Below are 56,443 nucleotides of genomic sequence, written 5' to 3'. Positions count from 1 at the left end.
ACAGGCAAGAGCCTGCCCGAACTGCTCGGTGAGCGACTGGGCACGCGCGGGCGGCGGGCGTTCTGGGCGCAGGCCGAACTGGTGGCGGCCGCGACCGACCTCGCCGAGGTCATCGGCGGCGCCATCGCACTGCAGTTGCTGTTCGGGCTGCCGTTGCTTCTCGGTGGGCTGATCGTGGGTGTGATCTCGATGATCATTCTCGCCGTGCAGTCGCGCCGCGGTCAGCGACCGTTCGAGACCGTCATCATGACACTGCTCGGCATCATCGCCGTGGGGTTTCTGGCCGGCCTCGTGGTGAGCCCGGTGAGCTGGGGCGACGCGGCGGGCGGCCTGGTGCCGAAGTTCGATGGTGGCGAGACGGTGCTGCTCGCCGCGAGCATGCTCGGCGCCACGGTCATGCCGCACGCCATCTATCTGCACTCCTCTCTCGCCCGCGACCGTCACGGCAGAGCGCTCGATGCCCACGCTCACCGCCCCACGGGCATCCGGCGCCTGTTGCACGTAACCCGCGTCGACGTTCTGGTTGCACTACTGCTCGCGGGCGCCGTGAACATCGCCATGCTGCTCATTGCCGCCGCGAACCTGGGTGGGGTCGACGGCACCGACACCATCGCGGGTGCCCACGCCGCCATCACCGCCGCGCTCGGGCCGGTCATCGGCGTGATCTTCGCGATCGGGCTGCTCGCCTCTGGCCTCGCGTCGACGTCGGTGGGCAGCTATGCCGGGGCCACCATCATGGCTGGGCTGCTGAAGGTGCGTGTTCCGTTGCTGCTGCGCCGCGTCATCACGCTCATCCCGGCGCTGCTCATTCTCGGCCTCGGAGTGAACCCCACCTGGGCACTCGTGCTGTCGCAGGTGTTTCTGAGCCTCGGTATTCCGTTCGCTCTTGTTCCGCTGTTCAGGTTGACGGGCGACCGGATGCTCATGGGAGCGTTCGCCGACCGACTCCCCTTACGCGTGCTCTGCTGGGCGGTCGCGGCGCTGATCGTCTGCCTGAACGTGGCGCTCATCGCGCTGACCGTCACCGGGTCAGGCTGAGCCCCGCTCACGCAACAGGAGCGGGAGCAGGAGCAGCTAGCGCTTCTTGAGGGCGGCGACGAGGTCGGCCGGGCGATCGGTTCACACGGTGTAGACGGTCTCGGCCGCTGGCCCAGCCGCGCCCGGGCCCGGCTGACGCGTCACGACAACGCCCGTGCCCGACGACAGCAGCAGGCCGCGCCGATTGCCCGGCAGCACGCGGTACCCCACGCCGCCGAACTCGCGGGCGATCATGTCGACCGCCTTAGCGCCGGCCACCTCCGAGCGCGCGAAGCGAACGGTGAACAGCGGGGCCAGTGCGAGCGCCACCTCGGCCACGGTCACCTCGACCACGATGCGAACCACGAGCAGCAGGATGCCCACTGCCAGCAGCACCACCGCCCCGACCACGGCGGCAATCGCCCCGCCGCCCTGGAACGAAGCGGGGTCGATCACCGTGGCGTCGACGACGAGCAGCACCGCAGCGACGAGAACAAGAACCCCGGCCATCCGGAGCCAGATCGGGCCACCGGACACCTCGCGAAAGAGCGGTTCGCCCGTGCCTGCCGAGCTCATGCGCCCTCGACGGTGACCCACACCGCGTCGCTCGCCCGCTGCCCCAGCTCAACGGCGATGCCGTCGTCGCCGAGGCGCACGGCCACGTCTCCCGCGAAGGTGCGGTGCTCGTCGACCGTCAGCCGAACGTCGAGCAGCACGCCCTTGTCGGCCACGTACCGGAGTAGCGCCGGGTCGGCATCGGAGATGCGCGAGACCACGAGCGAGTGCCCGGGCTCGGCGTCGCTGAGACGCACCGCGTCGGGCAGGTGCGGCCGACCGTCGGCCGAGGGGATGGGGTCGCCGTGCGGGTCGCGGGCGGGAAAACCGAGGTGCCGGTCGATGCGGTCGACGAGCGTGTCGGAGACGGCGTGCTCGAGAACCTCCGCCTCGTCGTGCACCTCATCCCACGCGTAGCCGAGCACTTCGACGAGAAAGGTCTCGACCAGGCGGTGGCGGCGCACCATGTCAATGGCGACCGCTCGGCCCGCCGCGGTGAGCTCGATGCTGCCGTAGGGCTCGTGCTCGAGCATCCCGAGGCCTGCCAGCTTACGAATGCCATCAGAGACCGTGGCCGTGCTGACTCCTGTGCGTTCAGCGAGCTGTTTGACCGTGACAGGCGACTCCGCCCACTCAGAGGCGGCCCAGATCACCTTCAGATAATCTTGGGCCGCATTCGTCAGATTGGGCAGCGTCATGCCCCCATTCTATGATTGCCGCCGAATGCATACTCGGTACAGAAATTCAATCCCTGCCAAGAAGTAGTTAGCTTCAGTAAATTATTTTTGTGCCCATCGTCAAGCGTATTTCGCCCCTCTCCGCCGCCGCCCAGAACACCCCGACCAGCTCCTACTCTCGAATCGTTCGCCACGGTGGCAACCAGTATTTCGCGACAACGCAGATGGCAGAGATCTTTCGCACCCACGCCGATGAGATCGTGGCCGAGAACCGTACTGAGCTGGTTCCACTGCTGCACAGCACCGGTGTCGAGCTTCTGCTCGTGAGCCCCTCGACGGTTTTCGCGGTGGTCGCGATCGAAGTCGGCCGCCTCAGCGCGGTATAGCAAGCGCACAGGCCCGCACCAGCGCGCACGCAGGCCGCTCGCAGTACCCTAGAGGCGAGCACCCGTGCACCCGAAGGAGCGCTATGTCCCGCCGTGACGAAATCGAATGCTGGCTGACCGACATGGACGGCGTTCTCGTCCACGAGAACCAGGCCCTTCCCGGCGCCGCTGAGCTGCTGCAGCAGTGGCGAGACGAAGACAAGCCCTACCTCGTGCTGACGAACAACTCGATGTTCACCCCGCGCGACCTCAGCGCCCGGCTGCTGGCGTCGGGGCTGACGGTTCCCGAAGAGTCGATCTGGACATCCGCCCTCGCCACCGCAGCCTTTCTCAAATCGCAGCAGCCCGGCGGCTCGGCCTTCGTCATCGGCGAAGCGGGCATCACGACCGCCCTGCACGAGGCCGGCTTCATTCTCACCGACACGAACCCCGACTACGTGGTCGTCGGCGAGACGCGCAATTACTCGTTCGAGGCCATCACCCGGGCCATCCGCCTCATCTCGGCCGGCGCCCGGTTCATTGTGACGAATCCGGATGCGACAGGGCCGAGCGCCGAGGGCCCGTTGCCGGCCACCGGTGCGGTTGCCGCCCTCATCACCAAGGCCTGCGGCAAAGAGCCGTACGTGGTCGGCAAGCCGAACCCCATGATGTTCCGCTCGGCGCTCAACAAGATCGGGGCGCACTCGGAGAACACCGGAATGATCGGTGACCGCATGGACACCGACGTGGTCGCCGGCATCGAGGCGGGCCTGCACACGATTCTGGTGCTCACCGGCATCAGCGACCAGGCCGAGATCGACAAGTACCCGTTTCGCCCCGACGAGATCTTGAAGGGTGTCTACGAGCTGGTCTCGTCAGAACCGGTGGAGTCCGACGCGATCTGATTTCGCCGTTAGGGGTGAGTGAGGCCGGCCGGGGTCACACCCCGCCGCCGCCTCCGCCGCCACCACCGCCACCCGAGAAGCCGCCACCGCCCGAGCCGCCGAACGAGCTGCTCTGCGTACTCGCGGCCAGGCTCGAGTCGACCACGTTCGACAGTGACCCGATGCTCGCCACGAAGAACGCCGCGTTGAACGCACCGACGTTGCCGCCGTACCAGGCCGGCTGCGTACCGAGGTTCTCGTAGTACGTGCCGAGCACCTGCGACCATTCGGTCTCGAGGTTCAGCAGCACCGCATACGGCAGCAGCTTCTCGTAGATCTTCACCACTTGGCCACGATCGGGAGCGCTGACCTGCGTCTTGAGGGCCCCCTCGGGGCTCTGCAACATGGCGAACCGGTCTTTCTCCGCCAGCCGGATGTAGAGCTCAAGGCCCTTGATGTAGTCGCGCAGCTCGGCGCCCTTCGGCGTGAGCGGCTTCTTCGTTCCTGCGACGAACGCCACCACCACCGACAGAGCCGCCAGCGCCAGCAGCACGTACGGCACCGCCCCGCCGTAGTCGCCGTTCACAGCCAACGTAAACATGAAGAACGCAAGCCCGGCCATGACCACAGCGGCCACCACAAAGAGGCCACTGAACAGCCCGACGCCGCCTCGCACGTACCCCTCGGTCACCGCGAGGCGCTTCGTGGACTGCACGAGCGACGAGATGCCCGAGCTGAGCGCGGTGTCGTGGCGCTCGAGCTGCTTCCACGCGCCCGGCGTCAGGGTGTCGCCGAACAGCACACGAGCGAGTGCGAGCTCGGTGTCGTCGAGACCCTGTACACCGACGAGTCGCAGCCAGTACGTCTTCGCGCCACGGCCATCGTTCTGCTGTTCGACGATCTGAATGTTTCCGCGCACCGCCAGGCTCACAAAACTCGCGGCGGGCGCCCGATCGGACTGCTTGTAGACGGCCGACGCCAGCAGCAGGTTCACGCCCTTCGGCGGTGTGTACTCGGCAATGATGGTCGGCCGCCCGGCACCGTCTTTCAGCGCGGTGAGCCGGTAGGCCATGGCCCCCACCGCGGCCAGTACCGCCAGAGTGACGAACACGAGCTCGGCGATCGCGGCGCCCGAGGCGAAGAACGAGTCATCCCGAGCCGTGAACGTGCCGGCGGTGAACCCCACCACCACGGTGACGTTCTCGCCGATTCCCAGCGCCTGGCTGGCCGTCGTCACAACGCTGCCACCGGCAGCCGAGTCGGTGCCCACCTGAATGTCACAGGTGTTCGTCGAACCGGTGACGCCTCGGTAGCAGGCGTTCTTGCCCGTCAGGTTCGAGGCCAACGCGGCCGGAACATGCACGGTGGCCGTCGCGCTCGTGAACGGCTGCTTCCATGCCGTGCCGTTCGTGTCCCAGTAGAACTCGTCGTCGTTCGTGTCGGCAAAGAACTTCGTCACGTTGGTCTGCGTGTAGGTGAACTCGTACGTCTGCGCGCCGTGCACGAAGTTCGCGTCAGCCACCGTCACGAGCAGCAGGCCGCTCTGCGAGTCGGTCGTGAAGCTTCGCGGATGCCCGGCGCCGTCGGTCACCGACACGATGTTCACCTCGGTGGGGTGCCCGTCGTACTTCTCGGGAATCGCCCGCTGGATGCCGTGGTTCTGGTCGCCGGCCGGAAACTGGGCCACGAAGGTCTCGACCGTCGACAGCGTCGAATGCCCGGCCGAATCGCGGCCCAGCGTGAAGTCACCGTGGTAGCTGGTGAAATCGAACGAGTTCGCGTCGCCACGCACGGCACTGAGGGGAGCCGCCGCACCGGCCGCACCTGGCACCGCGGCATTCGCCGCCCCACCGCCTGCGAGCGCCAGCACTCCCGCCACGAGCGCCGCCGCAGCCGCCCTTCGCACGATCGATCGAATCGCCACAGCGCGCCTTCTGCCTTTCGTCATGAGAAGCCCTCAGCATAACGCTTGAGCCCCTCGAACCTACCCGCTGAAAGCGGGCCCGGCAACGTCGCAGCTGAGGCAGCGCCCGACGACCTGCTGAGGAAGCAGTAGAAGTTGCGCTCGTTGCTTCAGGGTCAACTCAACCCGAGGTCGTCGAGCCCGATGGCGTAGTAGTAGGGGTAGCCGGCCGCCTCGATGCGTGCGCGCGCCTCGGTGTTGCGGTCGACCACGACGGCCACACCCACCACGATGGCGCCGACCTTCTCGAGCGCCTCGATGGCTTTCAGCGGCGAACCGCCGGTGGTCGAGGTGTCTTCGATTACCACCACGCGCTTGCCTTCGAGGTCAGGGCCCTCGACCTGCTTGCCGCGGCCGTGGTCTTTGGGCTCCTTGCGTACGACGAACGCGTCGTACGTCGCGCCGCGCGCCGCACCCTGGTGCAGAATGGCGGCAGCAACGGGATCGGCGCCCATGGTGAGCCCGCCCACGGCGAACACATCGGGAATCTCGGCGATCACGTCGAGCATGACCTGCCCGATGAGCGGGGCAACGCGGTGGTCGAGGCTGACTTTTCGCAGGTCGACGTAGTACGTCGCCTTCTTGCCGCTCGTGAGGGTGAAGTCGCCGTGAAAAACTGCTTCGTCGGAGATGAATTTGATGAGTTTGTCGCGTGCATCGGTCACGGCTCAACCTTATCGCGCGCAGCAAATAGGCTGGGGGCATGCGTGTTGCCACCTGGAATGTGAACTCGATTCGTGCCCGCGTGGGCCGCGTGACCGACTGGTTGGTGCGCGAAGACATCGACGTACTCGCCATGCAGGAGATCAAGTGCAAGGAGACGCAGTTTCCGTTCGAGCCCTTCGCTGAGGCCGGTTACGAGGTCGAACTGCACGGGTTGAACCAGTGGAACGGCGTGGCCTTCGCCAGCCGCCTGCCGATGGAAGACCTGACGGTGGGCTTTGAGGGCGTACCTGGTTTCGGCAAGCCCGACGAGAACGGCGCGCTGCCGGCAGAGGCGCGCGCGCTCGGCGTGACGGTTAACGGGGTGCGGCTCTGGAGCCTGTACGTTCCGAACGGCCGTGACCTCGAGAACGCTCACTATACGTACAAGCTCGAGTGGCTGAAGCAGCTGGCGGTCGACACCCGAAAATGGATCGCCGAGTATCCGGAGCAGCCCCTCGCTCTCATGGGCGACTTCAACATCGCGCCGCTCGACACCGACGTGTGGGATCTGGCTGCCTTCGAGGGCTCCACCCACATCTCGCCCCTCGAGCGTGCAGCGTTCGCCGAGTTCGAGGCGCTCGGCCTCGCCGACGTGGTGCGCCCGCTGGTGCCCACGGGCTACACCTACTGGGACTACAAGCAGCTGCGCTTTCCCCGAAACGAGGGCATGCGCATCGACTTCATCATGGGCTCCCCCGCCTTTCAGCAGCTGGTCTCGGATGCCCGCATCGACCGCAACGAACGAAAAGGTGACGCCCCCAGCGACCACGTGCCGGTTGTGGTCGACCTCGAGCTCGATACCGAAGACGACGACGACCGCCCGATGATCTTCGGCTGACGCTGCCAGGTCACTGCGGCCCGAGCAGCCCGGCCACCACCAGCAACACAGGAACCGAGGCGATGGTGCTGAGCAGCACCACGTCGCGGGCGACGACGATGCCCACCTCGTACCGGTGCGCGAAGTTGAAGATGTTCTGGGCCGTCGGAAGCGCCGCGAGCACCACCACGCCGAACAGGTGCACGCCGTCGAGGTTCACGAGGTAGCGCCCTGCCAGGTACGCGACCACAGGCATCACAATGCTTTTCAGAACCGTGGCGGTGACGATTTCGCGTCGACCGGTTCCGGGTGCGAGCGGGCGCTGGCCTGAGAGCGACATTCCGAACGTGATGAGCACGAGCGGAATTGCCGAGCCGCCGATCAGCTGGAACGGCTGAAGCAGGGCATCCGGCATCTTCCAGCCCGACAGCGCAACGATGAGCCCGGCGATCGAGGCGATGATGATCGGGTTGCGGAGCGGCTGGGTGACGATCGAGCGCACCGACACCGACCCTCGGCGCGACGCGTCGAGCAGGGTCAGAACAAGCGGCGCGATCACGATCAGCTGCAGCATGAGCAGGGGCGCCACGAACTGCGGATCGCCCAGCACGTAGGTGGCCACCGGCAGCCCGATGTTGTTCGCGTTCACGTACGACGACGCAGCGGCGGCGATGGTCGTCTCCGCGACGCCGCGACGAAAGAACAGCCGCGACAGCAGCACGAAGATGCCCGCCGTCACCACTACAGACAGCAGTGTCACGACCAGGAACGACGAGAAGATCACGTGCACGTCGGCGCGGGCCAGCACGGTGAACAGCAGCGCCGGGCTCGAAACGAAGAAGGCAAGCCGGTTCAGGGTTCGCTGGGCTTCGCCCGGCAGGATGCCTGCCCGCTGAACCACGTACCCCACGAGGATGACGGATCCGATGATGGCGAAGCCGATCAGCACACCGCTCACAGGTCGCGACCCGTTCTGTTCACGTTCGACCTGCCAGCACGCGATCGGTCAGCCGACCAACTGCCCGCACGCGACCGGTCAGGCCACCAACCGCCAGCACACGACCCGTCATCAGCCCGTCGGCCCCCACGCCACGCCACTGGTCAGGGCGCCATGGCGGCCACCAGCGCCGACGTCAGGTACGGCGCAAGGGTGGTGGCGAACGTGTTCGTCAGGTGGTCTTGGTCGCGGTACACGTTGGCGCCACCGATGACCGCGTAGCAGTCGTTCGTGTTGCAGAACGTGCTGGTGAAGTCGAGCAGGGTGACCTTCTCGCCCGCGGCGATCGATGCGGCCGCGGCGACACCCACCGGTGGGTCTGCCACCAACCCGTCGGCGCGCGGCTCGACGCAGTCGGCTTCAGCCTCAGTTCGCAGGCACTTGTTGGGGTCGTCGCTCCACGCAGGGTTGTCGACCATGGTCACGACAGGGGTTCCCCTGCTCGTCACCTGGTTCCACGCGGCACTGAAGCCCGTGGCGAGAGCCTTACCTGTGGCCGAGGTGCCGGGCGCTCCGGCGTCGGCGAGCGCTGCCGTGAACACCGCGTCGTACGGTGCCACGGTGGCCAGCTCGGTGGTCAGGTTGCCCCGCCAGGTGTTGCACGAGACCGAGAACGCGTCGGCGCCCTGCAGTGCATCGGTGTTCCACGGGCAGCCGCCCTTGATGTAGGTGGTCAGCGCCCAGCCGTTGTCGGTGGCAAGCTGGATGAACGGCTCCAGCAGCGCGTACGCGTGCGAGTCGCCGATGAGCGCCACACGCTTCGCCGCCGGGTCGGTCGACCCGAAGTGGCAGGCATACAGCCCGGAGTCGTTCAGAGTCACCAGGCACTCGGGGTGCGCCGGGCGGTCGGCGTTGCCGAACCCGGGCGACGGGACGATCGTTCCGGCCAGCGCCGCATTCGAGCAGAGCGCAGCCGCTGCCAATGGTGCTGATGCTGATGCCGTCGTACCCGCCAACGACGTCACCACCGGCCCCGGGCCAGACGCGGCGCCGAAGCAGTCGGGCGGGCTCGCCACCGTCGAGGCCAGCTGATCAGCAGCGGCCTGGTATTTCGGCTGCTGCACGCCCCACACCCCACCGATGAGCAACGCCAGCACCGCCATGCCCGCGAGCATGAAGCTGAAACTGAAGCGGGGCTTTCGTGCGACCCAGAACCGCCATTGCCGAGCCGGGTCTTCGACGAACTTCTTCGTGAGCCACGCCAGCACGAAACAGATGGCGAGCAGCGCGATGCGGTTGTAGATGGAGAGGCCCCAGCCCGGCACAAAGGGCGCCACCACGATGAGCGGCCAGTGCCAGAGGTAGAGCGAATACGAGATGTCACCGATGAATCGCGGAACCCGTGAGGCGAGCACTCGGCCCACATCGAACCAGCGGCCACTCGGGTGCGACGCGATGATGGCCGCTGTTCCCAGCACCGGCACGAGTGCGGCATACCCGGGGAACGCGGTGTTGCGGTCGAACACGAAGGCCGCGCCGACGACCATCACGACACCCGCGTAACCCAGCAGGTTGCCTGCCCAGGCTCGGGTGGGCCGCAGGCGCGGGATGAGCGCGAGAATGGCGCCCGCCCCGAACTCCCACACCCGTGTGTACGTGACGAAGTAGGCCGTTGCCGGGTCGTTCTTCGTGAAGACGATCGAGAGCACGAGAGACACAACGCTCACCAGAACGACAAGTGTGATCATCGCGTTCCAGCGGCCCTTCGCCGCACCCGCCTTGGCGCTCAGGCGCTTCACTCCGAACAGCGACGCGGCCAGCAGCAGAATGGGCCAGATCAGGTAGAACTGCTCTTCGAGCGAGAGCGACCAGTAGTGCTGTACAAGCGACGCGTCGTTCGACGCTGCCAGATAGTCGACCGAGTTCGCCGCGAGCGCCCAGTTCTCGACGTAGAACGTGCTCGCTGCGATCTCTTTGACATTTTCGGCCAGAGCGCTCAACGGCATCACCGTGAGCGTCATGATCACGCTGAACAGCAGCACCAGCAGGCCCGCCGGCAGCAGCCGCCGCACCCGCTTCGCCCAGAACGACGGCAGTGTGATTCGGCCGGTTCGCTCGAGCTCCCGTGAGAGCTGCTGCGTGATGAGAAAACCCGAGATGACGAAGAACACATCGACGCCGATGTAGCCGCCGGTGAGGCGGCCCGGCCAGAAGTGGTAGATGACAACGAGCAGCACCGCGATGGCTCGAAGCCCCTGGATGTGCGGCAGAAAGTGCGCCGGAGCACCGCTCGGGGCGGCAGACCGGCCGCGAAGGCTCGTTGGTTGCATAGTGCCCCATGGTACTTCGACCCTTCTGTTCGAACCCTCCGCCGCATCGGCCTGTGCAGAACTCACCGCTGGTGCGTACCTGTGGGCGAAGAGGAATACTCCTTGGTATGGAGTTTCAGACGTCGCTCATCACCAGCGGAAAATCGGCCACCGGCATCGTGGTTCCACTCAACGTCTACGAATCTCTCGGCACGGCCAAACGGCACGCCGTGGTGGTCGCCATCAACGACTTCACCTACCGCAGCACCGTCACGCCCCATCGCCCGCGACGTGTTCGAAACGCTCTCGTACAGCAACAAACGCGGCTTCACCGTTGCCATCGACGAAGCCAAGACCCCCGAGACGCGCCAGCGCCGCATCGACAAGGCGGTCGCCTCGCTCGCCGATCAGCAGCCCGGCTAGTAACATCGCACCGTGACCGCACTGACGCCCTCCTCCTCTTCTGAACCCGCCGCGACCCCCGAGCCGCTCAGCTATTCGAAGAAAGACTCCGGCACCGGCAAGCTCACCGACTACCGCTACGACATGCTGCCGAAGAACGCGAAGGTCACCCTGCAGCTCGCTGCAAGCGATCCCTGCCAGCAGACCATCGCCGAGGTGCAGGCCAAGAACGTCTCAGACCTGCAGGCCTTCGTCGCCCGCCGTACCCTCGACGAAGAGCGCACCGACGCACCCGTGGCAGTTCGACTGTTCGTCGACTCCCGGATGACCGGGCTGGTCGGCTACGTTCCGAGAGGGCTCGAGGCACCCGTGCTCGACACCCTCACCCGGCTCGAGAATGCCGGCCGCACCGCACGCATCCCCGCCGAGATCGTGAAGACACGCAACGGGCTGCGAATCAATCTGTTGCTCGGCCAGACCCGCTGAACGCAAGTTTCTTCGGTCCCGCCCGGCATTCTCGCCGGAAACCCGCCAGATGCTGACGAAACGACGGCCGGAATCTTTCTAGGCTTCGGGTGAGCGCATTCGCACTCCAGCAGCAGGCCGACGGGAGGTTCTCATGTCTTCACGCACATCTTCTTTCACAGCAGATGCCATCACAGGCGAACCGGAGGTCGTCGAAGACCGCCACACCCTCGCCCTGCACCCCGCCTGGCACACCCTGAAGGCAGCCGTGGCAGAGCTTCGGCTGGCGCAGCAGCACGACGGGTCACTCGAAGACTCCGCCGACCGGGCTGAGGCTGCCGAACTGGTGGCCACGATCATCCGGAGCCTGCACGAACTTCAGCAGCCCTTCGCGCATGATGCGACCTACCTCGAAGCCAGTGCCGCCGACTTCGAGCGCTGGGCCGCCGACGGTTACGGTGTGCCCGACTTTCTCGACTCGCTCACAGCCTTTCACCCCGAATCGAACCGGGTCGACGGGCTGCGGCACGTGGTCGTCTTTCCCATGTACACGCAGAACGGCAGCCCCGACCGGCTCTTCGAGGCCGTCGCTGTCGAGGTGATCTGGCCCGAGTTCGTCGCCGAGCTCGAAGCCGGCGACTACTCGAACAAACTGTTCGTGCCCATTCGTTTTCTCGACTTCACCGAGGGGTACAACACCAATTCGGCCGTGCTGTTTCCTGAGACAGTGGCCATGCGGGCGATTCCCTCGTTCACCTGGGGCGCCATCTTCGCCGACCGCGAAGCCGCACGCTTTCGCCTCGTGGTGCAGGCCGCCGCCGAGACGACGCGGCTCGAACTGCCGGCCGACGCTGAAGCCCTGCTCTCCGACCAGCGGCTGGCCGAAGAGACCTTCGTCATGTGGGATCTCATCCACGACCGCACACACATGCGCGGTGACCTGCCCTTCGACCCGTTCATGATCAAGCAGCGCATGCCGTACTTTCTGTACACGCTCGAAGAGCTGCGCTGCGACCTCACCGCCTTTCGCGAAGCCGTTCGCATCGAGCGGGGCGCCGCCCTGCACACCGCGGCCGGTGAACCGCAGACACACTCGGCGAACGCCATCGCCACGGCCAAACGGGTGCAGTACGCCATTCTCTTCGACCGCATCTTTCGCTTCGCCCTCACCGGAGCCCGCGTGCGCAACTACGACGGCCTCGGCGGCCAGCTGCTCTTCGCATGGCTGCACCAGCACCATGTTCTGCACTGGACCGACACCCGCCTCACCATCGACTGGCCCGAAATCGCCGACCAGGTCATAGCGCTCGGTGCCGAGATCGACGACCTCTACTGGCGTTCGATCGACCGCCCGAAAACGGCGCACTGGCTCGCCGCGTATGCCCTGGTCTCTGCGACCGTGACGCCGAACCCCGCTTCGGTGTGGGCGAAGGGGCCGGATGCTCTGGCCCTCGATGGCCCACCGCGGGGCCTCACCGACCAGGTGTTGCCCGACGAGTTTCCCCTGTCGATGTTCTACGAGGCGCTGCAGAAGAAGATGGGCGGCGTCATCGAGTCGACCGCGGGCATCACCGGCCACACGGCCCGCTGACCGCGCACGGCGGCGGCTCTGCTCGGCTCGGCTCGGCTCGGCTCGGCTCGGCTCGGCGAAGTATCCCCTCGCGGAGGCTCCTCTCGGCCCCTCAACCAATTCGAGTCGGCGGGCAGGGGTGGGAGCAGCCGGCGGCTGACACGCCGCGCCCGAACCTCAACCGGCGCAGCAGCGTTGCGCCGCACGCAAGACGCGTGCGCGGTCGGTGAGGGAGACTGGATGCTGTGACCGACGCACCCGACACCACCCCCAGCACCGCACCCGCCGCACCCGACACCACCACCGCCGCCTTCGCCCCCACCCAGCGCCTGCACGACCCGGCGCTCCGCGGCTTCGCGTCTGACAACTACGCCGGCGTGCACCCCGAGATGCTCACCGCCCTCGCCGCCGCCAACGAGGGCCACCAGATCGCGTATGGCGAAGACGTCTACACCGCCCGCCTGCAGCACGTCATGAAGCAGCACTTCGGCGACGAAGCCGAAACCTTCCCCGTCTTCAACGGCACCGGCGCCAACGTGCTGAGCCTGCAGTCGATGCTGCCGCGCTGGGGCGCCGTGGTCTGCGCCCAGACCGCGCACATCAACACCGACGAGAACGCCGCCCCCGAGCGCATCGGCGGTCTGAAGCTGCTCACCGTCGCGACGCCCGACGGCAAGCTGACGCCCGACCTCATCGACGTCGAGGCCTGGGGCTGGGGCGACGAGCACCGCGCCCAGCCGCTCGCCGTCTCGATCACGCAGACGACAGAGCTCGGCACGCTCTACACGCCCGACGAGGTGCGTGCGATAGCCGATCACGTGCACGAACGTGGCATGCGACTGCATATGGACGGCGCGCGCCTCTCGAATGCCGCCGCAAGCCTTGGTGTACCGCTTCGCGAGTTCACCACCGATGCGGGAGTCGACGTACTGAGCTACGGCGGCACAAAGAACGGTCTGCTCTACGGCGAGGCTGTCGTGGTGCTCGACCCCCGGGCATCCGAAGGCCTCAGCTACCTGCGCAAAATGAACATGCAGCTCACGAGCAAGATGCGTTTCGTCAGTGCCCAGCTCATTGCGCTTTTCGAAGACGACCTCTGGCTTCGTTCGGCCTCGCATTCGAATGCCATGGCCCAGCGGCTCAGAGCGGCGGTCGACCGGATGCCCGGCGTCACCCTCACCCGCCCCACCCAGTCGAACGCGGTGTTCGCCATCGTGCCGCCCGGGGTGGCCGACCGGCTGCGCGAGGTGTTCCGTTTCTACGATTGGAACAACGCCACCGGCGAAGTGCGGTGGATGTGCGCGTTCGACACCACCGAAGCCGACGTCGATGCGTTCGTGGCCGCGCTGGCGGGCATCCTCGCCGACACGCACTGAGAACCCTCTCAGCGGCACCCCATTGCCATGGAATAACCCCTCGCTACGGTTGTTGTACACCGTGACGAGCAATGATGCCCTGATCCCCCGCTGATTCACACACCCAGGAGCACCCATGTCTCTCACCGACACCTCAGCCCGCACCGCCGACACCAGCGCTCCGATTCTCGATGTGCTCGCCGAGCGGTGGAGCCCGCGATCGTTCGAACCCGAAGCCGTCATCGATGAGAAGGTGCTCACCGCCGCCCTCGAGGCAGCGCGATGGTCGGCGTCGGCGTCGAACACCCAGCCGTGGAAGTTCATCGTCGGTCGCCGCGGCACCGCCACATTCGACCTGATCAACGCCAACCTGATGGGCTTCAACCAGGCCTGGAGCCCGAACGCCAGCGTTCTCATCGTCAACATCGCTGAGGTCGTCGACGTCGACGGCAAACCGCGCCGGTGGGGCATGTACGACCTCGGCCAGGCCGTCGCGAACCTCACCGTGCAGGCGCACAACGACGGTCTGCACGTGCACCAGATGGGCGGCATCGAGGTCGAGGGCCTCCGCACCGCGTTCGACATCGACGAGCGCTGGGAGCCGGTCACCGTCACCGCACTCGGCGTGCTCGCCCCGGCCGACGCGCTGGCCGACGAGAAGACCCGTGCCCGCGAGGTCGCTCCGCGCGAGCGCAAGCCGCTCGCCGAGGTTGTTCCGATCAACGACTGACCGTCGCTGCACCAGTAGTGGCCGCCTCGGCGCAGGCGGCCACTACTGCCCGGCCGTTCGTTACCCCCGGTGACTCCGCCGCGCCGACCACCGCCCGCCGCCGGGTACCGTTGAAGCGTGTCTGCGACAATCGAGAACCTGCTCCGCGAGAACCGCGTCTACCCGCCCTCCGCTGCCTTTGCGGCCCAGGCGAACGTCGATGAGGGCGAGTATGCCCGCGCGGCGGCCGACCCCGTGGCCTACTGGGAGCAGCAGGCCGATCGCCTCGTCTGGGCCGAACGTTGGCACACCGCCCACACGTGGAAGCCCGCTGTGCCCGTGGCTGCCGGCACCAGCGACGGCGAACCCCTGCTGAGCATCCCCGTCGCCGAATGGTTCGTCGGTGGCCGGCTCAACGTCGCCGTGAACTGCGTCGACCGGCACGTGGATGCCGGGCGGGGCGACACCGTTGCCATCCACTTCGAGGGCGAACCCGGCGACCGCGAGCGCATCACCTACGCCGACCTGCAGCGCCGCGTGGCCCAGGCCGCGAACGCCCTGACTGCGCTCGGAATCGTCGCGGGCGACCGCGTGGTCGTGTACTTGCCAGTCATTCCCGAGACCATTGTCATCACGCTCGCCATCGCGCGCATCGGCGCGATTCACTCGCTCGTGTTCGGCGGGTTCTCGGCCGAGGCCCTGAAGTTTCGCGTCGAAGACACCGGTGCCAAGCTGCTCGTCACCAGCGACGGGCAGTTTCGGCGCGGCAGGGCCGTAGCCGTCAAAGCGAACGCCGATGAGGCCGTGAGCGGTAACGCCGAGACGGGCGTGAACACCATCGAGCACGTGCTGGTGGTGCGCCGAACCGGTGACCTGACCCCCGACATCCCGTGGCAGGGCGGGCGCGATGTGTGGTTCCACGACGCGATCGCCGGGGTGCCCGAGACCCACGAGGCCGAATTCTTCGACTCCGAGCATCCGTTGTTCATCATCTACACCAGCGGAACGACTGGCAAACCGAAGGGCGTCGTGCACACCAGCGGCGGCTACCTCACCCAGGCCAGCTGGAGCCACTGGGCCGCCTTCGACGCCAAACCCACCGACGTCTACTGGTGCACCGCCGACCTCGCGTGGGTCACGGCGCACACCTACGTGCTCTACGGTCCGTTCTCGAACGGCGCCACCAGCGTCATCTACGAGGGCACACCGAACACCCCGCACGCCGGGCGCCACTTCGAGATCATCGAACGCTACGGCGTCACCACGTATTACACGGCGCCCACCCTCATCCGCACGTTCATGACGTGGTTTCCGGATGGCCTGCCGCCGCAGTTCGACCTGTCGACGCTGCGCCTGCTGGGCACCGTGGGCGAGCCCATCAACCCCGAGGCCTGGGTGTGGTTCCACGAGAACATCGGCGGGGGCCGTGCGCCCATCGTCGACACGTGGTGGCAGTCAGAGACAGGGTCGGCGATCATCGCCCCCCTGCCCGGCGTCACCGCACTGAAGCCCGGATCGGCCACGCGCGCGCTGCCCGGCCTGACGGCGAAGATCGTCGACGAGCAGGGCGATGAGGTGCCTTTCGGCTCCGGCGGATACCTCGTGCTCGACGGAACCTGGCCCTCGATGGCCCGAACCGTGTGGGGCAACCCCGAGCGCTACCGTGATTCGTACTGGAAGAAGTACGCCGCCCAGGGCTATTTCTTCGCCGGCGACGGCGCGAAGTACGACGACGACGGGTACATCTGGCTGCTCGGTCGGGTCGACGATGTGATCAACGTGTCGGGCCATCGCCTCTCGACCATCGAGATCGAGTCGGCTCTCGTGTCGCATCCCCTGGTCGGCGAGGCCGGAGTGGTGGGGGTGGCCGACGCCACCACGGGCGAGGCCATAGCGGCCTTCGTCATCGCGTCACGTGAAGTGTCGGAGCAGCACGCGCACGACCCCGCGTTCTGGGCGTCGCTCGAAGCCGAACTCTCGGCGGTGCTGCTCGCGCACGTCGCGCACGCCATCGGGCCCATCGCGAAACCGCGCGACCTCATCGTGGTGCCCGACCTGCCCAAGACCCGCTCGGGCAAGATCATGCGCCGTCTGCTTGGCGACCTCGTCGACGGCCGCACCCTCGGCGACACCACGTCGCTGCAAGACGACACCGTTCCGGCCCGCATCGCCGCCATCCTGGAGGCGCGGCGGATCTGACCCGCCCCGGTCGCCTGCCCGCCCGCCCGTCAGTCGGGGAGAGACGCGTCGGAGACGGCGGGGCCTACGGTGAGGCCAGAGTCGTCAGAGGCCAGGCCCACGTAGACGGTCTGGCCGTCGCGGATGCGCCCGGAGAGCAACGCCGTCGCGAGCCGGTCATCGATCTCGCGCTGCATGAGCCTCCGCAACGGTCGAGCCCCATACGCTGGATCGTACCCTCGCTCAGCGAGCCAGGCCCGGGCATCCGGAGTCACCGCCAGCGACAGCCCACGCTCGGCCACCCGGCGGGCGAGCCGATCGACGTAGAGCGACACGATCTGGGCGAGGTCGTCGTGCGAGAGCGCAGAGAACACCACGATGTCGTCGAGCCGGTTGATGAACTCGGGCTTGAACGCCTGGCGTACCACCTGCAGTACGGCCTCCTCTTTGGCGAAGTCTGACAGCGACGGGTCGACGAGGTACTGCGACCCGAGATTCGACGTGAGAATCAGAATGGTGTTGCGGAAGTCGACTGTGCGACCCTGGCCGTCAGTGAGCCGGCCGTCGTCGAGCACCTGCAGCAGCACATCGAAGACCTCGGGGTGGGCCTTCTCGATCTCGTCCATCAACACCACCGAGTACGGGCGCCGACGCACGGCCTCCGTCAGCTGCCCGCCCTGTTCGTAGCCGATGTAGCCGGGAGGGGCACCGAGCAGCCGCGCCACCGAGTGCTTCTCGCCGTACTCGCTCATGTCGATGCGGATCATGGCCCGCTCGTCGTCGAACAAGAACTCGGCGAGCGCCTTGGCGAGCTCGGTCTTGCCCACACCGGTTGGGCCCAGAAACATGAACGAGCCCGTGGGCCGGTTCGGGTCGGAGATGCCGGCCCGGGTACGCCGCACTGCATCGGCCACCGCGCGCACCGCGGGCTTCTGGCCGATGAGCCGCTTGCCGAGCTCGCCCTCGAGGTTCAGCAGCTTCTCGGTCTCGCCCTGGGTGAGGCGGTCGACGGGAATGCCCGTCCACAGCGCGATCACCGACGCGATCTCGGCCTCGGTGACCTGGTCGCTCACCATGCGCTCTTCGTCGGGGTTCTGCTCAGCGGTCTCTGCCTCGCGCAACTGACGCTCGATCACGGGAATCTCCCCATAGAGCAACTTGGATGCCCGTTCGAGGTTGCCCTCACGCTGCGCCTTCTCGGCGGCCATTCGGGCCGCATCGAGCTGCGTCTTGAGCTCGCCCACGCGGTTCAGGATTGCCCGCTCCCTGTCCCACCGTTCTTGCAGAACGCCGAGTTCTTCGGTGCGCGTGGCCAGATCGAGCCGCAGCTTCTCGAGCCGCTGCTTGCTCGCCTCGTCTTTCTCCTTTTTCAGAGCCAGCTCTTCGAGCTTCAACCGGTCGACACTGCGTCGCAACTCGTCGATCTCGACCGGGGCCGAGTCGATCTCCATGCGGAGCCGCGACGCCGCCTCGTCGATGAGGTCGATGGCCTTGTCGGGCAGCTGGCGACCGGTGATGTAGCGGTTCGACAGCGACGCGGCCGCAACCAGCGCGGCATCGGCGATCGACACCTTGTGGTGCGCCTCGTAGCGCTCTTTCAACCCCCGCAGAATGGCGATGGTGTCTTCGACCGTCGGTTCGCCTACGAACACCTGCTGAAAGCGCCGTTCGAGCGCCGCGTCTTTCTCGATGAACTCGCGGTACTCGTCGAGCGTCGTGGCCCCGATGAGGCGCAGTTCGCCGCGAGCGAGCATGGGCTTCAGCATGTTCGAGGCCGCCACCGACCCCTCGCCACCACCCGCGCCCATCAGGGTGTGCAGTTCGTCGACGAACGTGATGATGCGCCCGTTCGCGTCGTTGATCTCCTTCAGCACGGCCTTCAACCGTTCTTCGAACTCGCCCCGGTATTTCGCGCCGGCCACCAGCGCCGCCAGGTCGAGTGACACAAGTTGCTTGCCCTTCAGCGAGTCGGCCACGTCGCCCGCGACGATGCGCTGGGCGAGCCCCTCGACCACGGCCGTCTTTCCCACACCGGGCTCGCCGATGAGCACGGGATTGTTCTTGGTGCGCCGGGTCAGCACCTGGCTGATGCGGCGAATCTCTGCGTCGCGGCCGATGACCGGGTCGAGCTTGCCGCTCGCGGCGATAGCGGTGAGGTTGACGCCGTACTTCTCGAGAGCGCTCGGCTCTTTCTCGTTCTGCTGCCCACCCTGCGGCTGCATGTGTGATCGGGCCTTTCGTCGAAACGGAATGCGTTGCCTCGACTCAAACTTGAGTCTGGCTGGCTCAATTTTAGCCTGTCCCAGTATCATTGGCTACTCTGTGAATCACAGTCACCCCGTTAACAGCTGTCACAGCATAAAATATTTGCAATGAAGAGTATTTTGAGGCGAGAACTTGGTTCGCCGCTCGTTCTGGGGCTGGTGGGCACGCTCTTCATCGCGCTCGGATCGATCGGCGTGGGCTGGCTCGGCCCCGGCTCGAATGTTCTCGGCTGGCCCTTCATCGATGCGGTTCGTGCCAACGACGTCGCTGTGCACGTCTGCACCATCGTGGTCATCGGAGCCGGCCTCCTGCTGGTGATCGCCTGGCTGAAGCTCGGCGTGGCTCTCCGGGCGAACCCGCCGGATGCCCTGCGGCGGGTCATCGTCACCTCGGCCGCGTGGGCCGCCCCCCTCATCTTCTCCGTGCCGCTGTACACCCGTGACCTCTTCGCCTACGTGGGCCAGGGTCGACTCATGGTGGCTGGCTTCAACCCCTACGTCGACGGAATCTCAGCAGTTCAGGGCTGGTTCAACATCGGCGTCGACCCCATGTGGGCGAATGCCAAAGCGCCCTACGGCCCGATCTACCTCTGGATCGAGCAGGTCGTCGTCTCGGCTGTGGGCACCTCGCCCATCGTGGCCGTTGCACTCTTTCGCCTGCTGGCGATTGCCAGCGTCGTGATTCTGGCGCTCTTCGCATACCGCATCGCCCTGCTGCGAGGCATCGAGCCCGCCAAGATGCTCTGGTTCGTGCTGGCGAGCCCTGTCACGATGTTCAACTTCATCGTGGGCGGCCACAACGACGCGCTGATGCTCGCGTTCATGGTGGCTGGCCTCTACTACGCGCTCACCAAACGCCCGCTCATCGCCATCCTGCTCATGACGGCCGCCATCGGGGTGAAGCCCATTGCGGTTCTCGCCCTGCCCATCGTGGGCATGATCTGGGCCGGTCAGAACCGCACCCTTCGAAGCACCCTGAAGTACTGGATCATCTCCGTTCTCATCGCGGGCGGCGTGCTCGGCGCCATCGGTTTCGCAATGAATGTGGGCTTCGGCTGGGTTCTGACGCTCACCACGCCCGGCTCGGTTTCGCATTGGTACGCCCCCGTGAACATCCTCGCCATCAGCGTGGGCGGTGCCTTCGGAGCGCTCGGGCTGAACGGCGAAACGCCCGCCAACGTCGTCAAGTTCATCGCCATCGGCGTGATGGTGATCGCCGTCGCGTGGCTCATGCTGACGAAGCGAAACATCGACCCGCTCATGCGGCTGGCCCTGGCATTCACCGCCACGGTCATCCTCTCGCCCGTCATTCACCCTTGGTACGCGGCGTGGTGCCTCGTCTTCTTTGCCATACTCGGCATTCGCGACGGCCTCGCCACGCATCTCGCAGTGTCGGCGACCATCTTCTTCGCGTGCGTGAGCATCGCCGAGGGAATGGACATCTCCGACGCGGTACAGGGCGACGTCGTGGCGCAAGTGGTTCGCACCGTCATCATCAGCGGTGGTGCCGTGATACTCATCGTGGCGTACTGCCTGCACGAAGACCTGTCGGTCGGCCTCGCGCGACGGAGGCTACGCCAGGCACTCGACCACCGCGCAGCAGCCAAAGCCGAAGCGCGGGGCGCCGCTCTTACAGGCCGAGCTTCTGCACCCAGTACCGCAAGAACGCGGCTCCCGCTTCGTCGTGGATGAGCTCGCCCTCGACGATCACCGGGTAGGGCCGCTGCAAAACCCCATCGCTCGGGCGAACGTCGACGTGCGCCACGTCGTAGCCGGCCTGGTGCAGATAGTCGGCCATCCTATAGTCGCTTCGCGAATCGCCCACTGACCGCCAGACGGCGGGCAGGGGCTCGCCCTCTTCGGCGAAGTGGCTGAGCGCGCGCTCGGCCCCGCGGTCTTTGTCGAGCGTCACCGACTCGATGTCGGTCGAGATGATGGTGGGGTCGATGCGAAACGGAACATCTCCCGCGGCGTTCGGCGCCTCGCGGTCACCGTACCGGGCACCCAGCCCGCGCTCGACCAGCTCGGCGAACGCGACCTCGTTGTACTCCAGCTGCAGTGGTTGGTACACCGACGCCTCGATGCTCGGCAGCTGTTCGACCGACACCATCGCGCGCTTGGTCTCGTCGAAGAACATCGAGTCGGAGAACTTCTCAGCCACCAGCTTGCGGATGCCCGCCGCGAACTCCTCGGGCAACGCCACCGTCGCATCGATCTGAACATCGCCCGCGCCCTCGGCACCCACCGTGAACCACGTGGCGCCCTTCTCGCAGACCACGAACATGCGCCCGCCACCCGCCAGAGCGTCGCCGAGCCCCGCCGCCATCAAAGGCGCAATGACCTGCTCGAGCACGAAGGCGTCAGAGCGCCCCGTAATGAACGCGATCGGAACACCCGCGGCCGTCAGTTTCACCAGATCGGTGATGATTTCAGGGATGACGATCGACCGGGTGACCGGCGAGGCGATGGGCCCATCGATGTCGAGCAGCAGTCCGAGGGGTGGGGCCAGAGTCATGCCTCTATTGTGTCAGGCCGCGCCACACCACTATTTCGGTGCGGCGCTGGGCACGCATACCGCTCTTGAGGCTCACCACGTCACCGGCGGTTCCCGCGGCGAACACGCGCCGGCCGGGGCGATTCAGCAGCTCGTCGGCCAGCGCGCTCTCGAGTTCGCGAATGCGGCTCGCGAGCTGCTGGTTCACGTTCTCGAGTTCGAGAATGCGCCGGATGCCCTCGAGAGTGATTCCCTCAGACCCGAGCCGCGCGATCTCACGCAACTGCATCACATCACGAAGCGAGTACCGCCGCGACTTGCCGGCGGTGCGGCTGGGGCTCACGAGCCCCAGCCGGTCGTACTGCCGCAGTGTCTGCGGGTGCATCTCGGCGAGTTCGGCCGCCACCGCTATAGCGAACAGCGGAGCGTCTTCGTTCACCGGCATGGTCATTCGTGCGCCTTGGCCAACAGTTCTGCGCGCGGGTTCTCCTGCGGCTCGAGAGCGTGGAACGCCTCGAGTGCGCTGCGCGCCTCATCAGACAGGTGCGACGGAACCGCCACCTGAACGACAGCGAGCAGGTCGCCCGTGCCTTTCGGGGTTTCGACTCCCCTGCCCTTGACCCGCAGCACTCGACCACTCGGGGTGCCAGGGCCCACCCGCAGTTTCACGGGGTCGCCGCCGAGAGTGGGAACCTCGATCGTGGCACCCAGAGTAGCTTCGACGAACGTCACGGGCACGTTCACCCGCAGGTTCAGGCCGTCGCGCTCGAAGACCGGATGCTTGCGCACCGAGACCGTCAGAACGATGTCGCCGGTCTCGCCGCCATCAGCGCTCGACTCGCCTTTACCGCGCAGCTTGATCTTCTGGCCGTCGGAGACCCCGGCGGGAATCTTCACCGTGATGGTGGTTCCCTCTGCGGTCTGCAGCTTGATCGTGTCGCCCTTGGTGGCGGTGAGAAAGTCGACCGTGGTGCGCGCGGTGACGTCGCGGCCCCGGGTGGGGCCACCGAAACCACGGTAGCCACCGCTCGGCTGGCCAAAGCCCTGGTTGCCACCGAACATGCCGCCCAGCAGGTCGTCAAATCCGCCCTGCTGGTACGAGTAACCGGCATTGCTGCCGCCACCGGCACCGCCGCGCCCGCCAGCGCCGCCGAACATACCGCCGAAGACGTCTTCGAACCCGCCCGACTGGCCCTGGCCGCCCGCTGTGAAGCGAGCGCCAGAACCCATCGCGCGAATCTGGTCGTATTCTTTGCGCTGTTCGGGGTCACCGAGAACCGAGTGGGCTTCGCTGATCTCCTTGAACTTCGCCTCGGCGCTCGCATCGCCCGGGTTGGAGTCGGGGTGGTACTGGCGAGCGAGCTTGCGGTACTGCTTCTTCAGGTCGGCAGCAGAGACGTCTTTCGAGACGCTCAGAACCTTGTAGAAGTCTTTGTCGAACCAGTCTTGGCTAGCCATTCGGCACCGCTACGACAACTTTGGCCGCGCGCAGCAGTGTTGAACCGAAGTAGTACCCCGTCTCGACGACATCAGCGATGGTCTCGACCTGAACGTCGGCGCTCGGCTGCTGAAAGATGGCCTCGTGCAGCTGCGGGTCGAAGGGCTCGCCCACCGACCCGAAGGGCTTCAGCCCGAACCGCTCGACACCCGTGCGCAGCTTGCCTGCAATGGAGGCGAACGGCCCCTCGGCCAGGTCGCCGTGCTTCTCGGCACGATCGAGATCGTCGAGAACGGGCAGCAGAATCTTCACCACGTCACCCACCGTGCGCTCGCGCTCAACCTCGCGGTTGGCCTCGGTGCGCTTGCGGTAGTTGGCATACTCTGCCGTGATGCGCTGCAGGTCAGCGAGCCGCTCTGCAGCGAGGTCGCCGTCAGCACCGGCGCTCACCGCATCGAGAAAGCTCAGGTCGTCGTCGTTCAACTCGCCCTCGCCCACGGTCTCACCCTCTTCTGCTGCTTCGGAATACATCTCATCGGGGTTCGTCGTCGACGTCTCGACGTCGGGGCCTTCGGCCTCGACGAACGCTGCGTCTTCTACCGGCTCACCCGTGACCGGGTCTGAGGAAGTACCCTCAGACCCGGCGGGGAACTGGCCAGACTCATCATTCTGTTCGTTTGACTTGTCTTTGTCGGCCATTGTTACTTCTCTTTCGACTCTTCGTCGTCGACAACTTCTGCGTCAACGATATCTTCGTCTGACGTCGCCTCGGCGGCTTCGGGCTGCCCAGCGGCGGCCGCTGCCGCCTCATCGGCCTGCGAGTTCGCGTAGATGGCCTGGCCGAGCTTCGACTGGCTCTCGTTGAGCTTGTCGAAGGCGGTCTTCACTGCCTCGTCGTCGTCGCCTGCGAGTGCGCTCTTCAGTGCATCCACATCGGCCTGCACCTCGGTCTTCACGTCGGCCGGCAGCTTCTCGTCGTTCTCTTTGATCAGCTTGTCGATCGAGTACGCGAGCTGTTCGCTGGTGTTGCGAACCTCTGCGGTCTCGCGGCGCTTCTTGTCTTCTGCGGCGTGCTCTTCGCCCTCGCGAACCATGCGGGCGATGTCGTCTTTCGACAGGCTCGACCCACCGGTGATGGTCATCGACTGCTCTTTGCCCGTGCCCTTGTCTTTGGCAGACACGTGCACGATGCCGTTGGCGTCGATGTCGAAGGTGACCTCGACCTGCGGGATGCCCCGCGGGGCCGGTGCGATACCGGTCAACTCGAACGTACCGAGGTTCTTGTTGTCGCGGGTGAACTCGCGCTCGCCCTGGAACACCTGGATGGCGACCGACGGCTGGTTGTCGTCAGCAGTCGTGAATGTCTCGCTGCGCTTGGTGGGAATGGCGGTGTTGCGCTCGATGAGCTTGGTCATCATGCCGCCCTTGGTCTCGATGCCGAGCGACAGGGGGGTGACGTCGATGAGCAGAACGTCTTTGCGCTCGCCCTTCAGAACGCCGGCCTGCAGTGCGGCGCCGACAGCCACGACCTCGTCGGGGTTGACACCCTTGTTGGGCTCGCGGCCACCGGTCAGCTTCTTGACCAGCGCGACGACGGCGGGCATACGGGTCGATCCACCGACGAGCACGACGTGTGCGATGTCGGCGACAGAAACGCCGGCCTCTTTGATGACGTCAGTGAAGGGCTTCTCGGTGCGGGCCAATAGGTCAGCGGTGAGCTCTTCGAACTTCGCGCGGCTGAGGGTCTCGTCGAGGTTGGCAGGGCCGCTCTCGGTGAGTGAGAGGTAGGGAAGCTGGATGGTCGTCGAAAGCGAACCCGACAGCTCTTTCTTGGCCTGCTCCGCAGCCTCTTTCAGGCGCTGCTTCGCGATCTTGTCCTGGCTGACATCGACACCGGTGGAGTCTTTGAAGCGCTTGATCAGGTAGTCGACAACCCGCTGATCCCAGTCGTCGCCGCCGAGGCGATTGTCGCCGGCGGTCGAACGAACCTGAATGGTGCTGAAGTCGTCGTCTTTGCCCACTTCGAGCAGCGAGACGTCGAAGGTACCGCCGCCGAGGTCGAAGACGAGGATGAGCTCGTCTTCTTTGCCCTTGTCGAGGCCGTACGCGAGTGCCGCAGCTGTGGGCTCGTTGATGATGCGCAGAACGTTGAGGCCCGAAATCTCGCCGGCCTCCTTCGTGGCCTGGCGCTCGGCGTCGTTGAAGTACGCGGGAACGGTGATGACCGCGTCGGTCACCTTGTCTCCCAGGTACGACTCAGCATCGCGCTTGAGCTTGGCGAGAATACGCGCCGAGATCTCTTGCGGAGTGTACTTCTTGTCGTCGACCGCGACAGTCCAGTCGGTACCGATGTGGCGCTTGACCGACGCGATGGTGCGGTCGACGTTCGTCACGGCCTGGCGCTTGGCGGTCTCACCGACCAGCACCTCGCCGTCTTTGGTGAATGCGACGACCGACGGGGTGGTGCGAAAGCCCTCCGCGTTGGCGATGACGGTGGGTTCTCCACCTTCGAGAACGGAGACAACCGAGTTGGTGGTACCGAGGTCGATTCCTACTGCACGAGCCATGTGCTTTACTCCTTCTTGGCCTTGCGGCCGGCTAAAGATGTTCGAGGCGCTTGTTCGAGAACTTGAGCCTCATGCACTCAAGTTTACCCGACACGATTCTGGTGTCAAGTCGAAACGGCATAACTTGAGCGACTTCGGCTCAACTCTACAAAGTCACTCGTGATTAACCCTGTGAATGTACTGTTCTTGCATGACCGCCACCGCCCCCGCCGCCGTTGTTCCACAGAAGAGCGTCATCTCGTGGGCGCTCTGGGACTGGGCCGGTTCGGCGTTCAACAGCGTCGTGACCACCTTCGTCTTCACCGTCTACCTCACATCGACGAAGGCGTTCGGCGGCACGACCTTCGTCTCGGCCCAGCTCGGCTGGGTATTGGCGATCGCGGGAGTTCTTGTGGCCATCCTCGCCCCCGTCACAGGCCAGCGCTCAGACGCCTCCGGCCGACGCAAGTTCTGGCTCGCGGTGAACACCTACCTACTCGTGGCCATCACGGCAGCGATGTTCTTCGTCGAGGCCAAGCCCGACTTTCTCTGGCTCGGCCTCTTTCTGCTGGCAGCGGGCACCATCGTGTTCGAGTTCGCCTCGGTGAACTACAACGCCATGCTGACCAGCGTGTCGACGCCGGCGACGGTGGGCAAGGTCAGTGCGTTCGGCTGGTCCATGGGCTACTTCGGTGGCATCGTTCTGCTGCTCATCGTGTATTTCGGCCTCATCAGCCCTGCGCCCGCCAACGACAACGGGCTCTCGGTGCGCATCTCGATGCTCATCGCAGCCCTGTGGCTCGGGGTGTTCGCGCTGCCAGTGCTCTTCTTCGTTCCCGAGTACCGGGCACCCGCCGCGGTAGCGCGCGAGAAGGTCAGCTTCATCGGCTCGTACATCCGGCTCGGGCACGACATCGCCCGCCTGTGGCGCACCAGTCGCCACACGGTCTATTTTCTGATCGCCAGCGCGGTGTTCAGAGACGGCCTCACCGGCGTCTTCACCTTCGGCGGCGTGCTGGCCGCCGGCACCTTCGGCTTCTCATCGGGCCAGGTGATCATCTTCGCCATTGCGGCGAATGTCACCGCGGGTGTCTCGACAGTGCTCGTGGGGCGGCTCGACGACCGAGTGGGGCCGAAACCCGTCATCGTCGCAGCGCTCATCGGCCTCGTCGTGAGTGGCCTGGCCGTGTTCTTGCTACACGACGCCGGCCAGACCGCGTTCTGGGTCTTCGGGCTCGCCCTCTGCCTCTTCGTAGGCCCTGCCCAGTCGGCGAGCCGCTCGTTTCTCGCCCGGGTCATTCCGGCAGGTCGCGAGGGCGAGGTGTTCGGGCTGTACGCCACCACAGGCAAGGCAGCCACCTTCCTCGCCCCGGCGGCCTTCGCCGTTTTCGTCACGGTGGGAGGAGCCCAGTACTGGGGCATCCTCGGTCTCGTGCTCGTGCTGGCGGTGGGGCTCGTGGTGCTGCTGCCGGTGAAGTCCCGCCAGAAGCAACTCGACTAGAGCGCCACGTAGCCACCGTTGATCGGCAGCGTGTGGCCGGTGATCCACTTGGCATCGTCAGAAGCCAGGAAGAGAACCGCGTTCGCCACATCGCCCGACGTCGGCATGCCGGGGATCGGGTTGAAGTTCTGCATACGCTCAGCCATCGCCTTCGGGTCTGGCGCGGTGTCGATGAAGTTCTGCACCAGCGGCGTCAACACCACAGTCGGGGCGATCACGTTGACGCGAATGTTGTCTTTCACGTACTCCACAGCCGCCGAACGGGTCAGGCCCAGTACGACATGCTCTGCAACCTGCATTCCGAGCCGAGCCGATCGCTCTCCATCTCGGCTCTGACACGAACGCTGCTCTACAGCAGCGGTTCAGCGAGCAACCTGGTCACGAGCATGGTGAAGTCGAACCTGGTCGAGCGCGAACCCTCTCAGACCGACGGGCGCGTCACGATCATCCGCCCCACCGAAGCGGGTGCCGTTACCTTCGACGCGGCCACCACCCTCGTGCTCGACACTGTTCGCGAAGAGTTCGCGGGCGAACCGGCCGAGAGCGAGCTGCCCGCGGTGGCGGCCTTTCTCAGCCGGGTGCGCTCGAAAGACCCGAACCTCCGCCGGCCACCATACGACCTGCCCTTCGACCTCTGAACCCGTCGCGCCGAGAGCACCACGTAGCGAGTTCTGAGCCGATCCGCTTCTCTGAAAAGAGTTCGTTCTCTACCAGGGCGCGCGGGTGCCGTCCCACGACCAGAGGGCTCCGGTGGGGCCATCGTCGGGGAGGAATGCCAGGCGTACGGCTCCCGCAGCGGCTTCGGCCGGATCGCCGCCGGCCGACATCCCGGCAATGAGGTTGGTGAGGCGCAGGCCGGGGGCGAGCGCATTCACCTTGATATCGTCGCCGAGGGACTGAGCGGTGAGCAGCGTCACGGCATTGACCGCCGTTTTCGAGCTGCGGTAGGCCAGGCCGCCACCCTTGACCCGCTCCCAGTCGAACTGCGGGTTCGGGCCGCTGTTCCAGGTGAGCGATCCGGTTCCGCTCGACACGTTGACGACGCGCGCGTGGGCTGATCTGCGCAAGGCGGGCAGGAACGCTTGCGTAACGGAGATGACACCGAAGACGTTGGTCTCGTAGGCGGAGCGCAACTGCTCAAGACTTGTGCGGCTGATGTCGTCGCGACCGGGATTCACTCCAGCGTTGTTGACGAGGATGTCCACTTCGCCGACCTGCTGCACCGCTGCAGCGATCGATGCCGCATCCGTGACATCGATTTGCACGGCGCGCGCGCCAGCGCCCAGCTGAGCAGCAGTCTGCTGCCCTTTGTCGAGGACACGAGCTCCGATCCACACGGTGAGGCCATGGCCGAGCAGTTGCCGCGCAATTTCGAGACCGATGCCACTGTTTGCCCCGGTCACCAGGGCTGTCGTGCCGGGCTCGGGTGAACGGAGCTCCGACGGAAGACGATCTGTATTTGTCATCGCATTTTCTCCAACTCCAACGGTGTGGTTGGAATGCTACTCCTGGTCTCTCGCAAACTCCAACTCATGTGTTGGTAATCTTGGAGAATGGCCTGGGATACCGACGGAACACAGCGTCGTCTACGTGACGCCGCGCTCGTCGAGTTCGCAGCTCGCGGATTCGAGGGAACAACCGTCGCCTCCATTGCGGCACGATCGGGCGTGAACAAAGAGAGGCTCTACAGCTACTTCGGCGACAAGAAGTCTTTGTGGGACCTGGTGCTGACAACCGAGCTTGAGCATCTTGCCACCGCCGTCGAACTCGCGGGGGTCGGCCTGAACGACATCGGCGACTTCGCGGGAGCGACGTACGACTATCACGCGGCTCACCCTGAGCTCGGCCGTCTGCTGCAGTGGGAGGGCCTGCAAACCGGCCCGCCGGCCCATGCCGCGGTTCGCACGACGCACTATCAAGAGAAGGTGGCACGCTTCGCTCGGGCGCAGCGCGACGGCTCCCTCGACCCCGACATCGATCCTGGGCACCTCGTCTTCGCGCTCATCGCCCTGGCCGCGTGGTGGCAGACGGTGCCTCAGCTAGCCGAGATGATCACCGGCGCAAACCAAGATCACCAGCAGGAGAGGGCGGCACGTCGCCGTTTTGTCGTCGAGGCCGCGAGGCGAATCGCGGCGCCCTCTCGAGCCTGAACTGACGTCGGGGATGAAAGTGGCGACGATCGAGCCCGGTCGACGCGCAGCCTGTATCTGACGGCATCGACCCGTCGATCAAGAAGAAATTCAGCCATCCCATCGACTGTCGGTTTGAAGTGGTGCGGCCCGCTCCAGAAACGAAACAGAGGGAGATCGTGACCTGACTCACATCTGAGCGCGGCATCGGTCATAGACACGCGAACGGATTGAATCAGCGGCGCGGTAGGTTGTGCGGGAGCGCCATCTACCGGCATTCCCGAAAGGTACGGCCATGAACTTCGATTCAGAATGCCGCCTCGATGAAGGGGTCATCGAACGCGAATTCACTCTCAACGAGATCCCCGGCATTCTGTGGACTCCTGCAATCTCACCGGCGCCGCTGATTCTGATGGGTCACCCCGGCGGGCTGCGCACTCAGTACCCGCGTCTCCTCGGGCGGGCGAGGCGCGCCGCGGCCGACGGCATTGCGACGGCAACCATCGAACTCCCGGGAAGTGGCGAGCGGCCGCCATCAGCGGATGCCCAGCAGGCCCGGGCTGATCTGCGACGCGCCCTCGCCGCCGGCGAGCCGATCGACGAAATTGTCGACCGGCTCATCCTTCCTCTCGTTGAGCAAGCTGTACCAGAATGGCAGGCTGCTCTCGACGCCTTACTCGCGCTGCCCGAACTCAGCGGAGCTGCCGGGTACTCGGGCGGACCGATTGCCATCGGCATGCGACTCGCGCTGGTGGAACCGCGCATTCTGGCAGCGGGTCTCTTCGCGGGAAGCTTCGTTCCCCGCGTCATGTTCGAGGAGGCCCGCCAGATCAGCATCCCTCTGCACGTGCTGCTTCAGTGGGACGACGAGGGCAACGACCGCCAGTTGGCCCTCGATTTGTTCGATGCCTTCGGGTCTCGAGAGAAAACGCTGCAGGCCAACATGGGCGGGCATACCGGGGTTCCGGCGTTCGCAGGAGACGATGCGTCACGGTTCTTCGCGCGGCATCTGATGACGACTGGACGCGAAAAGTGAGACCGGCCGGGTCGTACGGCAGTGGTCAGGGCCCTGGATGAGCACGAGTCGGCTTGTAGTCACCAAGCCATAACCTGCTGCACCCGCTCACGAACCGAGCAGCACGTACCAGATGAGCAGCAGAGTCACGAGGAAACCAGTGCCGAAGTTGAGGTAGAGAAAGCGCTTCCAGCCGGCGTTGGCTCGCTCGGCATCCTCGTCGGTGATCGAGAAGAACGGCAGCACGCTGAGCGCGTAGGGCAGCGCGAGAATCGAGCCGAGCGGGCCCGGCCAGGCGGTGAAGAGCATCAGGACACCACCGAGCAGGTAGGCGACGAACGAGAAGCGCACGGTCTGGCGGCCACCGATGACGGTGGCGATCGAGGCAATACCGCCCTCGCGGTCGGCCACGATGTCTTGCACGGCCCCGAAGGCGTGGCTGGCGACCCCCCAGAGAAAGAAGGCGGCCAGAATCGCCCAGAGCGCGGGGGTGAAGACGGCCCCCGCCAGCACGAGACCGTACACGGCAGGGCTCACGAAGTGGGTGCTCGAGGTGAGCGAATCGATGAAGGGGCGCTCTTTGAATCGTAGTTTCGGCGCGCTGTAGGCGATCACCGCAAACACGCTGATGGCCAGAACGAGCCACGACAAGGGTGAACCGACGATGACGAGATAGATGAGAAACGGGAAGTTCGTGAGCGCCGCGCTCCAAAGCGTGACCCTGTGCAGCGAACGCCCGAGCACCGCCCCCTCGACGCCGCCCTTGCGGGGGTTTCGCAGGTCGCTCTCGTAGTCGAACACGTCGTTGATGCCGTACATGGCGAGGTTGTAGGGAATCAGAAAGTACAGAGTGCCCAGAACGAAGGTGACGTCGACCTGACGGGTGGTGAGAAGATACCCGGCCGCGAACGGAAAAGCGGTGTTCACCCACGACAGAGGCCGCGACGACAGAATCACCTGGCCCATCTTGCTCACTCGTCGCCCCCCTTCGGCGCGGGCCGAGCCCCATGCGCACCCCGGCGCGACGGCGGCAGCAGCGACCACAGCGCCGGCAGCAGAATGACCGCGCCGATCGCATACGCAAAGTCTTCGAGAGGCGCAATACCCACCATCGCCCCCGAGATGAGTGCCGTGTTGTACCCCACCAGTCCGATACCGATCATGATGTTGTCGAACACTGCCGTCATTCCTACGAGAACAACTGCGGTGATGAGAAGGGCTCCGAGCCGCGGGGTGTGGCGCACCACTCGCGCCGTCATCGCCAACAGAATGGCCAGGGTGAGAAAGATGATGTTCAGTTCCCAGTACGTCACGTGTCGGACCCCTTTCTGGTGAGCGCGCCGAACAGGTTCATCGTGAGGTAGCAGAGCAGGGTGAGAAAGAACAACTCTTCCAGCGGCAGCTCGGGCCCGATTACGAGACCGGTCATGAACGCGGTCTCGCCGCGAAAGAAGATGTGCGCACCGATGCCCGACAGATCCCACACCAGAAAGAACAGTACCCCCACCACCAGCACGATGGTCGCCCGCCTGGTGTCACGCCAGAAGAACAGAGAGAACCGGCGATCGAGCACCACCATGCCGGTCAGCGCCACAGCCAGCGCCAACAGGTACAGGATGCTCATGCCGCCCTGCCCGCCCCGGCCCGTCGACCGTTCACAGTGGCTCGGGTAACGCGGTCGTCGAAGTGTCTCCGCGCAGGCGCTTGATCACCAGTTCGGCGCTGATCAGGCACATCGGCAGGCCGATGCCCGGAATCGTCGATCCGCCCGCGTAGTAGAGCCCCGCGACCTTCTTGCTCACGTTGCCGGCGCGAAAGAACGCGCTCTGGCTGAGCGTGTGCGCGGGGCCGAGAGCGGTGCCGTTCCAGGTGTTGAGGTCGTTCTTGAAGTCTTCGGGGCCGACGGTTCGGCGAACCACGATGCGTGAAGCGAAGTCGTCGATGCCGGCCCAGGCCCCGATCTGCGCGATGGCCTCGTCGGCGATCGCCTCGACCTGGGGGGAACCGGCGCCGTCGTCGCCGCCATGACCGATGCCCGGGTCGGCCGGGATGGGCACGAGCACGAAGATGTTCTCGTGACCTTCGGGGGCCACCTGGGCATCCGACACACTGGGCCGGCAGACGTAGATCGAGGCCGGGCTCGGTACCGAAGTGGGCGAGCGGTGGCCGAGACCGAGGCTCGCGGCCACGCCGCCCGCCCCGAAGATCTTGCCGAAGTCGTCTTTCCAGCTCTTCGTGAAGAAGAGTGTGTGGTGCGCGAGCTCGGGCAGTTCGCCAGAGATACCGAGGTAGATGAGCACGGCACTGGGGCCGGGGGTCTTCTTCTTCCAGTAGCTGGCCGGGTAGGTCTGCAGTTCGGGCAGCAGCATGGTTGTCTCGACGTGTTCGAGGTCGGTCGCAGCCACCACGATGTCGGCCTCGAGAGAGTGCGCCGCACCGGTGCTGTCGAGGTACTGGATGCCCGCGACCCGCGCCGGCCGCTTCGCCCCCGTCGCTTCGGTCTCGGTGATCACGCTCGAGCGCGCCCCGGTCGCCGTGGCACCGTTCGAAGTCGAACCGGCCACACCGGGCTTGCCCGCGACACCGCCGCTCGCGCCGCCGCGCGAACCTCCGTGCCGCTCTGGGTCGTACTCTGCCTCGCCCTCGAGCACGCGGCGCAGTTCGTCGCGGTCGATGATGTTCGTGTCGAACTCGTTCGTGGGGTAGTCGTAGGGCCCCGGCACGGGTTCGAGGTGGGCTGCCGCCTCGACCTCGTCGTCGGTCGTCACGATTCGCGTCACCGAGGCGCCGGTGACAATGGTGACGCCCGCCTCGACCGCGAGGTCGGCAATGCTCTCGATCACCCGGGCGAAACCGCCCTGCGGATAGAGCACCCCATCGTCAAGGTCGAGGTGGCTCATCAGGTGATACATGCTCGGAGTGGAATATGGCGACGATCCGAGAAAGACGGCAGGGTAGCCGAGAATCTGCTGCAGCCGCGGGTCGCGCACGGTGCGACCGGCGAAGCTGTCGAGCGACTCGAGCAGCAGGCGCACGAGCCGCGGCGAGCGCTTCAAAACGGGACCCTTCAGCAGGGGCCGGAAGTCTTCGAAGGTCGAATAGAGAAAATACTCTTTCGCCAGCTCGTAGGTCTCGGCGGCCGAGTCGAGGTAGCCGGCCATGCGCACGCCGGCTCCGGGCTCGAGCGACTCGAACAGTTCGAGGTTCTCTTCGCGACTCGCCTTGATGTCGACCGCGTTGAATTCGCCCTCGAAGAGAACCCGGTAGCCGGGATCGAGAAGAGAAAGGTCGAGCTGGGCATCCGCTGAGGTGCCCATCAGCTTGTAGAAGTGGTCGAAGACCTCGGGCATGAGGTACCACGACGGTCCGGTGTCGAAACGAAAGCCGTCTTTCTCCCAGACACCCGCACGCCCGCCGAGGGTGTGCTGTTTCTCCACGACGGTGACGTCGTACCCCTCGCGGGCGAGAAGACCTGCCGTGGCGAGGCCGCTGATGCCTCCGCCGATGACGATTGCCTTCACTGTTGCTCCTTCGGTAGTCGCCCGGCGACGGCAGAAGCCGCAATACGAAGCTTGACAGGGTTGGGCACCCGAACGCGCGTCTGGGCGAGTACAGAGGCCGGCGTTTCGCGCAGCCGCGCAGTGAGTTCACCGAACAGGCCTTGGGCGAGAATCACAGCTCGGCGACTCGACGACGGCAGCAGGGGCAGGGATGCCCGGGCGATGCGCAGATCGTTCTCGATGTCGGCCACGATCTCGAGCTTCGCGGCCTCGCTGAACGTCTCGACGTTCACCCCCGGAAAGTAACTGCGGCCGAGCCCGGCGAAGTCGGCCGCGAGGTCGCGCAGAAAGTTGATCTTCTGAAACGCAGCTCCCAGGTGGCGGGCACCGTCAACCAAGGTGCTGCGCTGGGTATCGGTGACTATATGCCCCTGCAGGAATGCGCTGAGGCACATCAGACCCACAACCTCAGCCGAGCCGTAGACGTAGGCGTCGAAGCTCTCGGGCGTGTGCTCGGTCTCAGTGATGTCGGCTCGCATCGAGGCGAAGAACGGCTCGACGAGTTCGGGGCCGAAAGACACCTCCCGCGCGGTGAGCGCGAACGCGTGCACGATCAGATTGGTGCTGTAGCCCACCTCGATGGCTTCGAGGGTCTCGCGTTCGAGGCCGTCGAGCAGACGCAGAATCTCGTTGGGCGCCAGCTCGGCATCGGCCGCGACACCGTCGACCACCTCGTCGGCGAGCCGCACCAGCGCGTAGATGTTCTCTACGTGCCCGCGCACCCCGGCACCGAGCAATCGCGACGCGAGCCCGAACGACGTGGAATAGCGGTGAATCACGAGGCCCGCCGACTGCGTGGCGACGCTGTCGTAGAGCAATCGTGCCCGCGAGCTCTCGCGCGTCATCGCACCCGGCCCAGAACGGTCTCGATGATCGGCTCGAACTCGGCCCGCGCACGGTCGGGCAGCGCGTCGGAGGCAAGTTCTTCTGCCGCCCGGTTCGCGAACTCGCGCGCAAGCTCTTCTGCGTAGTGCCGAGCTCCGCAGTCTTCGAGCGAGCGGCGCACCACAGCGGCCTGCTCCCACGTCAGATCGGGGAGGCCGAGCCACCGGCTGATCTCGATCCATTCGGGGCGACCCGATGCGTACGCGATGAGTACGGTGCGTTTGCCCTCGCGGAGGTCGCCGATGGTGGTCTTGCCCGTGGCCGCCTCGTCTCCGAAGACGCCGAGCAGATCATCCACGATCTGATAGGCGATGCCGATGTTGCGCCCGAAGCCGGCAAGGGCGCGCACGGCCTCGTCGCTGGCTCCCGCGAGCACAGCGCCCGCCTCGACGGGAGACTCGAATGAGTAGACGGCGGTCTTCAGGCGCTCCATGTCGACGACCTCTTCGACAGTGGGCATCGACTTCAGCTGGGAGAAGTCGACGTCGAGCAGCTCGCCGGCCGCTGAGGCGAACATCGCTTCGTCGAAGATGTCGTGCAGGCGGCTGCGCATGAGCTCGCCCACGCCGCTGCGGTCGATGAGCCGGTACGCATTGAAGAGGGCGAGGTCGCCGGCGATGACGGCAACAGAGAGGCCGCGGTGTTCGGCAGCGGGAATGGGAATGCCGGCGGTCTGCGCGATGTCGCGGTAGACACCCGACACATTGACTCCCCCGCGGCGGATGAAGTCACGGTCGATCACGTCGTCGTGCACGATGAGCGCCGTGTGCAGCAGCTCGAACGCGGCACCCACATGCGCGGCAGCCTCGAAGTCGGTGCCGCCGAGGCTTTCGTACGCGCCCATCACCATTCCAGGGCGAAAACGCTTGCCGCCAGCGGTGTTCTTCTCCAGTGTCTGCCACAGCGTGAGATACCGAGGGCCGATTGCTGACGCTCGGTTCTTGGCTAGGCTGAAGAAACGGTCAAGTACGGCGTCGACATGTTTTTGTCTCCGCTGAGCTGAGACCACGAGATCTTGTGGGTCCACATTCCGAGAGTAACCCACGGCAGGAGAAGAGGGCGTAATGGCTGTCGTTGATGAACAGGTCGTGCTACTGTCTGAGTCCGGTTCGGCCATCGGCGTGGCACCGAAAGCCACTGTGCACACTGCCCACACACCTCTGCACCTGGCCTTCTCGTGCCACATCTTCGACGAGGCCGGCCGGGTTCTCGTCACCCGGCGGGCGCTGGCAAAACGCACGTGGCCCGGCGTCTGGACCAACAGTTTCTGCGGGCATCCGGCACCGGGTGAGGCAATGGATGCCGCGGTCGAACGCCGCGCGGCAGCCGAACTCGGTGTGACGCTCGAGTCGTACACCCTCGCACTGCCCGACTTTCGGTACCGGGCCGTCGATGCGTCGGGAGTGGTCGAGAACGAGATCTGCCCTGTGTACACGGCGCGCGTGACCGCGGGTGAGGGGCTGCTCACGCCGAACCCCGACGAGGTCATGGAGTACCAGTGGGCCGACCCGGTGCTGCTGCTGGCCGCCATCGAGGCGACGCCGTGGGCGTTCAGCCCGTGGCTGACGCTGCAGCTGCCGCGGTTGGCCGGGCTGGGGCTGCCCGGCCAGGTGGCGGGGGCTGCGGCACTGTAGGGCGGGGCCGGGCCGCGGCTGCGCGTCACGGATTGCCGGGCGTCACGGATTGCCGGGCGTCGCGGCGTCAGGAGAACGTGTGCGGGGCGACGGTGAAGTTGAGGGTGCCGTCGGGCAGCCACGTGGCGGTGACGTCGACGTTCGAGAGGGCCTTCGAGCCGGTGCGGGGGTTCAGGTTGGTGATGCCTGAGACAGTGACGGTGAGGCCGTCGACTCCGATCAGGGCGGGGTCGTTGCACGTCGTGGCGAAGGTTCGGGGGTCTGAGCCGAGAACCACGACGAGGCAGATCGAACCGAACGTGCTCTTCGCGAGGTAGGCCGAAGCCGGAGTGAAGTCGGTGGTGCTGAGCAGCCGGAACGTGGATCGGTCGACGTCGGGCGGTAGCGCAGCGCTGACCAACGACAGGGCCGGCAGGTCGCCCGTGGTCTGGGCGCGGGCGAAGACGGTGTCGAGGGAGTTGGCGGCCAGGATGGCGCCCGCGACGGAGTCGGCCGGGGCGACAGGGGATCCGGAAGGGCCGAGGGCTCCGGCGGCGGTGCCCGCGGTGCTGGTGCCTGCGGTGCTGGTGCCTTCGCCGGCCGGGGTGCCTCCGCGCCCGCCGCCGAACGCGCTGGTGAGGGTGCCGAACACCGAGCCGAGCTCCGGGGTGGCGAGCACCACGAGGGCGAACACGAGCGCCAGGACAGGAACGCTCCAGGCGATGCGCCGACGCCGGGTGTGCCGCGCCAGACGCTCGAGGCGGGCAGCCGCTTCATACGCTGCCGCAGAACGGGCGACCTCGGCCCGGCCTGCGGCGATCTGCGCCTCGAGGTCGTACAGGCGAACGGCCTGATCCAGCCGCTCACGCTCGGGGGTGCCGGGGCCGTAGACCGCACGCCGCAGATCAGTGAGCAGGCTCTGCCGGGAGACGGTGTCGTCGGCGGGGAGGTCAGGCATCGGGCATCCGGAATCAGACGGCGAAGCTGAAGCCGTCGGCCGTGAAGATCAGCCGCACATCGGCGAGGCTCTCGACCACGAGGTCGGCGTCGAGTTGGCCGGCTCGGTGGGTTCCGACGACGCCGACGGTGGCGCAGCCGGCAGCCCGGGCGGCGGCGAGGCCCGCGGGGGCGTCTTCGAAGACCACGCAGTCGCGGGGGTCGACGCTGAGGCGGCGGGCGCCCTCGAGAAACGGGTCGGGGTTCGGTTTGCCGAGAACGGTGTCGTCGATCGTGACGACCACGGCGGGTGCCGGGATGCCCGAGGCGGCGATGCGCACGGCCGCGAGGTCGCGCGTGCACGAGGTGACAATGGCGCGGCGGGGTTCGGGGATGCCGCTGAGCAGCTCGGCGGCTCCCGGCAGAACGGTGATGCCCGCGAGGTCGACGAGTTCGAGGGCTTGCACGCGGGCGAAGCCCTCCTCGACCCGGTCGGCCGGGAGGAGGTCGGCCACGAGGCCGCGGGCGGGCTTGCCGTGCATGCCGTCGCGAAAACCGTCGGGGAGACCGAACTCGGTGCCCCACTGGCTCCAGGCGCGGTCAACGGCGGGGGTGGAGTCGATGAGGGTGCCGTCCATGTCGAACAGGGCGGCGGCGAAGGTACGCCCGGCGAAGGCGGGGTGCGGGGCGGAGGTCATGGCTCCATTCTCGCGCACAGAGCCGCGCGGGTCGGCGGCACGGAAGGGGCAGCCACGCAGCATCCGAAGCCCGGGTTGGTGAAATCGAGAGGGCAGAATCTCTCCGAAAACGTCGGCTTTATGAGAGGAACCGCCCTCTCGATGGGCGGGAGTCAGAGCAGAGGTGGGGCGCGGGTCAGCGGCGGGCGGTGGTGCCGATGGTGAAGGTGCCGTCGGGGTTCCAGCGGGCGAGCAGGTCGACGGTGGCCGAGTCGACGGAGTGCGTCGAGGGGTTGAGCGCGGCGGAGGTCGACATCGACAGCTGCAGCCCGCCCGCAGCCACCGCGGCCTCGCTGGCGCACGAGGTCGCGTAGTCGGAGGCGTTGCCGTACACGACGAGGCAGATGTTGCCGTCGACGTCGTGGGCGGCGTACGCGGATCCGTTCGAGAACTCTCCCCGGCTCAGCGCACGGAACGAGTCGGGCACCATGTGCGAGGGGAACTGCAGCGGTAGCGGCGGAACGTCGATCATGATCTGGGCGTGCGTGAAGATCACGGCGTACGAGTTCGCGGCGTCTGCGGCGCTGGCGCTGGCTGTCGCTGGGGCTGTGGCTGCGCTACCAGCCCCGGTGCTGGCCCCGGTAGACGCGAACGCCGAGCTGCTGGCGCCCGCAGTCGCCCGCGAGATGGCGGCCGACGCGAGCGAACCGGCCGCGAGAAACACGGCAACCACGAGGGCTGCGAGCACACCCCAACGCGCCAGGGCGTCTCCGTGCCGGGCGGACCGACCCGTGCGGCGGCGCTGCGCGGGGGTCGCAGGGTGGTGCCGTGCGGCAGTGTCGAGGCCGGCGGCGGGCCGAGAGGGAGGAACGTGATCGCCACACACGGAGGTCGTAGGCGCTGGGCCACCGTGGTTCGCTGGCACGTGGGGGGCTGACGCCTGCGAGGGTTCCGGATGCTCCGCCTTCAGCGCGTGCGCGAGAGAAAGGTCGAACGCGAGTCGGTCTCCCGCCAGTTCTCGCTCCAGCGACTGCAGGTCGAGTGCCGCCTCGGCGGAGTCAGCTGCGGCGGGGGTAGACGCGAACGGCGTGTGCGCGGGGCGCGCGAAGACAGTGCGTTGCAGAGCGGGGAGACGGCGGGCAGGTGCCAGGGCGCCGGAGGGAGCGGCGGTTTCGGGGTGCGAATTCCACCACAGGGCATCCAGAGCCTGGTGGCGACCCCGGTAGGCGGAGGTGAAGCGGGCGAGGAAGTCGTCGTGGGCGGCGGCATACGCGAACCAGTCAGTAGTGAGTGCGGGTGTCACAGGGAGCCTCCGGTTTCATCTTTGCGGGCAGGGCGCGCAAAAGCTACCGGGCGGGCCGCACCAGCACCAACACCAGCACCAGCGGCTCACGACAGGCTCTCGGAATGGCACCGTAGACTTTGGGAGTGAAGATCACGATAGTCGGGCATGTGTGCATCGACGAGAACGTCAGCGAAGGGGAAGCCGCAACACGGCTCGCTGGGTCGCCAGCCGTGTTCATGAACCGGCTCTTCTCGCACGACCGCGCACTCGACGTGTCGATTCTGGCCCCGTACGGTGACGACTTCGAGGAGTTCGCGGCCGAGCTTCCTCTGCTGAGCCGCCCGCTGCACGCCCGCACGCTGCTCTACCGCAACGTTCTGACCGGAACGCACCGCCGCCAGGAGGTCGAGCACGCCGAGGCGTCGGCTCCGGGCGACATCGACGCGATCGCCGGCATCGAGCTCGAACGCACCGACCTGCTGATTCTGAGCCCGTTGCTGCCGAACTTCGACGTCGACTACGTGCGCGAGGTGCGGCGCCGGGTGCCCGCTGAAGCTGTCACGGTGCTGCTTCCACAGGGGTACATGCGCACGGTCGCGAGCGACGGGCGCGTCAACAAGCGCGACTTCGTCGAATTCGCTGAGGTGCTGCCGCTGGTCGATATCGCGGTTTTCTCCGACGAAGACACCGACGACGCTCTCGCGCGGGGCGCCGAGTGGTCGAGGCGATTCGTGAACACGAGCATCGTGGTCACCCAGAACAAATACGGCGCCACGCTCTTTCGCCGGGGAGCGGCCACGGTGATCGGTGCTCCGCTGATCGGCGCGGTGGATCCGCTGGCCACCGTTGGGGCGGGTGACGTGTTCAGCGCGGCGCTGTCGGTCTCGTACGTCGCCAAGCGCGACCTCGGACTGGCCGTGGCTGACGCGAACGAGGCCGCGGCTGAGTTTCTGCAGCGCAGCGAGCTGGGCGCCGAGGCGCCGCTCGCGGCCCTCCGTTACTGACCCGCGCGCCGCTCCCACCCCGCCACGCGTACGCGCACGCTCGCGCCGCGGAGGTGGCCTTACGCTCGCCGCGCTCGCCGCGCTCGCCGCGCACGACTGCGCACGACTGCGCACGATGGCGGTGTGGCGAAGGGCGGGGCTGCGAGGGGGCAGCAGCTACCGCGGCCGGTGGTGCCGGCCCATCGGCACGATGAGCGGCGTACCGGTGACCGGGTCGGCGAGCCGCACCGAGTCGACCCCGAACACGTCGCGCACGAGCGCCTCGGTCACCACGTCACCCGGCGCCCCCTCGGCGACGATGCGCCCGTCTGACATGGCGATGAGGTGGTCGGTGTAGCGACACGCGAGGTTGAGGTCGTGCAGAACCATCACCACGGTGGTGCCGCAGGTTCGGTTGAGGTCGAGGAGAACATCCAGAACCTCGATCTGGTGACTCAGGTCGAGAAACGTTGTGGGCTCGTCGAGCAGCAGAATGCCGGTCTGCTGGGCGAGGGCCATGGCGATCCAGACCCGCTGCCGCTGGCCGCCCGAGAGCTCGTCAAGTGTGCGTTCGGCCAGGTCGGTGGTGCCGGTGGCGGCGAGCGCGTCGGCCACCGCCACATCGTCGCCCGCGTTCCAGCGCGCGAACCAGCCCTGGTGGGGGTAGCGCCCGCGCGCCACGAGGTCGCCCACCGTGATGCCGTCGGGCGCGGTGGGCGTCTGCGGAAGCAGCCCCACCATCGTGGCCACGTCTTTCGTCTTCAGGCTCTGGATGCTCTGCCCATCGAGCAGCACAGCCCCGGCGCTCGGCACCAGCAGCCTCGCCAGGCCGCGCAGCAGCGTGGATTTTCCGCACGCATTCGGCCCCACGATGGTGGTCACGGCGCCCGCCGGTATGGCCACGCTCAGCTCTGACACGATGAGCCGCCCGTCGTAACCAAGGCTCACCCCGTCGGCCGCGAGGGTGTGTTCGTCTGTCATGGGTCAGCCTCCCTGGCCGGAACGGTTCGTACGAGTGAGCAACCACAGCAGGTACGGCGCACCGACGATTCCGGTGACCACCCCCACGGGCAGTGAGGTGCCGGGCAGAGCGAACTGGGCCACGAGGTCGCTCGCGAGCACGATCACTCCGCCGAGCAGTGCCGCCGGAACAAGAGCGAGCCGACCCCCGCCGACGAGCCGACGCGCAATGGGCGACGCCACCAGCGCGACGAAACCGATGGGCCCCACGATCGACACGGCGACCGCCGCGAGCGCCACCGCGACCACGATGAGCACGAGACGCGAACGCTCGACCCGCACCCCGAGGGCCAGCGCCGAGTCATCGCCGAGCCGCAGCGCGTCGAGCGTAGGCGAGAGCGCGAGGGTGAGCGGAACCAGCACGACAACCGCCACAGCCAGCACGAGCACCTCCGACCACGTCGAATTGTTCAGGCTGCCGGTGAGCCACACGAGCGCCTGCTGCACATCGGTGATCTTGCCGCGGGTGAGCTGGTACGACGTGATACTGGTGCTCACGGCCGCCACACCGATACCCACAAGTACCAGCCGGTAGCCCGTGATGCCGTTGCGCCACGCGAGCAGGTAGATGACGGCCGCCGCGGCCAGCGCGCCGGCCAGCACGATACCCGACAGTGCGAACCCGCTGAGCCCGAGCAGCAGAATCGCGCTGATGCCGGTGGCACTCGCGCTCGACGTGATACCGATGATGTCGGGGCTCGCCAGCGGGTTACGCACGATCGCCTGAAACAGGGCCCCCGACAGCCCGAGGCACACGCCCACCAGCAGGCCGACGGATGCCCGGGGCAGCCGCACCTCGCCCACCACGAAGTTCGCCGAGCGAGACCCGTGGCCGGTCAGCGCACCGAACACCTCGGGCACGCTGAGGCTGAACGCGCCGAGGCACAGCGTCACCAGCACGAGCGCAATCACCACCGCGCCCAGCACCACGCCCACCCGCCCACCGCGGCCCGAGCCAGAACGTCGGCCACCGGCACCGCCGCCAGCGTGCCGTCGGCCGCGGCCCTTCTCCCCCGCCCTCACAGCGACCCCAGCCGCGTGCGGCGCACCAGCGCGATGAAGAACGGAGCCCCCACGAGCCCGATCACGATGCCCACCTGCAGCTCGCCCGGCAGCGCCACGACCCGCCCGATCACGTCAGCGCCGAGCAGCAGCACCGGCCCGAGCACCAGGGAGAACGGCAGGATGAACCGGTAGTCGGGCCCCGCGAAGTACCGCGCCACATGCGGCACGACGAGCCCCACGAAGACGAGGGGGCCGACGGCTGCGGTGGCCGATCCGCAGAGCAGAACGACCGCCACGGCACCGACCAGACGCGAGACGGCGACCTTCTGCCCGAGGCCCCGCGCGAGGTCGTCGCCGAGCGCCAAACCGTTGAGGGTTCGGCCGAGACCGAGGGCCAGCACCACGCCGACAAGGGCGAGCGGGGCGACCTGGGTGAGAACATCCGTGCCCCGGCCGGCGAGCGAACCGACCTGCCAGAAGCGCAGCGAGTCGAGGGCGGCGGTGTTGGTGAGCTGCACGGCCGTGATGACCGAACCGAGGGCAGCCGACACCGCGGCCCCGGCGAGCGCAAGCTTCACGGGCGTGGCGCCTTCGCGACCGCCCGAGGCGACCACGTAGACGAGAACGGAGGCCAGCGCCGCGCCCGCGAACGCGAACCAGAGGTATCCGCTCGGGCTGGTGACGCCGAAGACCGCGATGGCGACAACCGCGGCCAGCGCCGCCCCGAAGTTCACGCCCAGAATGCCGGGGTCGGCGAGCGGATTGCGGGTCAACCCCTGCATGACAGCGCCGCCGAGCGCGAGGCATCCCCCGGCCAACAGCCCGATCAGCGTGCGCGGAATGCGCTTGTCGACCACCACCAGCGCGTCGGTGTTGTTCGGGTCGTAGTGAGTGAGGGCGTTGAGCACGACGCCGGGGCTGAGGCTGCGCGCCCCCACCGCGAGGCTCAGCGCGCACACGACAACGAGCGCCACGACCGCAAGAGTGAAGAACACTGCTCGCCGCCGGGCGCTCGTGGGGCGGTGACCGCCTGCCATCTGCCGGTTCCGGATGCCCGGGGCCGTAGCCCTGCCGAACCTACTTCGCCGCGGCGGCGGCGAGTACGGGCACGTACTGGGTGAGCATCCACGGAATCGAGAGCACACTCGGCGCACTCGTGGCCATGACGAACGACTCGCCCACGATGGGCGCGAACCGACCGGCCTTCACGGCGGGCATCGCGGCGATGAGCGGGTCGGCCGTGAAAGCGTCGACGGCGGCCTGGTTCTCGAAGTACGCCACGAGCACGTCACTCGTGAGTTGGTTCACGTTCTCGAAGCTGACCGGAAAGTAGAAGCTGCCCGCGCTCGAGCCGTTGTCGACCTTCGCGACGCTGTCGCTGACCGTCATTCCGAGCTGAACGAGCAACTGCACGCGGGGGTCGCCCGCGGTGTACACGTTGAAGACGTCGGGGCTGTTGCTGGCGCCGTAGACGAACGACGTGCCCGCCAGAGCTGGGTTCGCGGCGGCCAGCGCCGAGACCTGGTCGTTGGTCGACTTCAGCAGGGCATCCGCCTCGGCTGTCTTGCCGAGCGCCTTGCCCACAATGGTGAGCTGGTCTTGCCAGGTGGTCGACCAGACCTTGTCGGGGTAGCCCACGACCGGGGCGATCTTGCTGAGGGTGTCGTACTGCTCCTGTGTGAGGCCGGAGTAGGGCGCGAGAATCACGTCGGGAGCCGCCTGGGCGATCTCCTCGATGGGGGGCTCACCGGTGTCGCCGCCGCTCAACATCAGGGGAGTCGTGCCGCCCAGCTTGGTGATCTGCTCGGCATCCCACGGCAGCACGCCGTCGGCGTTGCCGCCGTAGGTCATCTTCGGCATGGCGACCGGAACAACACCGAGGGCGAGCACGGCGTCTTGAGCCGACCAGCCCCAGACCGCCACGCGCGTGGGTGCCGCGGCGATCGTGGCGCTGCCGAGGGCGCTCGCCACCGTGACGGGGAAGGCATCGGATGCCCCGGCCGCCGCAGGTGAGCTCGACCCTGTCGTTGCGCTCGAGCTGCAGCCCGTGAGAACCAGAGCAGCGGCGGCGGTCAGGGCTGCGGCGGCACGTGCCATGCGGCCTCGGCGGCGGCGATGCGATGCGGAAGGAAGGGGTGCGGGGGTGGGCATGAAAGCTCCTCGTCGGGGTACCTGCGGTATTCGTACCGAGTTAGGTAATCCTACCCTTACCAACCGCGTGCGCGTCACATCAGCGCCGCACCGGGCCGCGCCCAGCGGCGGTCATTCTCGCGCGCCGATGCCCGCACCGAAAGGGCTGGTTCGAGGCCGACGCCCGCGCGTAGCGTGAAGCTCATGACCGATGCAGAGATCAACCGTCAGGCGACACCCGTGAAGCAGCGGGTGCTCATTCTCGGGGGCGGCTACGCCGGCCTCTACGTTGCCCTCGGGCTGCAGAAGCACCGCGGTGAGACCCCGGTGGAGATCATCGTGGTCGACCGGAATCCGTACATGACGTACCAACCACTGCTGCCAGAGGTTGCGGGCGGGCACGTCGCCGCGAGCGATGTGGCGATCTCACTGCGGCAGACGCTTCGGGGTTCGCGGGTCATCCGGGGCCAGCTGGCGGGGCTCGACATCGACACGAAGCAGGCGAGCATCGCAGACTTCGACGGCGGTGTGAGCGAGATCGACTACGACCACGTGGTGTTCGCGCTGGGGGCGGTGACACGGGTGTTCGACACGCCTGGGCTGAAAGAGAACGCGGTGGGGTTCAAGACGATCGAGGAGGCGGTGTACACGCACAACCGCGTTCTCGAGCAGGTGGCGCTGGCGGCGTCGTATTCGGTGTCGGGCGACGAGGATGCCCGGGCGAAAGCCCTCACGTTCGTCGTCGTCGGTGGCGGCTACACCGGGGTCGAAGCGCTGTCTGAGCTCAGCGACCTGTCGAAGATCGCGGTGGCGGCCAACCCCTCACTCGACGCCTCCGAGTTGCACTGGGTGCTCATCGAGGCGCTCGACCGTGTGGCGCCCGAAGTGGGCCCCGAACTCTCGAAGTGGAGCCTGCAGCAGCTGCGCGAGCGCGGAATAGACGTGCGCCTGAAGACCACCATCACCTCGGCCGAAAACGGCGACATCGTGCTCGACTCGGGCGAGACCATCCCGGCTAACACCATCATCTGGACAGCCGGGGTACAACCGAACCCCGCCCTCAACACCACGAACGCCCCGCGCGGGCCCAAGGGGCACGTCGTAGCGAACGTGCAACTGCAGGTGGTGCGCGACGACGGCACTCCGGTCGAGGGGGCGTGGGCCGTGGGCGACAACGCGCAGATCCCCGACCTGACGGCGACCACGCAGCCGGCGTACTATCCGCCGAACGCGCAGAATGCGTTGCGGCAGGGGGTGCTGCTCGCGCAGAACATTCTGGCGAGCATCCGGGGCGGTGAACTCACCGAGTATCGCCATGCCTCGCTCGGAACGGTGGCGGGGTACGGCGTGGGGCACGGGGCCGCGCTGATCAAGGGCGTGAAGCTGCGGGGGCTGCCGGCGTGGGCCGCTCACCGGGGGTACCACGGGCTCGTGATTCCGACGCTGAATCGCAAGGTGCGCGTGATCGCCGGGTGGCTCGTCGAGGCCGTCACCTCTCGCGAGACGGTGGCGCTGCCCGGCACAGAGCACCCGCGCCGCATCTTCGAGGAGTCGTTCGACGCCCTCAAGAAGCACTGAGCCCCTCTCCCCTCTTGAGCGCGGCACGGCGCGAAACGTGCGAGAGGGCAGGGGCAGAGGGGGGGCAGAGCGGAGGCAGGGGCAGGGCGGTGTCAGGCGTCGCCGAGCGAAAGCGGGGCATCCGGAGCCGACGAGACGTCGGTGCGGTGAAAGTTCAGGTGCGAGCGGCTCGCGGTGGGGCCGCGCTGGCCCTGGTAGCGCGAGCTGTACTGCTCTGAGCCGTACGGATGCTCGGCCGGCGAACTGAGCTGAAAGAAGCAGAGCTGGCCGATCTTCATTCCGGGCCAGAGCTTGATGGGCAGCGTGGCGACGTTCGACAGTTCGAGGGTGACGTGGCCCGAGAATCCGGGGTCGATGAAGCCGGCGGTCGAGTGGGTTAGCAGGCCCAGGCGACCGAGCGAGCTCTTGCCTTCGAGGCGGGCAGCGATGTCGTCGGGCAGGCTGACGCGCTCGAAAGTGGCGCCGAGCACGAACTCGCCGGGGTGCAGGATGAACGGCTCATCGGCTTTCGCTTCGATGAGGCGGGTCAGCTCCGGCTGGTCTTCGGCCGGGTCGATGAAGGGGTACTTGTGGTTGTCGAACAGGCGAAAGAAGCGGTCGAGGCGCACGTCGACGCTCGACGGCTGCACCATTGAGGGCTCGTATGGGCTCAGCCCGACCCGCCCGCTGTCGAGTTCGGCCCTGATGTCGCGGTCGGAGAGAAGCACGGCGCCAGCTTACCGGCGGGCGGGGCGCGGCGGGGCGGAGTCTGGCGCGCGGCGAGGCAGGGCGGGCGCTGGCGCGCTGCGGCTGCGGCTGCGGCTGCGGCTGCGGCTGCGGCTGCGGCGACTCTAGACACTCGACGGCGTGAGGCGCCTGACGCTCAGTACGACTGCGGCTGGGTGAAGAGCGAGTTCGGGTCGTACTGCTTCTTCAGCGCGGTGAGGCGGGCGAGGTTGGCTCCGAAGTACGCCGTGTCGGCGTCGGGAACGGTGGCATCGGCGTAGTTGACGTAGGCCCAGTTCTGCCAGTGCGCCGTCATGGCCGTGCGAAACGTGCGAACGTAGGCGTCGAAGGGGGCGGGGGCGGCTCCGACAGCGAACGTTGCGGTGTACTGCACGCTGAACAGCGCCGCGCGGTGCACAAACGCGGTGGCGGCAGGGTCGATGGTTGCCACGACGCCGCCGAGGGCATCCATCGAGATGCCGCCCTCGGTCATGCCCGACACCTTCTGTGCCGCCTCGACCTGGGCGATCAGGTCGCTGATGCCCGACGCGTCGAGGGTGACGTAGGCCATATTGGATGTTCCCGACGACGGCTCACGCGTCAGCTTGCCGTTCGGCCCGGTGTTGCACTGCGTGATGTCGACGCCCTGGCAGCCGGCCTCGATCATCATCGCGTCGAGGTAGCTGTGGGTGAACGACTTGTTCGCGTCGGGCGACGCGGTGACGCCGTTCACGAGCGGAGCCAGCTGCGCGGCGAGGGCGGCGTCGGTCTGGTCGCCGGTCCAGGTGCCCGACACCGACACACTCGGGTTGCCCTGGTGCGTCTCGCCGCCCAGCAGCTTGAGAGTCGACCACAGCCGATTGTCGGCGCTCGGGGCCCAGGTCTGCCAGGCGGAGATGACCTCGGCGGCGGCCGACCACGGCCATTCGACGTACCAGGTCGTGACGTCGGGCGCCTTCTGCGTGACGAAGGTGAGGCCCGTGACCACGCCCATCATGCCGCCTCCCCCGCCCTGGCTCGCCCAGAACAGGTCGGCGTCGTTCGTCGAACTGGCCTGGTGAACGGTGCCGTCGGCCGTGACGATCTCGACGCCGGTCAGCTGGTCGCAGGCGAGCCCGAACGAGCGCACCAGAACGCCCACGCCACCGCCGAGGGTGAGGCCGGTGACGCCCACCGTGGCGCACGAACCGCCCGCGATGGCCCGGCCTGCGGAGCCGAGGGTGTTGTAGACCTCGGCGAGGCTCGCGCCCGCACCCACCCGCGCGGTGGTTCCGCTGTCGCTGAGGGTGACGTCGGTGAGGGTGGTCGTGCTGATGATGAGCGACGGCGCGACATCGCTGCCCGCGGCCCCGCCGGCAGACCAGCCGACGTAGTTGTGACCGCCCGAGCGGAGTGCCACCGGAACCCGGTACTTCGTGGCGAACGCCAGCGCCGCCGCCACATCGGCCGCCGATGACGCCTCGAGAACGGCGAGCGGCTGGGCGTCGTCGAAACGGGGGTTCTCGGTGAGCTTGGCTGCGGCGTAGTCGGTGTCGGCCGGCAGCAGCAGGGTGCCCTTGACGGCGCTCTTCAGTTCGCCCCAGACCGGCGGGCCGAGCGGTGTCGGCGTGCTGGTGGGAACAGCCGGGCTCGCGGTGGGGTTGGGCGCCGGGCTCGAGCACGCCGCCAGAACACTGGCCGCGGCAACAGACGAGCCCGCTACGAGCAGAAAGTGCCGCCGTGAAAGTGTGTTCATGGCGCCAGTGTAGGGGAGCATCCGGTGCCCGCGGCCAGGCCTGGGCCCTGTACTTCGAGATCGCCCGGCACGCTACTCGGTGTAGAAGGTCGACGGGTTCAGGATGGCCTCGGCCTGCACGACCGGATACAGGTCGGGGTGTTCGACGATGTGCCCACCGGCGTCGCCGTGACGTGGGCCATGACACACGGCGGCCCGTATCCAGCGACGACGAGCCCTGCGCGCACCTCGGTGGGCAGCTCGGCCATCACCCGGTGGCTGCGGCCGGTCACGTACCAGAATGCGGGTGCCGGCGCGCTGACGCGGGCGGGGTAGCGCGGGCGGGGTGGCGCGGGCGGGGGCCGGCGTATTCGCAGCGGCAGCCTGCGCAGCCCCAGACGGTATAGTTGTGTCATGAACGTGGATGAGTACGCCACCGCCGCGGCGATCACGCCCCGGCGCGTGCGGGCGCTCATCACCCGCGGCGCACTCCCGGCCACCAAGGTCGGGCGCGGCTGGGTCATCGACGGCCCCGTTCAGCGCCCGTCGGGGCGGCGGCCTTTGTCACCGACGTCTCAGGATGCCCTGACCAACGCACTTCATCGACGCGGTCTTAGGGGGCTGACCGGGCAGCTGCGTGCGCGAACGGCCACTCGCATTCGCGAACTCCGCGCGAGCACCGATCCCTCCACCCTTCTCGTTGATTGGTGGGGCGGAAAAGCACCGGCCCAGGTGAACGGGAGAACAAATCTCGTCATGCACGCATTCAGGCAGAACAACGAGTTCATCACGAAGCGCGTGAACCATCGCCCGTCCGAGTACCTGCGCGACCCGGCAGACCTCGCCGATGTCGTCTCGACCGAACGCAGCATTCGGGGGCTCTCCCGCAAAGAGTTGGCCGACCTCGCGCGAGTCGACAGCAGCTTCGTCTTCGCGCTCGAGCAGGGGCGCGAGATCACGTCGCTCGGCGATCTGCGACGGGTATTGCGCGCGATCGACGTCGAGCCGTCTGCGCTGCCCAGCATCGACATGCCATGACAGCTGCACTCGACGCCTTTCTCGAAGGTCACTTTGTCGGCCAGTTTCGTGAAGACAACACAGGGGCCGTGAACTTCGTCTACGACGACGCCGCACCAGCCACCCCCCTCTCGCTCTCGTTGCCACGAGACAGACCGGCCACACGCTCAGCGGCCGGTCATTTTCTCGAAAACTTCCTGCCCGACCACTCCGCAACCCGCGCCCGCATGGCCGAGGTCTACGGGTCTCCAAGCGCGAACACCTTCGATCTGCTCGCTGAGAGTGGCGGCGACATCGCAGGTGGTCTCGTGCTTGTTCGGGAGGGAACCGGCATCAACACCGGTGAGCCCGAACTGAACCCGGCCACCGAGCGCGACATCGCCACCCGCATCGCGGCTCTGAAACGCGACCCGGATGCCTGGGTTCCCACTGACGCGCCGGCACGGTTCTCGCTGGGAGGCACCCAAGGCAAATTCGCCCTCGCCCTCGTCGACGACGATTGGTACTGGTCGAATGCGACCGTGCCATCGACCCACATCCTGAAGCCAGCCCGCCCTTCGTTTCGGGGTCTGGAACAGGCAGAGACCGCATCCCTCCGCTTGGCGAACGCTGTCGGCCTGCACGCACCGATGGCGTCAGTGCTGGCCGCAAAAGACCAGACCGCGTACCTGGTCGAGCGGTTCGACCGCGACACGACCCGACCTGTTGCGACGCGCATCCATGCCGAAGATCTCGCTCAGGCGAGCGCTACGTCACCCGACAAGAAGTACGACATGACGGCCACGCAGGCCCTCACGCTGCTCGCCACCGTCGACCGCGACAGTCGACTCGCCCACGCATTCGTCGAGCAGCTGGCGTTCAACACAATGCTGGGCAACGCCGACGCGCACGCCAAAAACTACTCGCTGCTGCTGCGCCCATCGGGCATCACGCTGTCACCGCTGTACGACGTCGTGCCGGTCGGTCTGTACCCGGAGTACCACCAAGACCTCGCGATGCACATCAGTGGTGCGAAACGCCCCCAGACAGTCGGCGCCGATCATTGGCGAAAGCTGGCCACCATGGCAGACCTCGAACCCGATGAGGTTCTGGCTCTCGTCACCGGCATCGCGGTCGGCATTGCCGAACATGCCGATGCTGCATACGAGGCGCTCGCGGATGACCAGCGGCGCTTTCTTCGTGAACAGCTGGTGCGCAACACCGAGAAGCTGACCGCAGCTGCACGCTGAACCGCCCCCGCGATGACCAGATGGAGCGAGTGACGGGAATCGAACCCGCGCTATCAGCTTGGGAAGCTGAAGTTCTGCCACTGAACTACACTCGCGTGGCCTGATCTGCACTTCAGGCTCTTCGATGTTAGCAACCAATTCGAGTCGACGCTCGACAGCAGGGGTGCACCAGTATGAGCATTACTCGCTTATGCTCGGTTTACCAACCCCGAACCTGAAGGCGATGTCGAATGGAACACCCCGTCCCTGAATTGCCGGAAGGCTACACAGAGTTGCTACAGACGCTCAAATCACAGATACGGGGCGCCCAGCTCACGGCTCAGCGGGTTGTGAACACCCAGCTCATCGAGCTGTACTGGTCGATTGGAAACATCATCCTGGTTCAGCAGGAGCGTGACGGCTGGGGCGCCGGAGTAGTGGCGCGGCTGGCCGCAGATCTGCGAAAAGAGTTTCCTCACATGACAGGAATCTCACGGAGCAATTTGAACTACATGAGGGCCCTGGCGGCGGCGTGGCCCGACCAGAAATCGATTTTCCAGCAGGCTGCTGGAAAATTGCCGTGGGGCCACATAATGCTCCTTCTTGACAAACTCGACGAGGGAACAGCGCGCGACTGGTACGCCGCCGAAGCAGTGAACCGCGGGTGGTCGCGAAACATGCTGCTGAACCAGATCAAGAACAAGACGCTCGAACGCTCGGGTGCCTCCCCCAACAACTTCGAGAGCAAGCTCGAATACGCCGACTCCGAACTCGCACAGCAGATCGCGAAAGACCCATACGTGTTCGACTTTCTCGATCTCGGCGCCGAAGCCGCCGAACGAGATCTTGAACGGGCGCTGACCGACCGCATCGTCGCGACCCTCCACGAGCTCGGCCAAGGCTTCGCGTTCGTGGGGCGTCAGGTACACTTCGACGTCGGAGGCGACGACTTCTTCCTCGATCTGCTGTTCTTTCACGTGGAGCAGATGCGTTACGTGGTCGTCGAGTTGAAGACGGGCAAGTTCGAGCCGGGTTTCGCCGGGCAACTCGGTTTCTACACCGCCCTCGTCGACGACCGGCTCCGTCGGCCAGCACACGCACCGACCGTCGGCATCCTCATCTGCGGGAGCCGAAACGATCACACCGTTCGCTACTCGCTCGGGAGCGCCGAGTCACCGATGGCGGTGTCGACCTACACGTACGATCTGCTTCCACCCGACGAGAAATCGGCACTCCCTGACGCGGCGACGTTCGCCGCCGCACTCGGCGAGGGCTGAGAGAGTCGAGCGCCGAGTCAGCGCCGCGGCGGCGGCGCCGCGCTCGCCCTGATGACGAGCGGAGGCCTCTCAGACGAGCGGGCCGGGCTCTCTTCGCCCTCGATCTGCAGAGCGAGCAGCGAGAACGCACGCTTGCCGAGGCTGCCGAAGTCCTGCATGGCCGTGGTGATGCCGGGCCGCCAGATTCGGGAAAGTGGATGATCGTCGAAGCCCACGACGCTCACATCGTCTGGCACCCGTCGACCGCTGTCGACGACACCCGCGATGACCCCCATTGCCACCTCGTCGTTGCCGCAGAACACCGCCGTGATGTCGGGGCGGGCGGCAAGGCCCAGGCCGATGCGCACACCGGAGTCGGCCGCCCACGAAGCCGAGATGATGGGGGGCGTCTCGGCGCCCGCTTCGGCGAGTGCCTTGCGCCAGCCGATCGTTCGGCCGTCTTCTTTTCGCGACGGCGGGATAGAGACGTGGTGCACGGTGGCGTGCCCAAGACCGAGCAGGTACCGGGTCATCTCGGCGCCCGCCGCCTCTTCATCGAGCACCGCCTGCGAAAGGCTGTCGTCGAGTTCGCCCGACACGGCGACGAGCGGGATGTCCCGCGGAAGCGACTTCAGAATCTGCACGCCGGCCGGGTCGAACTTCAGAACGATGATTCCGGCGAGCGGCTGGCCGAGCGCGAGACTGACCGCCCGATCGACTTCGGCGGCGTCGGAGAACTCGATCACAGAGATCACGACGAAGAAGCCGGCTTCGCGCGCGGCCACCTCGATGCCCTCGATGGTGGCCGAGTACCCGTAGATGGTCGTGTCGGAGGTCATCACGGCGATGATGGTCTGTTTTCCGCTCACGAGGGCACGGGCTGCGCTGTTGGGTCGGTAGCCCAGTTCGACGATTGCGCGCTGCACTCGTTCGCGCCGCTCGGCACTCACTTTTGCCGCGCCGGTCAGCACCCGTGAGACGGTGGGCACCGACACCCCTGCCACGCGCGCAACATCAGCGATGCTTGCGGGTTTGGCAAAGGTTCTCGACATGGTGGGGCCACTATACAAGTCGCCCTGTGCCGGAGTGAGGTCATCGGCGATCGCCTCGCTCACCGGCGTGCTCCCGTCGAGGCGAGCCTGTCGAGGTGAAGCGAATACACGGTCGGGCCAGGGCCATCCAGTGCGCCCAGCTTCAGGATGCCCTGACCTGCCGACAGCCGGATCGGTACGGTCAGCTCCGCCCGGTTCTCCCAGTCGTACGTGTGCCCGAACCACACCCTGACCGGCGGTTCGTCGTCGAGCCCGATGTCGAGAGACCTGTTGATGACGTCGGCGTTGTACAGGTGGCCGGTCGATTTGTCGGCGTTGCTGAAGACGATGGTGAGGCAGTACTCTCCCTCCAGACCCGCGGGGACGTCGACCTGTACCGTTCCGCCGGGTGAGGAGAGCGGCTCGAACGAAGGTGCGGCGAGGGTGATGGTCTGGGCATCCGGAACCGGGGTGATCGTCAGACCGAGCACGGTGGCGGGGCCGGCGGGATGCCGAACTGTCACCCGAGAAACTCCGAGCGGCAGGAACACGTCGCGGCCGCCAGCAGGCCTGCCCTCGATCTCGAACACGGCATCGACTGCGGCGGTGAGCCGGTAACGCCCGCGGGCGGCGACGGCCACGAAGAAGAGCAGGGCCGCATCAACATCATTGCCGACACCGACACCGATACCGGCACCAGCGGCCGGATCGGGAGTCGTGGCGTCGAGCACGTCGATGAACCGCTTTGCCGTCACGGCCGTGAGCCTGATGCGGTCGAGCGAAACATCGCTGGCCTCGAGGTGAACCCCGGCGAGGGCCGTCGAGAGAGTCACGGTGTGGCTGCCCCGGCTGAGCGTCACGCGGTGATCGACCCTGGCCGTGTAGGTTCTCGACAGGGTGGCGGGCAGCTGGATGAGCAGCGACTCAGCGTCGTCGATCGACAGTGCGAGCTGCGCGGCGATCGAGTCGGTGCCGTAGAAGAGTGCAAGTTCGTAGTCGCCTGCGGCGGCGACATCGATTGTGAATCGGGCCGAGCTCGTGGCTGCGGGCATCGAGCTGATGCCTGCGCGGCCCCAGCCGGTGTAGCCCTGCGGATCGTCGCCGTGGCGAGAGACCACACAGTCGACGAGCTCGGCGCCAGTGCTGTCGACGTCGACACTGTCGGCGGGAGAGCTGTCAGCATGGGGGCTGTCAGCATCGCCCACCCCGCGGCCCGACACGGTGTCGCGCTGAGCCAGCACCCGCACCCGGTACGCCGCGAGCGAGTCGGTGTTCGGGATGACCACTCGGAGCCGGTCATCAGAGACGTCTTCGATCGACTCAACGATCAGGTCGCCGCCCAGTGAGTCGCCCTGGTAGCCCGACCAGCCCAGGCGCTCGACCCGCAGCCGAACAGTCGCTGGCAGGCCCGCCGCCGCAAAACCGGTGAGTGTGACGGCGATGTCGCAGTCGGTGCCGCCGAGCAGCACGGTGACCACGCCCGCACTCACACCGGCACCAGCGCCCGCACCCACACCCGTATCGAGCGCCGCCAGCGCCCGCAGCGAATCGCGCACCGCCGGCTGCGGCACCTCGACCCGAAGCGTGTGCCCGGCCAGCTGCGCATACCAGCGCAGCAGCCACCAGCCCGAGTTGGCCTGGTTGGTTCCGACCGCGTGATCGTCGAGGTTGCCGGCCATGCTCCAGTACGCGAGATCGGCATCGACCTTCGTCGACTCGAACAGGTCGATCCACTGAATGAGCTGCCCGGGAACCGACATGTCGCGCCGGTTGCCGTACTCGTCGATGTTGATGGGCAGCGGGCCGAAACCGAGCTCCCGTTCGAGCGCACGGTAGTGCTCGTAGTGCGGCCGATAGACCTCGAGCGACGAGGGCTGCAGTTCGTGCCAGCTCATCACGTCGGGAAGCACATCGTTGGCGACACAGAATTCGAAGAAGTCGCGAACGCGTTCAGGAAAGTAGTGCGACTCGTTCGGCCCGGCAATGCGGGCATGGGCATCCAGCGCCCGAATCTCGTGCACGATGACCTGCCAGGCAGCGAGAAACGCCTCGCGTGCGCCGCCCTGCCAGTCGGTGTACCAGATCCAGTCGCCCTCATTGAAGGGCACCCAGACGAAGCGATCCGAGTCGGGGCGAGCAGCGACGATTCGCACCTGCGCACGAACGACCTCCCGAAAGTGCTCGAGGCCGAGGTCTTCGTACGGCCACTGCTCGAAGGCATCCTGCATGTAGACGACCATCTCCCGACCACCGGCGGCGAAGAACCCGTCGGCCAGGGCGACGGCGTCACCATTGGGGTGCTGTTTGCCTCCCGGCGCCTTCTGCGCCATGGTTCGGGGCCGCACGCCAGCGATCAGCGCGGCGCTCGGAACCCCGACATCAGCGAGGCCGTAGAGCATGCCCGTTGCACCGCCGTGCACCTCACCCGTGTCGCTCGCGAGATCGACGACGACGTTCTCGGTGCGCGGTTCGCGCGAGACGCGCAGAGTTCTGGCGCTCACCCCCTCGACATCGGCGAACAGGGTGAGGATGCCGGTGTGCGCGTTCCACTCGTGCTCCCACGGCTGCAGGCGGCGGGGAAAGACGGTCGACACCACCAGCGGGCCGCCGGCGAAGGCGGGCAGCGGTATCTCGATGCGCGCGTCGGCGCCCAACCGCTTCCACACCGTCAGCAGGCGCGAGTCGGTGTCGCCGAGCGCGAAGGCAACCCAGGGCGAATCCCACTGCTCGAGGCCCAGCGGCCACGTGGCGTGCGACACGGCGATCTCGTGCCGAACACGCTTGTGAGCGGCCACCGCTTCGGCCACCAGGGTCTGCTGCGGAATGCTCATGGTGTCGAGGTGTCCAGAGAGGTAGAACCGCCCCAGAATACCGGTGCACAAGGTGAACGCGATCTCTTCGTCGCTCATCGCGGGCTGCGGGTAGGCCCAGTTCGCCGCCTGTTCGGGCAGCATGCTGAGGGGCGCGGCCGCCGCGATGGGCGGGTAGGCGTGCGGATGCTGCTGGTCACTGGTCGACTGCAGCTGCAGCCGCGACAGCATGGCAAAGTCCATGCGCATCGCGCCCGAAGCGCAGTTCTCTATCGTGAGGGCGGGGTGCCGGTCGAGCACCGCGTCGAGCCACGCGAGGTGCGCCCGATTGTGCTGCAGAAGCCCCTCGCCGGCGCTGCTCGCCGACAGATCGGTGCCGGCCCCGGGGTTGATGTTGTAGTCGAGTTTGAAATAGCCGATGCCGAACTCGGCGACCAGCCGGTCGACGACCTCGTCGACGTGAGCGATCGCTGCCGGGTGGCGAAAATCGAGGTGGTATCGACCGTGCTCGACGACGCGCTGGCCGTGGCGGGAGAAGAACGCCTCCTCGGGAAGACCCGCGAGGGCAGCGCTGTGCACGCCCACAACCTCGGGTTCGAGCCAGATGCCCGGCACCATGTCTTTCGAGCGGATGTGCTCGACGACCTCGGCGAGCCCCCGGGGAAACCGCACTGTCGAGGGCTTCCACTCCCCCACGCTGTACCACCAGTCGCCCGAGTCGTCGTACCAGCCGGC

53 protein-coding genes, 1 tRNA gene and 1 pseudogene (2 of these 55 only partly in view) are annotated in these 56,443 nt (G+C 66.7%); 23 read left to right on the top strand and 32 right to left on the bottom strand.

The annotated features are described in order from the left end of the window. Positions 1–1,038: the 3' portion of an Nramp family divalent metal transporter gene (locus tag D4765_RS06355; RefSeq protein ID WP_136641448.1), read on the top strand. Its footprint begins 231 nt before the window's first position; the window shows 1,038 of its 1,269 coding nt (coding positions 232–1,269); its start codon lies off the left edge, out of view; the stop codon is at positions 1,036–1,038. An 81-nt stretch (positions 1,039–1,119) separates the two neighbouring features. Here D4765_RS06355 and D4765_RS06350 read toward each other — a convergent pair whose 3' ends face one another. Both D4765_RS06350 and D4765_RS06345 read right to left on the bottom strand, forming a co-directional pair. Then, on the bottom strand, positions 1,120–1,593 hold the full coding sequence (locus tag D4765_RS06350) for a hypothetical protein (RefSeq protein ID WP_136641447.1): 474 nt from the start codon (positions 1,591–1,593) through the stop codon (positions 1,120–1,122). Further along, positions 1,590–2,270, bottom strand: coding sequence for a metal-dependent transcriptional regulator (locus D4765_RS06345; RefSeq protein WP_136641446.1), 681 nt, complete (start codon positions 2,268–2,270; stop codon positions 1,590–1,592). The genes D4765_RS06350 and D4765_RS06345 overlap by 4 nt, the downstream gene beginning before the upstream one ends. Before the next feature lie 89 nt (positions 2,271–2,359). Here D4765_RS06345 and D4765_RS06340 point away from each other — a divergent pair, with 89 nt between their 5' ends. Together D4765_RS06340 and D4765_RS06335 are read left to right on the top strand one after the other, a co-directional pair. Further along, positions 2,360–2,635 carry a hypothetical protein gene (locus D4765_RS06340; protein ID WP_136641445.1) on the top strand — a complete coding sequence of 92 codons (276 nt, stop codon included), beginning with the start codon at positions 2,360–2,362 and terminating at the stop codon, positions 2,633–2,635. Positions 2,636–2,718: 83 nt separating this feature from the next. Further along, positions 2,719–3,519, top strand: a complete 801-nt coding sequence (locus D4765_RS06335; RefSeq protein WP_136641444.1) for an HAD-IIA family hydrolase — start codon at positions 2,719–2,721, stop codon at positions 3,517–3,519. A 34-nt stretch (positions 3,520–3,553) separates the two neighbouring features. On the opposite strand, the gene D4765_RS06330 is transcribed toward D4765_RS06335, so the two are convergent. Together D4765_RS06330 and pyrE are read right to left on the bottom strand one after the other, a co-directional pair. Further along, entirely contained in the window at positions 3,554–5,422 is a 1,869-nt protein-coding gene (locus D4765_RS06330) for a DUF2207 domain-containing protein (protein WP_136641443.1), read from the bottom strand. A gap of 155 nt (positions 5,423–5,577) precedes the next feature. Continuing rightward, positions 5,578–6,126, bottom strand: coding sequence for an orotate phosphoribosyltransferase (gene pyrE, locus D4765_RS06325; RefSeq protein ID WP_136641442.1), 549 nt, complete (start codon positions 6,124–6,126; stop codon positions 5,578–5,580). A gap of 38 nt (positions 6,127–6,164) precedes the next feature. On the opposite strand from pyrE, the gene D4765_RS06320 reads away from it, so the two are divergent. Then, positions 6,165–7,004: an exodeoxyribonuclease III gene (locus tag D4765_RS06320; protein ID WP_136641441.1), complete on the top strand. Its 840-nt coding sequence runs from the start codon at positions 6,165–6,167 to the stop codon at positions 7,002–7,004. A gap of 10 nt (positions 7,005–7,014) precedes the next feature. Here D4765_RS06320 and D4765_RS06315 read toward each other — a convergent pair whose 3' ends face one another. Then, complete coding sequence (locus D4765_RS06315; RefSeq protein ID WP_136641440.1) at positions 7,015–7,941, bottom strand: AEC family transporter; 927 nt, start codon at positions 7,939–7,941, stop codon at positions 7,015–7,017. 143 nt (positions 7,942–8,084) lie between these two features. Beyond that, positions 8,085–10,250 (bottom strand): acyltransferase family protein, encoded by a 2,166-nt coding sequence (locus D4765_RS06310; protein ID WP_136641439.1) that lies wholly within the window; start codon positions 10,248–10,250, stop codon positions 8,085–8,087. On the opposite strand from D4765_RS06310, the gene D4765_RS20025 reads away from it, so the two are divergent. From D4765_RS20025 to acs, 6 genes are all read left to right on the top strand, one after another. Beyond that, positions 10,134–10,652, top strand: coding sequence for a YdeI/OmpD-associated family protein (locus D4765_RS20025; protein ID WP_338054625.1), 519 nt, complete (start codon positions 10,134–10,136; stop codon positions 10,650–10,652). The two genes, D4765_RS06310 and D4765_RS20025, sit on opposite strands and share 117 nt — an antisense overlap. A gap of 12 nt (positions 10,653–10,664) precedes the next feature. Next, entirely contained in the window at positions 10,665–11,117 is a 453-nt protein-coding gene (locus D4765_RS06300) for a hypothetical protein (RefSeq protein ID WP_136641438.1), read from the top strand. A 133-nt stretch (positions 11,118–11,250) separates the two neighbouring features. After that, positions 11,251–12,687 carry a DUF6421 family protein gene (locus tag D4765_RS06295; protein ID WP_136641437.1) on the top strand — a complete coding sequence of 479 codons (1,437 nt, stop codon included), beginning with the start codon at positions 11,251–11,253 and terminating at the stop codon, positions 12,685–12,687. Between the two features lie 224 nt (positions 12,688–12,911). After that, positions 12,912–14,042 (top strand): threonine aldolase family protein, encoded by a 1,131-nt coding sequence (locus tag D4765_RS06290; RefSeq protein ID WP_136641436.1) that lies wholly within the window; start codon positions 12,912–12,914, stop codon positions 14,040–14,042. A 115-nt stretch (positions 14,043–14,157) separates the two neighbouring features. Continuing rightward, positions 14,158–14,751 carry a nitroreductase family protein gene (locus D4765_RS06285; protein WP_136641435.1) on the top strand — a complete coding sequence of 198 codons (594 nt, stop codon included), beginning with the start codon at positions 14,158–14,160 and terminating at the stop codon, positions 14,749–14,751. A 117-nt stretch (positions 14,752–14,868) separates the two neighbouring features. Continuing rightward, on the top strand, positions 14,869–16,929 hold the full coding sequence (gene acs, locus D4765_RS06280) for an acetate--CoA ligase (RefSeq protein WP_136641434.1): 2,061 nt from the start codon (positions 14,869–14,871) through the stop codon (positions 16,927–16,929). 29 nt (positions 16,930–16,958) lie between these two features. Here the strand turns inward: acs and D4765_RS06275 are convergent, their stop codons facing one another. Further along, on the bottom strand, positions 16,959–19,130 hold the full coding sequence (locus D4765_RS06275) for an ATP-dependent Clp protease ATP-binding subunit (protein ID WP_136641433.1): 2,172 nt from the start codon (positions 19,128–19,130) through the stop codon (positions 16,959–16,961). Positions 19,131–19,280: 150 nt separating this feature from the next. On the opposite strand from D4765_RS06275, the gene mptB reads away from it, so the two are divergent. Beyond that, positions 19,281–20,864, top strand: a complete 1,584-nt coding sequence (mptB, locus tag D4765_RS06270; RefSeq protein WP_136641432.1) for a polyprenol phosphomannose-dependent alpha 1,6 mannosyltransferase MptB — start codon at positions 19,281–19,283, stop codon at positions 20,862–20,864. Here mptB and D4765_RS06265 read toward each other — a convergent pair. Genes D4765_RS06265 through dnaK form a run of 5 tightly spaced genes read right to left on the bottom strand, consistent with a single transcriptional unit; the run spans position 20,803 to position 25,671 of the window. Continuing rightward, positions 20,803–21,687 carry a Cof-type HAD-IIB family hydrolase gene (locus D4765_RS06265; RefSeq protein ID WP_136641431.1) on the bottom strand — a complete coding sequence of 295 codons (885 nt, stop codon included), beginning with the start codon at positions 21,685–21,687 and terminating at the stop codon, positions 20,803–20,805. The two genes, mptB and D4765_RS06265, sit on opposite strands and share 62 nt — an antisense overlap. A gap of 4 nt (positions 21,688–21,691) precedes the next feature. After that, on the bottom strand, positions 21,692–22,117 hold the full coding sequence (locus D4765_RS06260) for a heat shock protein transcriptional repressor HspR (RefSeq protein ID WP_201799244.1): 426 nt from the start codon (positions 22,115–22,117) through the stop codon (positions 21,692–21,694). Beyond that, the gene (locus D4765_RS06255; protein WP_136641430.1) at positions 22,114–23,124 is read right to left on the bottom strand and encodes a DnaJ C-terminal domain-containing protein; all 1,011 of its coding nucleotides are present in this window, start codon (positions 23,122–23,124) and stop codon (positions 22,114–22,116) included. The genes D4765_RS06260 and D4765_RS06255 overlap by 4 nt, the downstream gene beginning before the upstream one ends. After that, the gene (locus D4765_RS06250) at positions 23,117–23,803 is read right to left on the bottom strand and encodes a nucleotide exchange factor GrpE (protein ID WP_136641429.1); all 687 of its coding nucleotides are present in this window, start codon (positions 23,801–23,803) and stop codon (positions 23,117–23,119) included. The genes D4765_RS06255 and D4765_RS06250 overlap by 8 nt, the downstream gene beginning before the upstream one ends. A 2-nt stretch (positions 23,804–23,805) precedes the next feature. Next, positions 23,806–25,671 (bottom strand): molecular chaperone DnaK, encoded by a 1,866-nt coding sequence (dnaK, locus tag D4765_RS06245; protein ID WP_136641428.1) that lies wholly within the window; start codon positions 25,669–25,671, stop codon positions 23,806–23,808. Between the two features lie 190 nt (positions 25,672–25,861). Between dnaK and D4765_RS06240 the strand changes: the two genes are divergently transcribed. Next, positions 25,862–27,151 (top strand): MFS transporter, encoded by a 1,290-nt coding sequence (locus D4765_RS06240; protein ID WP_136641427.1) that lies wholly within the window; start codon positions 25,862–25,864, stop codon positions 27,149–27,151. Here the strand turns inward: D4765_RS06240 and D4765_RS06235 are convergent. Continuing rightward, positions 27,148–27,450: an SDR family NAD(P)-dependent oxidoreductase gene (locus D4765_RS06235; RefSeq protein WP_136641426.1), complete on the bottom strand. Its 303-nt coding sequence runs from the start codon at positions 27,448–27,450 to the stop codon at positions 27,148–27,150. The genes D4765_RS06240 and D4765_RS06235 overlap by 4 nt on opposite strands. Here D4765_RS06235 and D4765_RS20115 point away from each other — a divergent pair. Together D4765_RS20115 and D4765_RS06230 are read left to right on the top strand one after the other, a co-directional pair. Further along, positions 27,433–27,531, top strand: a pseudogene (locus D4765_RS20115) (hypothetical protein); the annotation flags it as partial. The gene D4765_RS06235 and the pseudogene D4765_RS20115 sit on opposite strands and share 18 nt — an antisense overlap. 6 nt (positions 27,532–27,537) lie before the next feature. Next, positions 27,538–27,789: a MarR family winged helix-turn-helix transcriptional regulator gene (locus D4765_RS06230; protein WP_338054624.1), complete on the top strand. Its 252-nt coding sequence runs from the start codon at positions 27,538–27,540 to the stop codon at positions 27,787–27,789. A 69-nt stretch (positions 27,790–27,858) separates the two neighbouring features. On the opposite strand, the gene D4765_RS06225 is transcribed toward D4765_RS06230, so the two are convergent. Beyond that, entirely contained in the window at positions 27,859–28,617 is a 759-nt protein-coding gene (locus D4765_RS06225; RefSeq protein ID WP_136641424.1) for an SDR family NAD(P)-dependent oxidoreductase, read from the bottom strand. A gap of 87 nt (positions 28,618–28,704) precedes the next feature. Here D4765_RS06225 and D4765_RS06220 point away from each other — a divergent pair, with 87 nt between their 5' ends. Further along, on the top strand, positions 28,705–29,301 hold the full coding sequence (locus D4765_RS06220) for a TetR/AcrR family transcriptional regulator (RefSeq protein WP_136641423.1): 597 nt from the start codon (positions 28,705–28,707) through the stop codon (positions 29,299–29,301). Between the two features lie 274 nt (positions 29,302–29,575). Beyond that, the gene (locus tag D4765_RS06215; protein ID WP_136641422.1) at positions 29,576–30,316 is read left to right on the top strand and encodes an alpha/beta fold hydrolase; all 741 of its coding nucleotides are present in this window, start codon (positions 29,576–29,578) and stop codon (positions 30,314–30,316) included. An 87-nt stretch (positions 30,317–30,403) separates the two neighbouring features. Here the strand turns inward: D4765_RS06215 and D4765_RS06210 are convergent, their stop codons facing one another. From D4765_RS06210 to D4765_RS06185, 6 genes are read right to left on the bottom strand one after another with little or no spacing between them, the layout of a single operon-like run. Further along, the gene (locus D4765_RS06210; protein WP_136641473.1) at positions 30,404–31,261 is read right to left on the bottom strand and encodes a prenyltransferase; all 858 of its coding nucleotides are present in this window, start codon (positions 31,259–31,261) and stop codon (positions 30,404–30,406) included. A gap of 5 nt (positions 31,262–31,266) precedes the next feature. Continuing rightward, a complete protein-coding gene (locus D4765_RS06205) occupies positions 31,267–31,608 on the bottom strand; it encodes a lycopene cyclase domain-containing protein (protein WP_136641421.1) in 342 nt (113 codons plus the stop codon). Next, positions 31,605–31,919: a lycopene cyclase domain-containing protein gene (locus tag D4765_RS06200; RefSeq protein ID WP_136641420.1), complete on the bottom strand. Its 315-nt coding sequence runs from the start codon at positions 31,917–31,919 to the stop codon at positions 31,605–31,607. The genes D4765_RS06205 and D4765_RS06200 overlap by 4 nt, the downstream gene beginning before the upstream one ends. 31 nt (positions 31,920–31,950) lie before the next feature. Beyond that, the gene (crtI, locus tag D4765_RS19635) at positions 31,951–33,816 is read right to left on the bottom strand and encodes a phytoene desaturase family protein (protein ID WP_237280289.1); all 1,866 of its coding nucleotides are present in this window, start codon (positions 33,814–33,816) and stop codon (positions 31,951–31,953) included. Beyond that, positions 33,813–34,700 (bottom strand): phytoene/squalene synthase family protein, encoded by an 888-nt coding sequence (locus D4765_RS06190; protein ID WP_136641419.1) that lies wholly within the window; start codon positions 34,698–34,700, stop codon positions 33,813–33,815. The genes crtI and D4765_RS06190 overlap by 4 nt, the downstream gene beginning before the upstream one ends. Then, entirely contained in the window at positions 34,697–35,767 is a 1,071-nt protein-coding gene (locus D4765_RS06185; protein ID WP_237280288.1) for a polyprenyl synthetase family protein, read from the bottom strand. Before D4765_RS06185 ends, D4765_RS06190 begins: the two co-directional genes overlap by 4 nt. Positions 35,768–35,804: 37 nt before the next feature. Here D4765_RS06185 and idi point away from each other — a divergent pair, with 37 nt between their 5' ends. Then, complete coding sequence (idi, locus tag D4765_RS06180) at positions 35,805–36,374, top strand: isopentenyl-diphosphate Delta-isomerase (protein WP_136641417.1); 570 nt, start codon at positions 35,805–35,807, stop codon at positions 36,372–36,374. A 67-nt stretch (positions 36,375–36,441) separates the two neighbouring features. On the opposite strand, the gene D4765_RS06175 is transcribed toward idi, so the two are convergent. The 3 genes from D4765_RS06175 to D4765_RS06165 all read right to left on the bottom strand — a co-directional run bounded on the left by D4765_RS06175 (position 36,442) and on the right by D4765_RS06165 (position 39,269). After that, the gene (locus tag D4765_RS06175; protein WP_136641416.1) at positions 36,442–37,311 is read right to left on the bottom strand and encodes a hypothetical protein; all 870 of its coding nucleotides are present in this window, start codon (positions 37,309–37,311) and stop codon (positions 36,442–36,444) included. Positions 37,312–37,324: 13 nt separating this feature from the next. After that, the gene (locus D4765_RS06170) at positions 37,325–37,987 is read right to left on the bottom strand and encodes an HAD-IA family hydrolase (protein ID WP_136641415.1); all 663 of its coding nucleotides are present in this window, start codon (positions 37,985–37,987) and stop codon (positions 37,325–37,327) included. Positions 37,988–38,162: 175 nt separating this feature from the next. Continuing rightward, positions 38,163–39,269: a hypothetical protein gene (locus D4765_RS06165; protein ID WP_136641414.1), complete on the bottom strand. Its 1,107-nt coding sequence runs from the start codon at positions 39,267–39,269 to the stop codon at positions 38,163–38,165. Positions 39,270–39,394: 125 nt separating this feature from the next. Between D4765_RS06165 and D4765_RS06160 the strand changes: the two genes are divergently transcribed. After that, complete coding sequence (locus D4765_RS06160; RefSeq protein WP_136641413.1) at positions 39,395–40,255, top strand: PfkB family carbohydrate kinase; 861 nt, start codon at positions 39,395–39,397, stop codon at positions 40,253–40,255. Between the two features lie 156 nt (positions 40,256–40,411). Here D4765_RS06160 and D4765_RS06155 read toward each other — a convergent pair whose 3' ends face one another. From D4765_RS06155 to D4765_RS06140, 4 genes are read right to left on the bottom strand one after another with little or no spacing between them, the layout of a single operon-like run. After that, positions 40,412–41,215 (bottom strand): ABC transporter ATP-binding protein, encoded by an 804-nt coding sequence (locus D4765_RS06155; RefSeq protein WP_136641412.1) that lies wholly within the window; start codon positions 41,213–41,215, stop codon positions 40,412–40,414. A 3-nt stretch (positions 41,216–41,218) separates the two neighbouring features. Next, on the bottom strand, positions 41,219–42,277 hold the full coding sequence (locus tag D4765_RS06150; protein WP_136641411.1) for a FecCD family ABC transporter permease: 1,059 nt from the start codon (positions 42,275–42,277) through the stop codon (positions 41,219–41,221). Further along, positions 42,274–43,296 carry a FecCD family ABC transporter permease gene (locus D4765_RS06145; RefSeq protein ID WP_136641410.1) on the bottom strand — a complete coding sequence of 341 codons (1,023 nt, stop codon included), beginning with the start codon at positions 43,294–43,296 and terminating at the stop codon, positions 42,274–42,276. Before D4765_RS06145 ends, D4765_RS06150 begins: the two co-directional genes overlap by 4 nt. 40 nt (positions 43,297–43,336) lie before the next feature. Then, the gene (locus tag D4765_RS06140) at positions 43,337–44,410 is read right to left on the bottom strand and encodes an iron-siderophore ABC transporter substrate-binding protein (RefSeq protein ID WP_136641409.1); all 1,074 of its coding nucleotides are present in this window, start codon (positions 44,408–44,410) and stop codon (positions 43,337–43,339) included. A 183-nt stretch (positions 44,411–44,593) separates the two neighbouring features. Between D4765_RS06140 and D4765_RS06135 the strand changes: the two genes are divergently transcribed. Beyond that, positions 44,594–45,967 carry an NAD(P)/FAD-dependent oxidoreductase gene (locus D4765_RS06135; RefSeq protein WP_136641408.1) on the top strand — a complete coding sequence of 458 codons (1,374 nt, stop codon included), beginning with the start codon at positions 44,594–44,596 and terminating at the stop codon, positions 45,965–45,967. A 92-nt stretch (positions 45,968–46,059) separates the two neighbouring features. Here D4765_RS06135 and dcd read toward each other — a convergent pair whose 3' ends face one another. Then, positions 46,060–46,674 carry a dCTP deaminase gene (gene dcd, locus D4765_RS06130; RefSeq protein WP_136641407.1) on the bottom strand — a complete coding sequence of 205 codons (615 nt, stop codon included), beginning with the start codon at positions 46,672–46,674 and terminating at the stop codon, positions 46,060–46,062. 155 nt (positions 46,675–46,829) lie between these two features. Beyond that, positions 46,830–48,407 (bottom strand): FAD-binding protein, encoded by a 1,578-nt coding sequence (locus D4765_RS06125; RefSeq protein WP_161580368.1) that lies wholly within the window; start codon positions 48,405–48,407, stop codon positions 46,830–46,832. A 138-nt stretch (positions 48,408–48,545) separates the two neighbouring features. On the opposite strand from D4765_RS06125, the gene D4765_RS06120 reads away from it, so the two are divergent. The 3 genes from D4765_RS06120 (at position 48,546) to D4765_RS06110 (ending at position 50,632) form a co-directional block, all read left to right on the top strand. After that, the gene (locus D4765_RS06120; RefSeq protein WP_201799243.1) at positions 48,546–48,722 is read left to right on the top strand and encodes a hypothetical protein; all 177 of its coding nucleotides are present in this window, start codon (positions 48,546–48,548) and stop codon (positions 48,720–48,722) included. A gap of 78 nt (positions 48,723–48,800) precedes the next feature. Then, the gene (locus D4765_RS06115; protein WP_136641405.1) at positions 48,801–49,424 is read left to right on the top strand and encodes a helix-turn-helix domain-containing protein; all 624 of its coding nucleotides are present in this window, start codon (positions 48,801–48,803) and stop codon (positions 49,422–49,424) included. Continuing rightward, positions 49,421–50,632 carry a HipA domain-containing protein gene (locus D4765_RS06110; RefSeq protein WP_136641404.1) on the top strand — a complete coding sequence of 404 codons (1,212 nt, stop codon included), beginning with the start codon at positions 49,421–49,423 and terminating at the stop codon, positions 50,630–50,632. The genes D4765_RS06115 and D4765_RS06110 overlap by 4 nt, the downstream gene beginning before the upstream one ends. A 21-nt stretch (positions 50,633–50,653) precedes the next feature. Here the strand turns inward: D4765_RS06110 and D4765_RS06105 are convergent. Next, positions 50,654–50,727, bottom strand: a tRNA-Gly gene (locus D4765_RS06105). Positions 50,728–50,862: 135 nt separating this feature from the next. Here D4765_RS06105 and D4765_RS06100 point away from each other — a divergent pair. Continuing rightward, the gene (locus D4765_RS06100) at positions 50,863–51,888 is read left to right on the top strand and encodes a PDDEXK nuclease domain-containing protein (RefSeq protein WP_136641403.1); all 1,026 of its coding nucleotides are present in this window, start codon (positions 50,863–50,865) and stop codon (positions 51,886–51,888) included. A 17-nt stretch (positions 51,889–51,905) separates the two neighbouring features. Here D4765_RS06100 and D4765_RS06095 read toward each other — a convergent pair whose 3' ends face one another. Both D4765_RS06095 and D4765_RS19425 read right to left on the bottom strand, forming a co-directional pair. Then, positions 51,906–52,919, bottom strand: coding sequence for a LacI family DNA-binding transcriptional regulator (locus tag D4765_RS06095; protein WP_136641402.1), 1,014 nt, complete (start codon positions 52,917–52,919; stop codon positions 51,906–51,908). Between the two features lie 59 nt (positions 52,920–52,978). Next, a protein-coding gene (locus tag D4765_RS19425) for an alpha-galactosidase (protein ID WP_201799242.1) crosses the window boundary here: on the bottom strand, positions 52,979–56,443 show its 3' portion. 1,122 nt of this gene lie beyond the right edge of the window; only the last 3,465 of its 4,587 coding nucleotides appear in the window; its start codon lies beyond the right edge, outside the window; its stop codon occupies positions 52,979–52,981.

The sequence above is a fragment of the Subtercola vilae genome, assembly GCF_004923255.1.
GTDB classification, from domain to species: domain Bacteria; phylum Actinomycetota; class Actinomycetes; order Actinomycetales; family Microbacteriaceae; genus Subtercola; species Subtercola vilae.
The sequence above is the reverse complement of the archived record's forward strand: the minus strand, read 5'-3'. Positions and strand labels throughout refer to the sequence as shown.

Excerpts from the sequence above, each read along its gene's own strand:
- D4765_RS06350 (WP_136641447.1), bottom strand. The coding sequence starts at position 1,593 with ATGAGCTCGGCAGGCACGGGCGAACCGCTCTTTCGCGAGGTGTCCGGT.
- D4765_RS06345 (WP_136641446.1), bottom strand. The coding sequence starts at position 2,270 with ATGACGCTGCCCAATCTGACGAATGCGGCCCAAGATTATCTGAAGGTG.
- D4765_RS06335 (WP_136641444.1), top strand. The coding sequence starts at position 2,719 with ATGTCCCGCCGTGACGAAATCGAATGCTGGCTGACCGACATGGACGGC.
- D4765_RS06320 (WP_136641441.1), top strand. The coding sequence starts at position 6,165 with ATGCGTGTTGCCACCTGGAATGTGAACTCGATTCGTGCCCGCGTGGGC.
- D4765_RS06310 (WP_136641439.1), bottom strand. The coding sequence starts at position 10,250 with ATGCAACCAACGAGCCTTCGCGGCCGGTCTGCCGCCCCGAGCGGTGCT.
- D4765_RS06295 (WP_136641437.1), top strand. The coding sequence starts at position 11,251 with ATGTCTTCACGCACATCTTCTTTCACAGCAGATGCCATCACAGGCGAA.
- D4765_RS06285 (WP_136641435.1), top strand. The coding sequence starts at position 14,158 with ATGTCTCTCACCGACACCTCAGCCCGCACCGCCGACACCAGCGCTCCG.
- D4765_RS06275 (WP_136641433.1), bottom strand. The coding sequence starts at position 19,130 with ATGCAGCCGCAGGGTGGGCAGCAGAACGAGAAAGAGCCGAGCGCTCTC.
- mptB (WP_136641432.1), top strand. The coding sequence starts at position 19,281 with ATGAAGAGTATTTTGAGGCGAGAACTTGGTTCGCCGCTCGTTCTGGGG.
- D4765_RS06265 (WP_136641431.1), bottom strand. The coding sequence starts at position 21,687 with ATGACTCTGGCCCCACCCCTCGGACTGCTGCTCGACATCGATGGGCCC.
- D4765_RS06260 (WP_201799244.1), bottom strand. The coding sequence starts at position 22,117 with ATGACCATGCCGGTGAACGAAGACGCTCCGCTGTTCGCTATAGCGGTG.
- D4765_RS06255 (WP_136641430.1), bottom strand. The coding sequence starts at position 23,124 with ATGGCTAGCCAAGACTGGTTCGACAAAGACTTCTACAAGGTTCTGAGC.
- D4765_RS06250 (WP_136641429.1), bottom strand. The coding sequence starts at position 23,803 with ATGGCCGACAAAGACAAGTCAAACGAACAGAATGATGAGTCTGGCCAG.
- dnaK (WP_136641428.1), bottom strand. The coding sequence starts at position 25,671 with ATGGCTCGTGCAGTAGGAATCGACCTCGGTACCACCAACTCGGTTGTC.
- D4765_RS06240 (WP_136641427.1), top strand. The coding sequence starts at position 25,862 with ATGACCGCCACCGCCCCCGCCGCCGTTGTTCCACAGAAGAGCGTCATC.
- D4765_RS06235 (WP_136641426.1), bottom strand. The coding sequence starts at position 27,450 with ATGCAGGTTGCAGAGCATGTCGTACTGGGCCTGACCCGTTCGGCGGCT.
- D4765_RS06230 (WP_338054624.1), top strand. The coding sequence starts at position 27,538 with ATGGTGAAGTCGAACCTGGTCGAGCGCGAACCCTCTCAGACCGACGGG.
- D4765_RS06225 (WP_136641424.1), bottom strand. The coding sequence starts at position 28,617 with ATGACAAATACAGATCGTCTTCCGTCGGAGCTCCGTTCACCCGAGCCC.
- D4765_RS06220 (WP_136641423.1), top strand. The coding sequence starts at position 28,705 with ATGGCCTGGGATACCGACGGAACACAGCGTCGTCTACGTGACGCCGCG.
- D4765_RS06215 (WP_136641422.1), top strand. The coding sequence starts at position 29,576 with ATGAACTTCGATTCAGAATGCCGCCTCGATGAAGGGGTCATCGAACGC.
- D4765_RS06210 (WP_136641473.1), bottom strand. The coding sequence starts at position 31,261 with ATGGGCCAGGTGATTCTGTCGTCGCGGCCTCTGTCGTGGGTGAACACC.
- D4765_RS06200 (WP_136641420.1), bottom strand. The coding sequence starts at position 31,919 with ATGAGCATCCTGTACCTGTTGGCGCTGGCTGTGGCGCTGACCGGCATG.
- D4765_RS06190 (WP_136641419.1), bottom strand. The coding sequence starts at position 34,700 with ATGACGCGCGAGAGCTCGCGGGCACGATTGCTCTACGACAGCGTCGCC.
- idi (WP_136641417.1), top strand. The coding sequence starts at position 35,805 with ATGGCTGTCGTTGATGAACAGGTCGTGCTACTGTCTGAGTCCGGTTCG.
- D4765_RS06175 (WP_136641416.1), bottom strand. The coding sequence starts at position 37,311 with ATGCCTGACCTCCCCGCCGACGACACCGTCTCCCGGCAGAGCCTGCTC.
- D4765_RS06170 (WP_136641415.1), bottom strand. The coding sequence starts at position 37,987 with ATGACCTCCGCCCCGCACCCCGCCTTCGCCGGGCGTACCTTCGCCGCC.
- D4765_RS06155 (WP_136641412.1), bottom strand. The coding sequence starts at position 41,215 with ATGACAGACGAACACACCCTCGCGGCCGACGGGGTGAGCCTTGGTTAC.
- D4765_RS06145 (WP_136641410.1), bottom strand. The coding sequence starts at position 43,296 with ATGGCAGGCGGTCACCGCCCCACGAGCGCCCGGCGGCGAGCAGTGTTC.
- D4765_RS06140 (WP_136641409.1), bottom strand. The coding sequence starts at position 44,410 with ATGCCCACCCCCGCACCCCTTCCTTCCGCATCGCATCGCCGCCGCCGA.
- D4765_RS06135 (WP_136641408.1), top strand. The coding sequence starts at position 44,594 with ATGACCGATGCAGAGATCAACCGTCAGGCGACACCCGTGAAGCAGCGG.
- D4765_RS06125 (WP_161580368.1), bottom strand. The coding sequence starts at position 48,407 with ATGAACACACTTTCACGGCGGCACTTTCTGCTCGTAGCGGGCTCGTCT.
- D4765_RS06115 (WP_136641405.1), top strand. The coding sequence starts at position 48,801 with ATGAACGTGGATGAGTACGCCACCGCCGCGGCGATCACGCCCCGGCGC.
- D4765_RS06110 (WP_136641404.1), top strand. The coding sequence starts at position 49,421 with ATGACAGCTGCACTCGACGCCTTTCTCGAAGGTCACTTTGTCGGCCAG.
- D4765_RS06100 (WP_136641403.1), top strand. The coding sequence starts at position 50,863 with ATGGAACACCCCGTCCCTGAATTGCCGGAAGGCTACACAGAGTTGCTA.
- D4765_RS06095 (WP_136641402.1), bottom strand. The coding sequence starts at position 52,919 with ATGTCGAGAACCTTTGCCAAACCCGCAAGCATCGCTGATGTTGCGCGC.